The 54,454-nt window shown below is 62.6% G+C and carries 59 protein-coding genes (2 of these 59 running past the window's edge); 19 read left to right on the top strand and 40 right to left on the bottom strand.

What is annotated here, in order from left to right; translation table 11 throughout:
• Positions 1 to 40: the end of a thioredoxin family protein gene (locus tag KI610_RS19915; RefSeq protein WP_226496671.1), read on the top strand. Its footprint begins 275 nt before the window's first position; only the last 40 of its 315 coding nucleotides appear in the window; its start codon lies off the left edge, out of view; its stop codon occupies positions 38 to 40.
• A 5-nt stretch (positions 41 to 45) separates the two neighbouring features.
• On the opposite strand, the gene KI610_RS19910 is transcribed toward KI610_RS19915, so the two are convergent.
• The 6 genes from KI610_RS19910 to KI610_RS19885 all read right to left on the bottom strand — a co-directional run bounded on the left by KI610_RS19910 (position 46) and on the right by KI610_RS19885 (position 4,068).
• Positions 46 to 300, bottom strand: a complete 255-nt coding sequence (locus KI610_RS19910; RefSeq protein WP_226496670.1) for a hypothetical protein — start codon at positions 298 to 300, stop codon at positions 46 to 48.
• 54 nt (positions 301 to 354) lie between these two features.
• A complete protein-coding gene (locus KI610_RS19905) occupies positions 355 to 792 on the bottom strand; it encodes a hypothetical protein (protein WP_226496669.1) in 438 nt (145 codons plus the stop codon).
• Between the two features lie 93 nt (positions 793 to 885).
• A complete protein-coding gene (gene fabG / locus KI610_RS19900) occupies positions 886 to 1,605 on the bottom strand; it encodes a 3-oxoacyl-ACP reductase FabG (RefSeq protein ID WP_226496668.1) in 720 nt (239 codons plus the stop codon).
• A 44-nt stretch (positions 1,606 to 1,649) separates the two neighbouring features.
• Complete coding sequence (locus KI610_RS19895; protein ID WP_226496667.1) at positions 1,650 to 2,087, bottom strand: 3-hydroxylacyl-ACP dehydratase; 438 nt, start codon at positions 2,085 to 2,087, stop codon at positions 1,650 to 1,652.
• Positions 2,081 to 2,881, bottom strand: coding sequence for a beta-ketoacyl synthase chain length factor (locus KI610_RS19890; RefSeq protein ID WP_226496666.1), 801 nt, complete (start codon positions 2,879 to 2,881; stop codon positions 2,081 to 2,083). Before KI610_RS19890 ends, KI610_RS19895 begins: the two co-directional genes overlap by 7 nt.
• Positions 2,878 to 4,068, bottom strand: coding sequence for a beta-ketoacyl-[acyl-carrier-protein] synthase family protein (locus tag KI610_RS19885; protein ID WP_226496665.1), 1,191 nt, complete (start codon positions 4,066 to 4,068; stop codon positions 2,878 to 2,880). The genes KI610_RS19890 and KI610_RS19885 overlap by 4 nt, the downstream gene beginning before the upstream one ends.
• 172 nt (positions 4,069 to 4,240) lie before the next feature.
• Here KI610_RS19885 and KI610_RS19880 point away from each other — a divergent pair, with 172 nt between their 5' ends.
• Together KI610_RS19880 and KI610_RS19875 are read left to right on the top strand one after the other, a co-directional pair.
• Positions 4,241 to 5,032: an alpha/beta hydrolase gene (locus KI610_RS19880; protein ID WP_226496664.1), complete on the top strand. Its 792-nt coding sequence runs from the start codon at positions 4,241 to 4,243 to the stop codon at positions 5,030 to 5,032.
• 182 nt (positions 5,033 to 5,214) lie between these two features.
• Positions 5,215 to 6,540, top strand: coding sequence for an anaerobic C4-dicarboxylate transporter (locus tag KI610_RS19875; protein WP_226496663.1), 1,326 nt, complete (start codon positions 5,215 to 5,217; stop codon positions 6,538 to 6,540).
• Between the two features lie 42 nt (positions 6,541 to 6,582).
• On the opposite strand, the gene KI610_RS19870 is transcribed toward KI610_RS19875, so the two are convergent.
• The 13 genes from KI610_RS19870 to KI610_RS19810 all read right to left on the bottom strand — a co-directional run bounded on the left by KI610_RS19870 (position 6,583) and on the right by KI610_RS19810 (position 17,946).
• A complete protein-coding gene (locus KI610_RS19870; protein ID WP_226496662.1) occupies positions 6,583 to 7,764 on the bottom strand; it encodes a DUF1615 domain-containing protein in 1,182 nt (393 codons plus the stop codon).
• Between the two features lie 4 nt (positions 7,765 to 7,768).
• Positions 7,769 to 8,491, bottom strand: a complete 723-nt coding sequence (locus KI610_RS19865) for a class I SAM-dependent methyltransferase (RefSeq protein ID WP_226496661.1) — start codon at positions 8,489 to 8,491, stop codon at positions 7,769 to 7,771.
• Positions 8,488 to 9,288, bottom strand: a complete 801-nt coding sequence (locus KI610_RS19860) for a polysaccharide deacetylase family protein (RefSeq protein WP_226496660.1) — start codon at positions 9,286 to 9,288, stop codon at positions 8,488 to 8,490. Before KI610_RS19860 ends, KI610_RS19865 begins: the two co-directional genes overlap by 4 nt.
• Position 9,289: 1 nt before the next feature.
• Positions 9,290 to 9,934 (bottom strand): alpha/beta fold hydrolase, encoded by a 645-nt coding sequence (locus KI610_RS19855; RefSeq protein ID WP_226496659.1) that lies wholly within the window; start codon positions 9,932 to 9,934, stop codon positions 9,290 to 9,292.
• A gap of 69 nt (positions 9,935 to 10,003) precedes the next feature.
• On the bottom strand, positions 10,004 to 12,331 hold the full coding sequence (locus KI610_RS19850) for an MMPL family transporter (RefSeq protein WP_226496658.1): 2,328 nt from the start codon (positions 12,329 to 12,331) through the stop codon (positions 10,004 to 10,006).
• Positions 12,328 to 12,897, bottom strand: coding sequence for an outer membrane lipoprotein carrier protein LolA (locus KI610_RS19845; protein WP_226496657.1), 570 nt, complete (start codon positions 12,895 to 12,897; stop codon positions 12,328 to 12,330). Before KI610_RS19845 ends, KI610_RS19850 begins: the two co-directional genes overlap by 4 nt.
• Positions 12,894 to 13,805: an LpxL/LpxP family acyltransferase gene (locus KI610_RS19840; RefSeq protein ID WP_226496656.1), complete on the bottom strand. Its 912-nt coding sequence runs from the start codon at positions 13,803 to 13,805 to the stop codon at positions 12,894 to 12,896. Before KI610_RS19840 ends, KI610_RS19845 begins: the two co-directional genes overlap by 4 nt.
• Positions 13,802 to 14,107 (bottom strand): hypothetical protein, encoded by a 306-nt coding sequence (locus tag KI610_RS19835; protein WP_226496655.1) that lies wholly within the window; start codon positions 14,105 to 14,107, stop codon positions 13,802 to 13,804. The genes KI610_RS19840 and KI610_RS19835 overlap by 4 nt, the downstream gene beginning before the upstream one ends.
• Entirely contained in the window at positions 14,094 to 15,461 is a 1,368-nt protein-coding gene (locus tag KI610_RS19830) for an AMP-binding protein (protein ID WP_226496654.1), read from the bottom strand. The genes KI610_RS19835 and KI610_RS19830 overlap by 14 nt, the downstream gene beginning before the upstream one ends.
• Entirely contained in the window at positions 15,458 to 16,153 is a 696-nt protein-coding gene (locus KI610_RS19825; protein ID WP_226496653.1) for a COG4648 family protein, read from the bottom strand. Before KI610_RS19825 ends, KI610_RS19830 begins: the two co-directional genes overlap by 4 nt.
• Positions 16,150 to 16,434, bottom strand: a complete 285-nt coding sequence (locus KI610_RS19820; protein WP_226496652.1) for a phosphopantetheine-binding protein — start codon at positions 16,432 to 16,434, stop codon at positions 16,150 to 16,152. Before KI610_RS19820 ends, KI610_RS19825 begins: the two co-directional genes overlap by 4 nt.
• Before the next feature lie 18 nt (positions 16,435 to 16,452).
• Positions 16,453 to 17,703, bottom strand: a complete 1,251-nt coding sequence (locus tag KI610_RS19815; RefSeq protein ID WP_226496651.1) for a beta-ketoacyl-[acyl-carrier-protein] synthase family protein — start codon at positions 17,701 to 17,703, stop codon at positions 16,453 to 16,455.
• A gap of 3 nt (positions 17,704 to 17,706) precedes the next feature.
• Positions 17,707 to 17,946 carry an acyl carrier protein gene (locus KI610_RS19810; RefSeq protein WP_226496650.1) on the bottom strand — a complete coding sequence of 80 codons (240 nt, stop codon included), beginning with the start codon at positions 17,944 to 17,946 and terminating at the stop codon, positions 17,707 to 17,709.
• Positions 17,947 to 18,033: 87 nt separating this feature from the next.
• Between KI610_RS19810 and KI610_RS19805 the strand changes: the two genes are divergently transcribed.
• Positions 18,034 to 18,765 carry a phosphatase PAP2 family protein gene (locus tag KI610_RS19805; protein WP_226496649.1) on the top strand — a complete coding sequence of 244 codons (732 nt, stop codon included), beginning with the start codon at positions 18,034 to 18,036 and terminating at the stop codon, positions 18,763 to 18,765.
• On the opposite strand, the gene KI610_RS19800 is transcribed toward KI610_RS19805, so the two are convergent.
• From KI610_RS19800 to KI610_RS19790, 3 genes are read right to left on the bottom strand one after another with little or no spacing between them, the layout of a single operon-like run.
• Positions 18,762 to 20,522, bottom strand: coding sequence for a protein-disulfide reductase DsbD (locus KI610_RS19800; protein WP_226496648.1), 1,761 nt, complete (start codon positions 20,520 to 20,522; stop codon positions 18,762 to 18,764). The two genes, KI610_RS19805 and KI610_RS19800, sit on opposite strands and share 4 nt — an antisense overlap.
• The gene (gene cutA, locus KI610_RS19795) at positions 20,519 to 20,836 is read right to left on the bottom strand and encodes a divalent-cation tolerance protein CutA (protein ID WP_226496647.1); all 318 of its coding nucleotides are present in this window, start codon (positions 20,834 to 20,836) and stop codon (positions 20,519 to 20,521) included. The genes KI610_RS19800 and cutA overlap by 4 nt, the downstream gene beginning before the upstream one ends.
• 9 nt (positions 20,837 to 20,845) lie before the next feature.
• Entirely contained in the window at positions 20,846 to 21,616 is a 771-nt protein-coding gene (locus KI610_RS19790) for an ABC transporter permease (RefSeq protein ID WP_226496646.1), read from the bottom strand.
• A gap of 155 nt (positions 21,617 to 21,771) precedes the next feature.
• Between KI610_RS19790 and KI610_RS19785 the strand changes: the two genes are divergently transcribed.
• The 3 genes from KI610_RS19785 to KI610_RS19775 all read left to right on the top strand — a co-directional run bounded on the left by KI610_RS19785 (position 21,772) and on the right by KI610_RS19775 (position 25,228).
• Complete coding sequence (locus KI610_RS19785; protein WP_226496645.1) at positions 21,772 to 23,313, top strand: B12-binding domain-containing radical SAM protein; 1,542 nt, start codon at positions 21,772 to 21,774, stop codon at positions 23,311 to 23,313.
• 39 nt (positions 23,314 to 23,352) lie between these two features.
• Positions 23,353 to 24,330 (top strand): hypothetical protein, encoded by a 978-nt coding sequence (locus KI610_RS19780; RefSeq protein ID WP_226496644.1) that lies wholly within the window; start codon positions 23,353 to 23,355, stop codon positions 24,328 to 24,330.
• 130 nt (positions 24,331 to 24,460) lie between these two features.
• Positions 24,461 to 25,228 carry a TIGR01458 family HAD-type hydrolase gene (locus KI610_RS19775; RefSeq protein WP_226496643.1) on the top strand — a complete coding sequence of 256 codons (768 nt, stop codon included), beginning with the start codon at positions 24,461 to 24,463 and terminating at the stop codon, positions 25,226 to 25,228.
• A 9-nt stretch (positions 25,229 to 25,237) separates the two neighbouring features.
• Here KI610_RS19775 and KI610_RS19770 read toward each other — a convergent pair whose 3' ends face one another.
• The 4 genes from KI610_RS19770 to KI610_RS19755 form a co-directional block, all read right to left on the bottom strand.
• The gene (locus tag KI610_RS19770) at positions 25,238 to 25,852 is read right to left on the bottom strand and encodes a hypothetical protein (protein WP_226496642.1); all 615 of its coding nucleotides are present in this window, start codon (positions 25,850 to 25,852) and stop codon (positions 25,238 to 25,240) included.
• Positions 25,853 to 25,997: 145 nt separating this feature from the next.
• Entirely contained in the window at positions 25,998 to 26,915 is a 918-nt protein-coding gene (locus KI610_RS19765) for an ATP-binding cassette domain-containing protein (RefSeq protein WP_226496641.1), read from the bottom strand.
• Entirely contained in the window at positions 26,903 to 27,541 is a 639-nt protein-coding gene (locus tag KI610_RS19760) for an alpha/beta hydrolase (protein ID WP_226496640.1), read from the bottom strand. Before KI610_RS19760 ends, KI610_RS19765 begins: the two co-directional genes overlap by 13 nt.
• A 3-nt stretch (positions 27,542 to 27,544) precedes the next feature.
• Positions 27,545 to 27,853, bottom strand: coding sequence for a (2Fe-2S) ferredoxin domain-containing protein (locus KI610_RS19755; protein ID WP_226496639.1), 309 nt, complete (start codon positions 27,851 to 27,853; stop codon positions 27,545 to 27,547).
• Between the two features lie 179 nt (positions 27,854 to 28,032).
• Here KI610_RS19755 and KI610_RS19750 point away from each other — a divergent pair, with 179 nt between their 5' ends.
• The gene (locus KI610_RS19750; protein WP_226496638.1) at positions 28,033 to 28,395 is read left to right on the top strand and encodes a hypothetical protein; all 363 of its coding nucleotides are present in this window, start codon (positions 28,033 to 28,035) and stop codon (positions 28,393 to 28,395) included.
• Between the two features lie 18 nt (positions 28,396 to 28,413).
• Here the strand turns inward: KI610_RS19750 and KI610_RS19745 are convergent, their stop codons facing one another.
• The 5 genes from KI610_RS19745 to KI610_RS19725 form a co-directional block, all read right to left on the bottom strand.
• Positions 28,414 to 31,116, bottom strand: a complete 2,703-nt coding sequence (locus tag KI610_RS19745) for a cation-transporting P-type ATPase (protein ID WP_226496637.1) — start codon at positions 31,114 to 31,116, stop codon at positions 28,414 to 28,416.
• On the bottom strand, positions 31,065 to 32,123 hold the full coding sequence (locus tag KI610_RS19740; RefSeq protein WP_226496636.1) for a VanZ family protein: 1,059 nt from the start codon (positions 32,121 to 32,123) through the stop codon (positions 31,065 to 31,067). The genes KI610_RS19745 and KI610_RS19740 overlap by 52 nt, the downstream gene beginning before the upstream one ends.
• 136 nt (positions 32,124 to 32,259) lie before the next feature.
• Complete coding sequence (locus KI610_RS19735) at positions 32,260 to 33,801, bottom strand: sodium:solute symporter family protein (RefSeq protein ID WP_226496635.1); 1,542 nt, start codon at positions 33,799 to 33,801, stop codon at positions 32,260 to 32,262.
• Positions 33,802 to 33,871: 70 nt separating this feature from the next.
• Positions 33,872 to 34,528, bottom strand: a complete 657-nt coding sequence (locus KI610_RS19730) for a pseudouridine synthase (protein ID WP_226498587.1) — start codon at positions 34,526 to 34,528, stop codon at positions 33,872 to 33,874.
• Entirely contained in the window at positions 34,522 to 34,902 is a 381-nt protein-coding gene (locus KI610_RS19725; RefSeq protein WP_226496634.1) for a hypothetical protein, read from the bottom strand. The genes KI610_RS19730 and KI610_RS19725 overlap by 7 nt, the downstream gene beginning before the upstream one ends.
• A 58-nt stretch (positions 34,903 to 34,960) precedes the next feature.
• Between KI610_RS19725 and recA the strand changes: the two genes are divergently transcribed.
• Genes recA through KI610_RS19685 form a run of 8 tightly spaced genes read left to right on the top strand, consistent with a single transcriptional unit; the run spans position 34,961 to position 40,739 of the window.
• Positions 34,961 to 35,989 carry a recombinase RecA gene (recA, locus tag KI610_RS19720; RefSeq protein ID WP_226496633.1) on the top strand — a complete coding sequence of 343 codons (1,029 nt, stop codon included), beginning with the start codon at positions 34,961 to 34,963 and terminating at the stop codon, positions 35,987 to 35,989.
• Entirely contained in the window at positions 35,982 to 36,413 is a 432-nt protein-coding gene (gene recX / locus KI610_RS19715; protein ID WP_226496632.1) for a recombination regulator RecX, read from the top strand. The genes recA and recX overlap by 8 nt, the downstream gene beginning before the upstream one ends.
• Positions 36,410 to 37,144 carry an LPS export ABC transporter ATP-binding protein gene (gene lptB / locus KI610_RS19710; RefSeq protein WP_404827441.1) on the top strand — a complete coding sequence of 245 codons (735 nt, stop codon included), beginning with the start codon at positions 36,410 to 36,412 and terminating at the stop codon, positions 37,142 to 37,144. Before recX ends, lptB begins: the two co-directional genes overlap by 4 nt.
• 27 nt (positions 37,145 to 37,171) lie before the next feature.
• A complete protein-coding gene (locus KI610_RS19705) occupies positions 37,172 to 38,644 on the top strand; it encodes an RNA polymerase factor sigma-54 (RefSeq protein ID WP_226496631.1) in 1,473 nt (490 codons plus the stop codon).
• A 15-nt stretch (positions 38,645 to 38,659) separates the two neighbouring features.
• The gene (gene hpf / locus KI610_RS19700) at positions 38,660 to 38,986 is read left to right on the top strand and encodes a ribosome hibernation-promoting factor, HPF/YfiA family (RefSeq protein ID WP_226403128.1); all 327 of its coding nucleotides are present in this window, start codon (positions 38,660 to 38,662) and stop codon (positions 38,984 to 38,986) included.
• Positions 38,987 to 39,042: 56 nt separating this feature from the next.
• Positions 39,043 to 39,489 (top strand): PTS IIA-like nitrogen regulatory protein PtsN, encoded by a 447-nt coding sequence (ptsN, locus tag KI610_RS19695; protein WP_226496630.1) that lies wholly within the window; start codon positions 39,043 to 39,045, stop codon positions 39,487 to 39,489.
• A 9-nt stretch (positions 39,490 to 39,498) separates the two neighbouring features.
• Positions 39,499 to 40,434 carry an HPr(Ser) kinase/phosphatase gene (hprK, locus tag KI610_RS19690; protein WP_226496629.1) on the top strand — a complete coding sequence of 312 codons (936 nt, stop codon included), beginning with the start codon at positions 39,499 to 39,501 and terminating at the stop codon, positions 40,432 to 40,434.
• Positions 40,435 to 40,481: 47 nt separating this feature from the next.
• Positions 40,482 to 40,739, top strand: coding sequence for a hypothetical protein (locus tag KI610_RS19685; protein WP_226496628.1), 258 nt, complete (start codon positions 40,482 to 40,484; stop codon positions 40,737 to 40,739).
• A gap of 49 nt (positions 40,740 to 40,788) precedes the next feature.
• Here the strand turns inward: KI610_RS19685 and KI610_RS19680 are convergent, their stop codons facing one another.
• The 4 genes from KI610_RS19680 to KI610_RS19665 all read right to left on the bottom strand — a co-directional run bounded on the left by KI610_RS19680 (position 40,789) and on the right by KI610_RS19665 (position 46,659).
• On the bottom strand, positions 40,789 to 41,661 hold the full coding sequence (locus KI610_RS19680; RefSeq protein WP_226498585.1) for an FHA domain-containing protein: 873 nt from the start codon (positions 41,659 to 41,661) through the stop codon (positions 40,789 to 40,791).
• A 92-nt stretch (positions 41,662 to 41,753) separates the two neighbouring features.
• Positions 41,754 to 42,617, bottom strand: a complete 864-nt coding sequence (gene ttcA, locus KI610_RS19675) for a tRNA 2-thiocytidine(32) synthetase TtcA (protein ID WP_226496627.1) — start codon at positions 42,615 to 42,617, stop codon at positions 41,754 to 41,756.
• A gap of 132 nt (positions 42,618 to 42,749) precedes the next feature.
• Positions 42,750 to 45,506 (bottom strand): response regulator, encoded by a 2,757-nt coding sequence (locus KI610_RS19670; RefSeq protein WP_226496626.1) that lies wholly within the window; start codon positions 45,504 to 45,506, stop codon positions 42,750 to 42,752.
• A 10-nt stretch (positions 45,507 to 45,516) separates the two neighbouring features.
• Positions 45,517 to 46,659, bottom strand: a complete 1,143-nt coding sequence (locus KI610_RS19665; RefSeq protein WP_226496625.1) for an FIST signal transduction protein — start codon at positions 46,657 to 46,659, stop codon at positions 45,517 to 45,519.
• 95 nt (positions 46,660 to 46,754) lie between these two features.
• Between KI610_RS19665 and KI610_RS19660 the strand changes: the two genes are divergently transcribed.
• Positions 46,755 to 47,915, top strand: a complete 1,161-nt coding sequence (locus KI610_RS19660) for a class I SAM-dependent methyltransferase (protein ID WP_226496624.1) — start codon at positions 46,755 to 46,757, stop codon at positions 47,913 to 47,915.
• A 4-nt stretch (positions 47,916 to 47,919) separates the two neighbouring features.
• Here the strand turns inward: KI610_RS19660 and KI610_RS19655 are convergent, their stop codons facing one another.
• Positions 47,920 to 48,894, bottom strand: a complete 975-nt coding sequence (locus KI610_RS19655; RefSeq protein ID WP_226496623.1) for a hypothetical protein — start codon at positions 48,892 to 48,894, stop codon at positions 47,920 to 47,922.
• A 63-nt stretch (positions 48,895 to 48,957) separates the two neighbouring features.
• Here KI610_RS19655 and KI610_RS19650 point away from each other — a divergent pair, with 63 nt between their 5' ends.
• Positions 48,958 to 49,149, top strand: coding sequence for a YjfB family protein (locus KI610_RS19650; RefSeq protein ID WP_226496622.1), 192 nt, complete (start codon positions 48,958 to 48,960; stop codon positions 49,147 to 49,149).
• Here the strand turns inward: KI610_RS19650 and KI610_RS19645 are convergent.
• Positions 49,139 to 49,945 carry an alpha/beta hydrolase gene (locus KI610_RS19645; protein ID WP_226496621.1) on the bottom strand — a complete coding sequence of 269 codons (807 nt, stop codon included), beginning with the start codon at positions 49,943 to 49,945 and terminating at the stop codon, positions 49,139 to 49,141. The genes KI610_RS19650 and KI610_RS19645 overlap by 11 nt on opposite strands.
• A 60-nt stretch (positions 49,946 to 50,005) precedes the next feature.
• Between KI610_RS19645 and KI610_RS19640 the strand changes: the two genes are divergently transcribed.
• Entirely contained in the window at positions 50,006 to 50,203 is a 198-nt protein-coding gene (locus KI610_RS19640) for a DUF2905 domain-containing protein (protein WP_226496620.1), read from the top strand.
• On the opposite strand, the gene KI610_RS19635 is transcribed toward KI610_RS19640, so the two are convergent.
• The 3 genes from KI610_RS19635 to KI610_RS19625 all read right to left on the bottom strand — a co-directional run.
• Positions 50,171 to 51,406, bottom strand: coding sequence for a multifunctional CCA addition/repair protein (locus KI610_RS19635; protein WP_226496619.1), 1,236 nt, complete (start codon positions 51,404 to 51,406; stop codon positions 50,171 to 50,173). The two genes, KI610_RS19640 and KI610_RS19635, sit on opposite strands and share 33 nt — an antisense overlap.
• 16 nt (positions 51,407 to 51,422) lie before the next feature.
• Positions 51,423 to 52,385 (bottom strand): complex I NDUFA9 subunit family protein, encoded by a 963-nt coding sequence (locus KI610_RS19630; RefSeq protein ID WP_226496618.1) that lies wholly within the window; start codon positions 52,383 to 52,385, stop codon positions 51,423 to 51,425.
• An 85-nt stretch (positions 52,386 to 52,470) separates the two neighbouring features.
• Positions 52,471 to 54,454, bottom strand: the 3' portion of a protein-coding gene (locus tag KI610_RS19625; protein WP_226496617.1) for a DUF1631 family protein. The gene runs 80 nt beyond the window's last position; 1,984 of the gene's 2,064 nt are visible here — the last part of the coding sequence; its start codon lies off the right edge, out of view; the stop codon is at positions 52,471 to 52,473.

The following is a 54,454-nucleotide window of genomic DNA, read 5'->3' as shown; positions in this document are numbered from 1 at the left end:
AACCAGTACCGGGGAAATCAGCGAACTGCTCGCCGGCTGAATCGTTCAGGCCGGCTGGCGGCGGCGCTGCCAGGCATCCAGTTCGGCGCGCTCGATGAAGGTTTCCAGCCGGTTGATATTGCCCGGCAACTGCCGTCCTTCCCACTGCTCGGTTGCCCAGCGCTTCACATTGGCATGCAGCTCGCCGTGCTCGATGGCGTGGGCCAGGGCGACTTCAACATCGTGCTGGGCATCCGGCCCGGCGGCAAGCGCCTGCGCCGCGTCGTGCAAGCTCAGGCAGCTGTCTTTTGGGGGATTCATGGGACTCCTCCTTCACGGTTTCGGCAGCCTCATTCTAGTCCCGGGCAAACGCCATCAGGCGCGTTTTGTGACCTTTTTCGCCGTCCGGTGGCCGGCCTTGATCTGCGCGATGGCCTCGAGCTGGAAGCGCAACTTGGTGATGGCATCGCGCTCGGCGGGCGCCAGTTCGTCCAGCTTGACGTGCTTGATGAGGACGCCCAGCGCGTCGCCGATGCAGCCGAGCTGCTTGCCGTAGCTGCCGACTTCATCGAGCACTTCCTGCTCAATCTCCGGGTTGCCGCTGCGCCCGAGGTTGATGTTGACCAGCCCGAGCTGGCTGGTCGCTGAGCCAAAGGTCCATGACCACGGATTGATCGCCTGCGTGACGTCGCCGGATAGCGGCATCTGGAATGATTGCCAGGCAGAGAGCGGGTTCTGGAAAAAGTCGAGCGGCGCCGTTGTTTTTGGCTCCGGCGATGTTTTCGCGGTAACGCGGGGATAGAAATCAGGCATGGCGGATTCTCCTAGGCGACGGGTTGAATCCGATCATCCGGCATCGGGCCGGCGCATGCAAGGTGAATTATTTGTCGGGCCCGAAGGCTGACCTCAGATCATCGCACCGTTGATCGAGATGACCTGCCCGGAAATATAGGCGGCTTTTTCCGAAGCAAGGAAAGCGACGAGGTCGGCCACTTCTTCCGGTTTGCCGGCCCGCTTCATCGGCACGAGATTCTTGATCGCCTCGGCGTCGAACGTGCCCTCGATCATGTCGGTGGCGATGATGCCCGGCGCCACGGCATTGACCGTGATGCCGCGGCTGGCCAGTTCCAGCGCCAGCGACTTGCTGGCTGCGTGCAAGGCGCCCTTGGCGGCCGAGTAATTGACCTGGCCGCGGTTGCCGGTGATGCCGGCAATCGACGAAATATTGACGATGCGGCCCCAGCGCGTGCGGATCATCGGCATGGTCAGCGGCTGGGTGACATTGAAAAAGCCGTTCAGCGAGACATCGACGACCGAATGCCACTGCTCGGCGCTCATGCCGGGGAAAACGGCGTCGGCGTGGATGCCGGCGTTGTTGACGAGAATCTGGATCGGTCCCGGCTCGAGCAGCTTTTCCAGCGCGGCGGCTGTTGCGGCGCGCTCGGTGACATCGAAGGCGACGGCTTCGGCACTGCCGCCGGCGGCAACGATCTCGGCGACGACGGCTTCGGCCTTCTCGCGGCTACGGTTGGCGTGGACGATGACGTGATGGCCGTGAGCCGCAAGACGCTTGCAGATCGCAGCCCCGATGCCGCCGCTGCCGCCAGTGACGAGAGCACGTTTCATGAGATTTCCTTTTTGGCCATTATTTCCGGTTGACCGTGGGATTCTCAGCCCAGCGCCGCAGCGTCGAGCACCACGGCGGCGCGGCCTTCGAGCAGGCAGCGGCCGGCGTGGCTGAGCGAGAACTGGTAGAGGATGTTGTTGCTGTCGCCCGACAGGCGTTCGGCATGCACGTCGAGTTCGCCCGGCAGGTCGTCGAGCCAGGCGACATGCAGGCTGACGCTGCGCACGCTGGTCAGGTAGCCCTGGCGCGGTGCGGCATCGTCACCGGCGATCAGCGCGCCGTGGATGGCCATGGCCTGCGCGGCGTATTCGATGCCGTTGGCGGCGCCCAGCCGCCCTTCGGCGCGCAGCGGATTGGCCGGGTCGGTGTGGCTGCTGGCGCGGCAGGTGATCGCCGAGTCGGACCACTCCTTTACCGCATCGAGCAGGCACATGCTGCCTTGATGCGGGATGTGGGCGGCGATCCAGCTTTTGTCTAGCACAGCCTGATGTCGACCTTCAGTTGCATCGGCGGCAGGTAGTCGAGGCAGATCTCGCCGGCTTCGCCGCGCGCCAGTTTTTGCAGCAGCGGCAAGGCGCGCAGGGCCGGGATGGAGACGCGCAGGGCTTCCAGCGCGGCGTCGGCCAGCGGCTCGGCAAGCTTCGTGTCCGGTGTGACGGAAATCGATGCGAGCGAGCGCTCACTGCGTTCCGGTGTCAGCAACAGCGAGACGCCGGCGACATCCGGCACTGGCCGCTTGGCAAACAGCGGCTCGGGATATTCGCTGTCGTAGGCGATCAAAAGTGTGGGCTGGCGGTCGAGAACGACCTGCCCCAGGGCGTCGATCAGGCCGGCGCCGAAGCTCGCGTCGTAGGCGCAGATGACCTGGCACGGCGCCATCGCGCCGGTGGCGATGCCCCAGTAACCGGCGGCGGCGTTATGCACCGAATTGTGGAAACGGGTCGGCGAAATCTGGCGGTCGTCGGTGGCCAGTTGCTCGCACAGGGCGTGGCAGTTGTGGCCGTCGGCGCCCGAGGCGGAGAAGACGGTGGCCAGCGTCGCGACATCGGCGCCGGCGTGGGCGGCGGCTTCGAGACCGACGGCCAGCGTCAGCTTGACGACGCGGCTGGCCCGACGGCGTTCGGCCGGCGGCAGGATGCTCGGTGCCGGCAAAACGGAAGGTGCTGCGGTCAACGGCGTTTCGCCGCGCAAAACGGCGCGGGCACTCGGCCAGTCGGGCAGGCCGGGGGCGAGGAAACCGATGCCTTCGATCCAGGCGGTCAGCGGGCGGCTCATTTGGCGACTCCAAGGATCAGGCTGCAATTGCTGCCGCCGAAGCCGAAGGAATTGCTCAGGGCTCGGCTGACTTTGCCGTTGCGACTTTGCAGCAGGTAATCGACAGGAATGGCCGGATCGACGTTTTCGGTGCCCGGGCTGCCGGGCAGGAAGCCGTCGGTCAGGGTCAGGGCGCAGATGATTGCCTCGACAGCCCCGGCGGCGCCCAGCGTGTGGCCGGTGGCACCCTTGGTCGAACTGCACGGGACGCCGTTACCGAACAGCGCGCTGACGGCCTTGCCCTCGGCGGCATCATTGGCTGGCGTCGAGGTACCGTGCAGGTTGATGTAGTCAATGTCGCCGGCCGTCAATCCGGCCGAGCGCAGCGCGGCCTCCATGGCCATCCGCGCGCCCAGACCTTCCGGGTGCGGCGAAGACATGTGATAGGCGTCGCTCGATTCGCCGGTGCCGAGCAGCAGCACCGAACCCGGCGCCGGTTGCTCGCAGCGTTCAAGCAACGCAAACGCCGCGCCCTCGCCGACCGAAATGCCGTTGCGCGCCGCGTCGTAAGGGCGGCACGGCTGGGCGGAGGTCAATTGCAGCGAGGCGAAGCCATAGAGCGTTGTCAGGCACAGCGTATCGACGCCGCCGACGATGGCTGCGTCGATGCTGCCGAGCGCGAGCTGGCGGGCCGCGGCGGCGAACACCTTGGCGCTCGACGAACAGGCGGTCGAAATGGCCATGGCCATGCCTTCCAGCCCGAAATAATCGCGGGTGAATTCAGCCAGCGAGAAGGAATTATGTGTCGTGCGGTAGTGGAAATCGTCAGGCAACGCACCGGTTTCCGGGTCGCGCCGGCGATAGGCCAGCTCAGTCTGCAAAATGCCGGCCGTGCTGGTGCCGAGGAAGACGCCGACGCGTGTCTTGCCATAACGGGCGATTGCCTCGCGCACGCGGTCGGCAAAACCGTCTGTTTCCAGGCCCATCTGGGTCAGCCGGTTGTTGCGGCAATCGTAGGCGGCCAGCGCTTCCGGCAGCTTTTCGGCGTCGACCGCAGCCACCTCGCCCATCCAGGTATCGAGCTGCACCGTCTCGAAAGCGCATGGCACCAACCCGCTCCGCCCATTGCGCAAAGCCTCGCGCGTGGCATCAAGCCCGCGCCCGAGGCAGGTTGTGGCGGTGTAGGCGGAAAGCAGCAGCGGGGTCACGGTGGCGCTCGAAATGGGGTGACGTGGATTTTAGCAGAGGGGGCGCTTGTAAATGGATGGCATGATTGCCTATCTGTCGATCAGCCCGCTCGTATGTCAGGGATGAATCCCGACTGGCTTGTCGACGCATGAACTTCTTATGATTTTGAGCGCGGGAAGAAGGGAAATGAAGATGCGAGATCTACTCAAAAACTGGTGTGGCCTGGCCTTATTGTTTTTCGTGTCTCTGGCCTATGGCCAAACCGAATCCAAGGTCGTTGATATCCCGACCCGCGCCGGCGTCACGCAGCGCCTGCTGGTGCTCGCCCCGCCCTCACCCAAGGCGGCGGTCATTCTCTTCGCCGGCGGACATGGCGGTTTGCAGATTGTGCCGGATGGCTCTTTTGGCTGGGGCAAGGGGAATTTCCTGATTCGCAGCCGACAGCTGTTTGTCGATCAGGGCTTGCTGACGGTAGTGATCGATGCGCCGTCGGATCGCCAGTCGCCGCCCTTTCTGGCCGGCAATCGCCAGGGGCCGGAGCATGTGGCGGATGTCCAGGCGGTGATCGCCTGGGTGCGCCAGCAAGCGGGCTTGCCGGTGTGGCTGGTCGGGACCAGCCGGGGAACGCAGTCGATTGCCGCGGTGGCGACGCGCCTGAGTCGGGCCGACGGGCCGGATGGTCTGGTCCTGACCTCGACCATCCTGACCGACCCGAAGGCGCCGGCGGTGCCAAGCATGGCGCTGGAAAAGCTGAGCATTCCGGTGCTCGTCGCGCATCATGAGCTGGATGGTTGTAGCCATTGCGCCTACGGCGAAATACCTAGTCTGATGCAGAAGCTCAGTGCCTTGCCGCGCCAGCAGTTGCTGTCCTTCCGCGCTGGTGTCAGCCGGGGTGATCCGTGCGAGGCGATGGCCTATCACGGCTTCAATGGCATTGAGGGCGAAGTGGTTGGCCAGATCGCCGGCTGGATGCTGGGTCGCTGATTCCGGATTTCATTTTTGGCCCATTTTTCGGGTTGACCGTGGCAAGTCTTGCTTTGGCTGATGCAGGTCAACTTCCGCGTAGATTTACCCGGCAGACCGCCTTCTGTCGCCCATTCCCCTGTGGCATAGTGAGCTGAAATTGCTGCGTTGCAGCATATAAGAGTTTGCTTAAGGGGAACATCATGTTTGATTTCTGGATTCAGTTTGCCCTGGTTTTGACCGCTATCCTGATCGGTATCCGGCGCGGCGGGGTGGCGCTTGGCCTGATTGGCGGGCTGGGCGTCGCGGTGCTCAGTTTCGGTTTCCGCGTTGCACCATCCGAGCCGCCGATTACCGTCATGCTCATTATTCTCGCCGTGGTCACTGCGTCGGCGACCTTGCAGGTGGCCGGCGGTCTCGACTGGCTGGTCCAGCAGGCCGAGCGCCTGATGCGCAGGCATCCGCAACAGATCACGATTCTGGCACCGCTCTCCACCTTTCTGCTGACCGTCTGCGTCGGTACCGGCCATGCCGTCTATTCGCTGCTGCCGGTGATTGCCGACGTGGCGCTGAAGACCAAAATCCGCCCGGAACGGCCGATGGCGATTTCCAGCGTCGCCTCGCAAATGGGCATCACGGCCAGCCCGGTGGCGGCGGCCGTGACCACCTTTCTGGCGATGACGGCGAAGACCGATGCGCCGGTGACGCTGGCCCAGATCCTGATGGTCACCCTGCCGGCCGGCCTGATCGGCGTGCTGGCGGCGGCCTTCTGGAGCGTGAAGCGCGGCCTCGATCTCGACAAGGATCCTGAGTTCCTGGAGCGCATGCAGGACCCGGATTTCCGCGCCACGGTCGACATGTCGGTAACGACGCTCGACAAGACGCTACCCAAGTCGGCCCGGCTGTCGGTCGTGCTCTTCTTCACCGGCATCCTGACCATCGTTGCCCTCGCCCTCTATCCCAGCGTGCTGCCATTGGCCAAGGGCAAGCCGATTCCGATGACCACCGTCGTGCAGCTCGTCATGCTCGCCTTCGGCGCCTTCATCCTCTTCGCGGCCGACGTCAAGGCGGCGGCCATCGCCAAGTCGGAAGTGTTCACGGCCGGCATGATCGCCGTCGTCTCGATCTTCGGGATTGCCTGGATGAGCGACACCTTCGTCAAGGCCAACGAGGCTTTCCTCGTTGAAAACATCAAGGCCATGGTTGAGTACGCGCCCTGGACCTTCGCCTTGGCCATGTTCGCCGTCTCCGCCTTCGTCAAGAGCCAGGCGGCGACGCTGACCATCATGCTGCCCTTCGGCCTCGCCCTCGGCCTCAGCCCGCAACTGCTGCTCGGTCTCATGCCCTCCTGCTACGCCTACTTCTTCTTCGCCTTCTACCCGAGCGATCTGGCGGCGATCAACATGGACCGCAGCGGTACGACGCGCATCGGCAAATACCTGCTCAACCACAGCTTCATGATTCCCGGCTGGATCGGCGTCATCGTGTCGACCATCGTCGCCTACTCGCTGGCGCAGATGTATTTCTGATTTCGATTTTGGGTAATTTTTCCGGTTGACCGTGGCAGTCGGCTACTTGCCGCTGCTCCGGCCCAGACAGGTCCGGTAGCGCCCTTCCACCCGCTTGGCGAACCATTCGGTGGTCAGCTTGCGGCTGATTTTCGGACTTTTGAGGTCGATTTGCGGCATGGCTTGCCGGGCGATGGGGCGGCCATTGCGTTCGGCCAGTTCGAAGACCCGGTTGAACAAGGGGCTGCGGCCGAAAGCCGGAGATTTTTCGAGGAGCAGGTCGCGGCGGATTTGCGGGCGGCTCATGTCGAGCTTGGCGGCAATGCCGATGGCGGCTTCCTCAACGCTGCTCGGGACCGAGGCTGGTTTGCCGTCCTCGTAGCGCAGCAGGTCGCCATCCGGCGCCAGCGGCTTGCCGGCGAGCTTGCCGAGCGCCAGCTGGAAGGCGGCATTGCGGCTGCTGTAGCGGCCGGCGTTGAAATCGGCGAAGCGGTAGACGATGCTGTCGTAGGGCACTTCGTAATCGAGCAGGATGGCGCTGCCGAAATAAACGCCGCCGCGCCGCGTGAACACCTCGTCACGAATTTTCTTCGGGATCGAGTACGGGTAGTCGCGTTCCCTGACCTGCTGCGTGGCGAATTCGATGCTGACCTGCATCGGCCCGCCGGTGCGTATCGGGTTGTAGTCGGCGAACAATTGGCGGCCGAAGGGCAACTCGCCGGTCATGTCCTCGAACAGGGCATTGACCTGCTTTTCGGTTTTCAGTGCGTCGATGCGCTCGTTGTAGCTCTTGCCGTCGGGCGATTTCTTGCTCAGCGCGGCGTTGACGAGCAGCAATGGCACGCCGTAACGCCCAGCCCGGCTTTCGAGTTCGCGGCGCACGATGTTGGGCAGGCCGGGCACGCTGGGGTCGGCCTGGAAGCTCGATTCTTGCTCGATGATGGCGATGGCGGCGCAATAGGTTTGCGTCGCGTGCGGCACTTCCAGCGTCCTGAAAGCGGTGTGCAGGTCGTCGGCCCAGCCCTGGCGGTCTTTGGCGTAAGCAGGGATCAGGCGGACGATGCGTTTTTTGACGTCGGCTTCGGCCAGCGAGGTCGGCCAGGCCGTGGCCGTCTTGCCATCGGCCCGGCGCGCCATGTCGGACGGCAATGCGCTGCCCTCTTCCTCGCCTTCCTCGAACAGCGAGCAGCCGGCCAGCGTGGCCAGCAGGAAAGCGGTGAGGATGGCCGGACGGCTGAAACGCATGGCGTTAGGCCGGAACGCGGCAGACCAGCATGACGTTGGCGAAGGGCTTGATGTCGTTCATCGGGTCGGTTTCGACCGTGAAACCAAGGCTTTCAAGCAAGGCGATCCACTCGGCGAGCGGCCGGCAATAGAGGCGTGGCAGGCGGTGGCCGCGCGCGAAAGTGACGGCGTGATCGACCCAATTGCACAGGTGGTAAGGCAGCCCGGCCGAGGCATCGCCGACGCGGGTCAGGAACAGGCCGCCCGGTGGCAGCGCGGCGCGTATGCGCTTGATCACGTCCTTCTGGTGGGCGTGGTCGAAATAATGCAGGGCGTCGAGGATGGTGATGACGTCGGCCTGGCCGAAATCGGCCTTGGTCATGTCGCCCTGCTCTATGCGCAGGATCGGGTGGTCGGCGCCGAAAGCCTTGGCAGCACGGTCAACGTCCTTCTGCATGAGTTCGATGCCGCGCAGGCTCAGCGCCTTGGGCGCGGCCGGCCAGCCCTTCGGCCAGTTACCGGCGTCGTACAGTTTGCGGGCGGCGAGCAGCCACGAAAACAGACTGCCCTGACCGCAGCCGAGGTCGAGGTAACGGCCTTCGGCCGGGAACAGGCCGCGCTTGAGGATCTCGCGGAAGATGCTGTCGGAGGACAGCTTGCCGCGCGAATAGTGGTAGGCGAAATGGCCGCCGCCGATGAAGGGGCGGCTGGCTTCGTCGAGCAGGGTGCGCAGGAAACGCTTGGTCATGAGGTGGCGTCGGGCAAGGTGACGGGGTTGAGTGAATGTTGGCGCAGCGCGGTGATCAGGCGAGGCAGCACGGCGAGGATGACCGGCTGACCATCCGGTGTGCGGGCGGCGTGGCCGTCGTGCAGGAGCAGGATGTCGCCCGGGCCGAGGTCGCGGCTCAGGCGCCGGAAAACAGTTTCCGCGTCGCCGCAGCGCGTGTCGTAGGAGCGGCGCGTCCAGCTCGCCAGCTTGAGGTCGAGCTTGTGCAGCACGGCGTCGAGGAAAGGGTTGCGCAGGCCGGCCGTGGCGCGGAAATAGCGCGGCGTCTGGCCGGTGATGTCGGCGAAGGTGGCTTGCGCTGCGGCGATGTCGGCTTTCATGCGGCCCGGGCCGAAGAAGGCGAAGACCTTGGAATGCGAGTCGCCATGGTTCTCGATGCGATGGCCGCGGGCGACGATTTCGCGGCACAACGCTGGGTTGTCGCGGGCGCGCCAGCCGATGCAGAAGAACGTGGCCTTGGCGTTGGCGGCGTCGAGCAGGTCGAGGACGCGCGGCGTGACTTCCGGGTCAGGGCCATCATCGATGGTGATGGCGACTTCGCGGCGGGCGACGGCATCATCCGGCAGGCTGGTCAGGTTGGGGCCGAGCAGGGTCGTGCGCGGCAGCAGGCCGGCGGTGGTGATGATGGCGTGGTTGATGACCAGCATGCCGAGGGCCCACGGCCACAGCGACGGTGCCAACACGCAGCCGACAGCCGCCGCGGCATGCACGGCGAAGGTGGCTTTGATGGCGAAGGTCGGTTTCCAGCGCGTCGACATGTCAGGTGGCGAAGTGGCCAAGGTTGAGAAAATGTTCCCACAAATCGCGCCAGACTGGCCAGTCGTGGTCGCCCGGCAGGCCACAGCGGGCGGCGGGCGGGAAGCGGTCGGCGATGTCTCGCATGCCTTCGGCGAAGCGGTCCTCCGTTCCGTAGCCGACGAAGACGGGGAAAGCGGCCGGCGGCGCTTTGAGCCAGTTGTAGGCGCGGAACTCGGGGTCGGTCAGGTCGACTTCGGTTGGCTCCCAGATGTCGAGGCCGCCGGCCCGCTTGATGGCGTTGGTGGTCAGCCGGCTGCCGGGGTACGGCGCGATCAGGCAAAGACCATCGACGAGGCCGGGATGATCGGCGTTAAGGCACAACGCGAGCAGGCCGCCGAGCGAGATGCCGCCGAGCCAGACTTGCCGATACTGAGCGCGGGCCGGGATCAGAATCTGTTCGATGACGGCGGGCAGCGCGTCGCCGCTCGACACGGCATCGAGGCCGAGGTCGACGGCGACGATGTCGAGCTTGAGGTGGCGCACGGCGGCGTCGGCGAAAAAGCCGTTGTCGGCGAAGTGCTCGGGCGTCATGTAGGCGCCGGGGAGCAGGACGAGAAGGTTGTCGCCGCCGCCGTCATGGCGCAGGGTGCGGAGCGCGGCGCTCATGCGGCGGTTTCACGTGAAACGTGAGATTTCATTTTTGGCCGTTTTTTCGGGTTGACCGTGGGAAGCGGGCTATTCACCTTCGCGCTCCGAAAAACAGGCCGCCAGTAACAAGGCCAGCACGGCGCCCGGGCCAACCGTAATGCCGACAGCGTGCAGGACCGGCACGCTGGACAGGGCGAGCGTGCCGAAGCCGATGGCGGTGGTCAGGTTGGCGATGGCCATCGAGGCCAGCGTCGGCGCATCGAGCCGGTGTTCCTTGCCGGCCCGGTCGAAGAACAGCGCGTAATTTGAGCCGACGGCGACGATCAGCAGCATGCCGATCAGGTGCATGAGGTGCAGCTGTTCGCCGGCCAGATGCACCCCGGCGATGACCAGGATGACGGCGAGGAGCAGCGGCAGCAGGACGGCGCCGAGCCGGCGGGGGGAGCGCAGCGTGACGGCGAGCAGCGCGACGATGGCGGCGAAGCCGGCCAGCGAGAGCAGCGTTGCCTCGTCGAGATAATCGTTGTAGAGGCGGTCGAATTCGAACTTCATGTCGATGAACAGCGCGCCGCTGCCGGCCAGTTTGGCGCGCACCGGCTCGATGTCCACGCCCTTGACGCCGGCTGGCGGGCGCAGCGGCAGCAGCACGCTCCAGCCGTTTGGCCGTTGCATGAGCAGCGAGTCGACGGCGAGCGCCAGACTCGTGCCGTTGAGCGTTTCGCGGGTGATGGCACCCTGCTCTTTCGCCTTGGCGACTTCGTCGAGGAAGGGGGCGAGCTTGTTGGCAGCGAGCGGGGAATCGGCCTGCGCCAATTGCAGACGCGCCGCCAGTTCGTCGCTGGCTGGCAGACTGGCCCGGCGGGCGGCCTGCGTGGCCTGGCTGGGCAGGAAGCGGGCCGGGCTGTCGTAGCCGCCGATGATGCCCTTTGCCACCAGCGCGTCGAGCTGCTGCCCGGCCCGTTCGGCTGCCTGCAGCGCGGCTTCGCGGTCCGGTGCGGTGATAACGGCCATGTAGCGTGAATCCGGGGCGCCGATGTCGGCGCGCAGCGCCATGTCGGTGGCCGAGTCTTCGGCGCTGACCGTGCTCAGGGCTGACAGGTTCGGGTGCCAGAGCTGGTGGCGGTCGATGACGAGGACGGTTAGCGCCGCGGCGGTGAGCAGAATGACTGGCCAGCGCAGGCCTTGCAACACCCGGATGCCCTGCTTGAGCGGCGGGGCGAGGTGGCTCAGGTCGCGGACCGGATGATCGTTGCCGGCCAGCGCCGGCAGGATGAAACGGGTGACCAGCGCGGCGGTCAGCACGCCGCTCAGCGAATAGAGGCCGAGCTGGGCGAGGCCGGGGAAGCCGGAAAAGAGCAGTGCGGCGAAGCCGCAAACTGAGGTCAGCACGCCCAAACGGATGGTCGGCCAGAAGCGCGCCCGCCATTCGGCCGCGCCGAGCCGGCCGGACTGGACGAAATAATAAATCGAGTAATCGACCGCCTCGCCGATCAGCGCCGAGCCGAAGCCGACGGTGATGCCGAAAACCGTGCCGTAGGCCAGGCTGACGGCGACGATGCCGGCCAGCGCCCCGCTGACCACGGGCAGCAGGCCGAGGCTGAGCAGCCGGGCCGAGCGATAGACGAAGAACAGTACGGCAATGATGGCCAGCGTGCTGATCGATGACAGCTTGCTGACTTCGCTCTTGATCGTTTCGCGCGATGTGACGGCGAAGACGCCTGGGCCGGAAATCACGATCCGCGCGTCGCTGAAGCCGGCGTATTGGGCGCTTTCGGCAAACTGGCTGCGGATGGTGGCGATCGCCTGTTCCTGGGCGTCGGTATCGGAGCCGAGGGCGGCGCTCTGGATCAGCAGCATGGCCCGTTGGCCGTCGCGCGAGGCCCAGACGCCTTCCTGCGTATTGGGCTGGGCGCCGGCGTTGAGGCCGGAGAGCAGTTCGATCATTTCGCCGGTCGGGTCGCGCGGCAACAAGGGCTTGATCATCATGCCGGCCGGCGAGGCGAGCAGATCGACACTATTGGCGATGCTGGCCCGGAGGCCGTCGACGGTGAAGCGTTCGGGCTTGACGGCCGGGCTGAGCAGGTAGCGGTGGCGGAACAGGAAGTCGCGGTCGGCATCGAGGCTGCCGGCCTGGCCGTTCTGGATGGCGACAAATTCGGGCAATTTTTCCAGTCGACCGCGCAACTGGCGCGATGCCGCCGCCCGCTGTGCCGCATCGCCGCCTGCGATGGCGACCATGAGCAGGCGGGTGACGACACCTTCCTTCAACTGGTCGACCAGCACCTGCTGCGCCGCGCTCGGCCGGCCCGGCAGGAAGAAGGACATGTCGGCCGAAAAATGGCTGTTCCAGACGACGATGGCGCCGGCCAGCATGGCCAGCAGCCAGATCAGGAAAGCACGGGCCGCCGCGCTCATTTGGTTTCGATCGGCTCCATATTGAGCACCGAGCGGTCACCGTCGGCCTGCAGGTACTCGATGCTGCGGACCAGACCCCGGCTGCCGCTGACCGTTATGCGCAGGACCAGCGCCGAGATTTTCTGGTCGCTGGGTAGCAGTGTGAGCACCCACTTGTCGGCATTGCCCGATAAATGCAGAGCATAGTTTTTCTCGAGCGCCGCCCGGTTGCCGGAAAGCGTGCCGCGGATGCTGTCGACAAAGGCCAGCGCTTCCGGCTGGTTGGCCAGATTGATGCTGAGTTTCTGCTTCTCGCGCTCGATCGACAGGATGTCCTTGTCGAGCAGCAGCGTTTCCACCTTGGGCACCAGCGTCCGTTTTTCAAGGCGGTCGGGCGCCGTATAACTCATTTCCCCCGACGATACGACGGGCTTGTCGAGCAGCGAGATGTATTTCTTCTCGGTGAATTTGGCCTTGCCACCCTTGTTCCTGGCGAGGTCGGTCATGAGCTGGCCGACATCGAAGGCGGCCGAGGCCGGCAGGGCCAGAATCAACAGAAAAAGACAGCCGAGGAGACGTTTGATCATTTTTTCTGCCAGAAATCGAAGAAGTTGAACCAGTTGTATGGCGCCAGATGGCAATAATGGGTCAGGCGGTCGGCGTAGTGTTGCATGGCGGCGTGGATCGCCATGTCGCGTTCTTCACGCGTCGTCTGCGAAAAATCGGCCAGCGGTTCGAAATGCAACTGGTAGCGGTTGCCGCCCAGATAGAGGCCGGTCATGAAGAAAACCGGGCGGCGCAGCATGGCGGCCATGCGGAAGGGGCCGAGCGGGAACGGCGCCGGTTTGCCGAGAAAATCGCAGTCGACCGTGGCATCGTCGCCCAGCCCGCGGTCGGCCAGCATGCCGACGAGGTAACCCTCGTCGAGTCGGTCGCGGGCCTGCAGCATCGAATCCATGCGGCCGAGCGCGATGATGTCCTGACTGGCCGCCGGGTTGATCGCTTCGAGCGTCGAATTGATTTTGCGGGCGTTTTCCTCGTACATCATCATCGCCACCTTGAGGCCCTGCTGCCCTCGCCCGACGGCGCGCAGGACTTCGAAGCTGCCGAGATGGGCGCCGATCAGCAAGGCGCCGGGGTGCTCGGCGGCCACTTTCTGCACGGCTTCGTTGCCGATAATTTCAATGTCGAACAGGTCGAAACGGTCGTTGAGCAGATAGATCCGATCGTGGATCGTGCTCGCGAAGCTGAAAACATGGCGGAAACCGTCCGACCACTCGGCCCAGCGGTTGAGCGCCAGATGCAGGTAGTCGCGGCTGCAGCGGCGGGCACGCGGCGAGAAGAGGACGAAATAGGCGGCGATGCCGTAGAGGACGAGGCGGCCGACGGCGCGGCCGAAGGTCAGCGAGATCCACACCATGAGCCTGAGGATGGCGAGATTGCTGCGTTCCTGCTGGCGCATCCAGTCGGCGTCGGTCGGCTCTTTCCGGCTCATGGCGCGGTGGCGGTCAGGCTGCCGGAGGCGACGTCGCGCTCGGCGGCACGCACGATGAAAGAAATGGCCCCTCTTGGCTTGGTGGTTAGCGAGAAAGTAAGCGCTTCCTCAGGGCCGACCGGGCTGAAAAATTTGGCGTTGCCGACCTGCCAGTTGAGGCCCGGCTTACCGAGCATTTCTTCGGCGAACAGGATGGCACGGTCGAGCAACACAACGCCAGGCACGATGGGCCGTCCGGGAAAATGGCCGGCGAAGGCCGGATGGTCGGCTGGGACCAGCCAGCGATATTCAGCGTCCGCCATGGCTGACTTTCTCGGCGTAGAGCGCCTGCAGATCGCCGCGCGGCAATTTGCCGGTACTGTTGCGCGGCAGTTTGTCGACGAGGACGAGCGGCCGGGGCAGGAAGATGGCGTCAATGCGCTGGCGCAGTTCGACGCTGACTTGGCGGGAAGTTAGGCCGGGGGCGACGACGAAGGCGGTGAGGCGCGTGATGCCGTCCGGGCCTTCCTCGTCGGGCAGGAAGAAGGCGCCATCGACGACGCCGGGAACGGCGCCGAGCTGGTGGTTGAGGTAGGCCAGCGAGGTGCGCTTGCCGGCGATGTTGACCAGATCGGCGTGGCGGCCATGGAGCAGGAAGCGGTGATCGGGCAGCAGTTCGATGAGGTCGGAGAGCGTGACGCGGCCTTCAACGTGACCGTCGCAGGCGATGGTGTCGTCGCCGTCCTGCTCGAGCCGGACGCCGGGCAGCAGGGTCCACTCCGCGCCGGCTGTGGTGCGCCGGCTGGCCAGCTGGCCGGATTCGGTCGAGCCGTAGATTTCGTGCATCGGCGCGCCGGTGTGAGCTTCAGCTTGAGCGGCCAGCGTCGTCGATAGCGGCGCGGTGGCCGAGAGCAGCAGGTCGACGGGCGGCAGCTCGATTTCGGCCGAGAGCAGCGCCGAGAGGTGGAAAGGCGTGGTGACGAGCAGGCGCGGCTGCGGCACGGCGGCCAGTGCGCCGGCGATGTCCTGCGGATAGAACGGCTTGCCGGCCCAGAAGGCGCAGCCGCCGTGCAGGGCGAGCAGGAAGGTCGATTCGAAGCCGTAGCTGTGCTGGACCGGCACGGTGCCGACGATGGCGTGCGGCCGGCGGTCGAGGCCGAGGGCGACGGCTTCGGCCCGGCCGTTGGCGACGAGTTTGCCCCAGGTCTTGCGCTGGGCCTGCGGCAGGCCGGTGGAACCGGAGGTGAACAGAATGGCGGCAAGATGATCGGCGGGAAACTCGGGGATGGCCGATTTCGTTTTTGGCCCTTTTTTCCGGTTGACCGTGGGAATGCACGAAGAATCGGCCGGGAAATCAAGGCGTGGCAGGTCAAGCGTATCGGCGGCACCGTCGCACAGGCAAACCAGCCCGGCGTACTCGGTCTGCAGGCGGCGGAAGGTTTCCGCTGATTGCGACGAGGGTTGCAGGCTGGTCATGCCGCGCAGCAAGCCGGCCGCGAAGCCGACGGCAAAGCGGTAACGGTCGTGGCAGAGGTTGAGCAGATAGCCGGTGGCCGGCAGTTGTTCGGCCAGCCAGTGGGCATCGGCCAGGTAGTCGCCAACGCTGATCGGGCCGTCGGCCGACCAGGCAAAAACGGCGTCGAGGTCGCCGTGGGCGAGCAGTGGAACCATGTTCATGACGGATTGGCGGGTGGCTGCGGTGTTTCGAGATCGGCGGCGGACGCTTTCTGCTGGCTGCGCATGCGGTAGGCGCTGACGACCTGGGCGATGCTCGGCCGCTCGTCGGGTGGCAGGGCCTTGAGCCGCCAGATGTGTTCGCCGATGAACATGGCGCCGAGCAGTGGCGCCGACAGCAGGTTGGCGTAGATCGACCAGACGGTGTGTGGCGCGAGTAGCCAGAGGACGGCCGAAATGAGCGCATTGCCGAGGAAAAACAGGGTCCACGCCAGCGTCGCCTGGCGCGTGTAGCGGCGCTTGAGTTCGGACAGATTGGCTTCATGCACCGCCCGGGCAAGCTGAGTGATCAGTGCTTCGCCGTCGCCGAGCAGGCTGCGCCCGAACAGCGCGCCGAGCGCCAGGTTGGTGCCGAGGTGCTGGATGAAAAAAAGCAGCGCGATGTTTTCGCGCAGGGTCGGCCAATACCAGGCCAGCCCGCCGAGCATGGCGAGAATGCCGGCGCCGGTCAGCAGCACGTGGCTGCTGCGCCAGAGCAGCAGGCCGAGGGCAGCGCCTATGGGGGCGACGCCAAGGAGTACCGAGAGATCGCCGGAACCTTCGCCGGCGCTGCCGGTGTGGGCCAGGAAGGCCCAGATTGCGAGAAAGACGACGACGGCCAGGCCGCGCAGCAGCTGGCCCGGGGACAGGCTCATTTGGTCCGCTGGGAGGCGATGTGGGCGGACAGGGCGCGCAGCGACGAGAAGATGCGCAGGTTGTCCTCGTTGTCCGACTTGAGCTGGAAGCCGTATTTTTTTGAAATGACCAGGGCGATTTCGAGCACGTCGATCGAGTCGAGACCGAGGCCGTCGCCGAACAGCGGCGCATCCGCTTCGATGTCGGCCGGCGGCACGTCGAGGTTGAGTGCCGTGACGATCAGCTCGGCAACCTCCGGCAACAGAGCTTCGATGATTTCCGGCGAAATGGCTTCAGACATGGCGGTGCTTCCGTGGGGTTACAGGTCGACGGCGCGGAACGCGAGGACCGCGTTGCTGCCGCCAAAAGCGAAGGAATTGGACAGCGCGGCGCGCAGCGGTTGGCCGTGGCGGGCCGTCGCCACGTGGTCGACGCCGGTGCAGTCCGGGTCGAGGGTGCCAAGATGGGCGGTCGGCGGAATCGACCCGTCGCGCAGGGCGAGGACGGTGACGATGGCTTCGATGGCCGCCGAGCCGCCGAGCATGTGGCCGTGCATCGACTTGGTGGCGCTGACCGGCAGGCTTGCCGCGCGCTCGGCGAAAACGGCTTTCAGGGCGGCAACTTCAACCGGGTCGCCTTCGGCCGTCGCCGTGCCGTGGGCGTTGACGTAATCGATGTCGGCGGCGCTCAGGCCGGCGTCGGCGAGCGTGAGCTGGATGGCGCGGATCTGGCCAGCGGCTTCCGGGCGGACGAGATGGCTATGGTCGCAGGTCGTGCCGTAGCCGACGATCTCGCCGTGAATGCGGGCGCCGCGGGCGACGGCATGGTCCCAGTCTTCAAGGACCAGGGCCGCCCCGCCCTCGCCCAGCACCAGGCCGCGGCGCTCGGCCGAAAATGGCTTGCAGGCAGTGGCCGAAGTCTCGGCATCGCCCGGCGCCATGACGCGCAGGGCTTCCCAAGCGCGGGCAACGCCGTAGGCCTGTGGCACATCGGAGCCGCCGGTCAGCATGACCGTTGCTTCACCGCTGCGCACGCGGCGGAAAGCTTCGCCGATGGCAATGGCCGACGAGGCGCAGGCGACTGTGTGGCTCATGCTGACGCCGCCCAGCCCGAGCTGGATCGAAATGTGGGCGTTGGCCGAACTGTTCATGCCGAGCAGGACGGTCAGCGGCGACAGCCGTTCGCGGCCCTTCTGCCAAAGCTCGCGGTAGCCCTTTTCGTAGGCCATCGTGCCGCCGAGGGCGGTGCCCCAGGCAACGCCCCAGTCGTCGCGGTTTTCAGCTTCGTTCTTGCGCGGCAGGCCGGCATCGTCCCAGGCGCTGAAGGCGGCAGCCATGGCGAACTGGGCGAAGCGGTCCATCATGCTGGCCAGCGGCTTGCCGAGCGCGACATCGGGATCGAAAGCGGGACAACTGACGAAAGGCATCGACAGCGGTCGCGGAACGTCGTCGGTCAGCAGGTAGCCGACGGCCGATTGACCGGCGCACAGGCGACTGAAGAAATCCGTGAGGTCGCCGCCATAAGGGCTGACCAGCCCAAGGCCAGTAATCGCCACCCGCCGCTGGCTCATGGCTCAGCTCTTCGACTGGGCGATCAGCCCGTCCATCAGCGCAACCATCTCGCCAACGGTCCGGGGAGTTTTGATGTCGCGAGACAGCTTGATGCCGAAGCGATCCTCGAACTCGAACATCAGTTCGAGCATCATCAGCGAGTCCACGCCAAGCTCAGCCAGCACGGCGCCGGGAACGACATTTTCCGGCTCGACGCCGAGGCGGTCCTTGAGAAAATCGCGAATCAGGCCAATGGATTCCATAGACCCGCGATTTTAGCTGAAAGCCCATGTTTTCCAAAGGTTTCCCCCCATACTCTTGCGCTGGAGTATCGTTCCCGGGCGCCAGAAATGCGATTTGCTACCATGGCGGCGCGCTACTCCCAATTGCCTTCTTTCGAGCCATCAATGCACCTGTTCCACGAACCGCACTGGATCCGGCAGATTGCATCCCGGATGATCTTTCTGTGGCCGCTCAAGGCAGTCGGCACGATGCTCTTCATGCTGGCCTTTTTCTGGGCTTATTTCGGGATATTGCGCAACCCGCTGTTCCCGGCCACGCTGATGCCGCTGACCGTCGTCGACCAGTGGATTCCCGTCACGGCGCTGGCTTTTCCGGTCTATGCCTCGCTGTGGGTTTACGCCTCGCTGCCGGCCGCACTGTTCAGGGAATTCCGGATACTGGCGCTGTTCGGCCTGTGGATGGCGGCGATGTGCCTGTTCTGCCTGGCCATTTTCTGGGCCTTCCCCACCGCCGTTCCGCCGGCCGGCATCGACTGGAGGCTCTATCCGGAAATGGCGATCATCAAGGACGTCGATGCCAGTGGCAACGCCTGCCCGTCGTTGCATGTCGCCTCGGCGGTGTTTGCGGCGATTTGGCTTGACCGCCTGGTGACAACGATCTCCGCCCCGCAGGCCCTGCGCTGGCTGATCTGGCTGCATTGTCTGGCGATTTTGTGGTCGACCGTGGCGACGCGCCAGCATGTGGTCATCGATGTCGTGGCCGGCGCCGTGGTGGGCGCGGTGTTCGGTATTCTTGGCCTGCGCCACGCGCAGGGCCGGGCCAAACTGCAAAAAATCTAGCCGGCTGTCGCGGTCTGCTGCAGGGATTTCATGAACTGCGCCGCATCCTGAAAGCCGACAATGCGCACGGCCTTGTTTTCCTGGCCTTTGGCATCGTAGAAAATGATGCCCGGCGGGCCAAACAGCTTGAATTTGGCCAATAAAGCCTTGTCGTCGTCCGAATTGGCCGTGACATCGGCCTGCAACAGCGTGAAACCAGCCAGTTTGGCCCGAATAGCGGGGTCGGAGAAGGTGAAACGCTCCATTTCCTTGCACGAGACGCACCAGTCGGCGTAGAAATCGAGCATGACCGGCTTGCCGGCGGCTTTGATTCGGGCTTCCAGATCGGCCACCGATGCAACGCGTTCGAACGGCAGCCTTTTCTCTTCGGCGGCGACCGCCTGTCCGCGTAGCCCGGCCAGCGGTTGCAGCGGGTCGCGGCCACCGGCTAGCGCACCGATGAGCAGCGCGGCGCCGGTTAGCAACATGACGATGCCGATACCCTTCCAGAAACGGTGCCAGCCCTTGGCGTGCGGCGGCAGTGGGTCGAGGGCGTGGAGGTAGATGGCCGGGATGATGAGCAGCGTCGCCCAGGCGAGCATGGATGCCACGGCTGGAATGACCGGCGAAACGAGCCAGACGGCGGTGGCCAGCAGCAGCACGCCGAAAGCCTTCTTGACGCCTTCCATCCACGGTCCGGTCTTGGGCAGCAGGGAACCGCCGGCAATGCCGACAGCGATGAGCGGCGCCCCCATGCCAAGCGCCATGACGAACAGCGCGGCGCCACCGAACACAGCGTCGCCGGTCTGCCCGATATAAAGCAGCGCACCGGCCAGCGGCGCCGCGACGCAGGGTCCGACGATGAGCGCCGACAGCGCGCCCATCAGGAAAACGCCGATGCCGCGCCCGCCCTGCAGGTGGCCGGATTCTTCCGACAACTTGCTTTGCAGTGCGGTTGGCAATTGCAGCTCGTAGAAGCCGAACATCGAGAACGAGAGCACGACGAAAACCAGTGCGAAGCTGCCGAGCACCCAGGGGTTTTGCAGCGCGGCGGAAATCAGCGTGCCGCTCAGGCCGGCCGCGACGCCGGCCGCGGCGTAGGTGACGGCCATGCCGAGGACGTAGGCCAAGGACAGCGCGAAGCCGCGGGCGTGGGAGTTCTTGTGGCCCTGCCCGGCGATGATGCCGGACAGGATGGGGATCATCGGGAAGACGCAGGGGGTCAGCGACAGGCCGAGGCCGGCGATGAAGAAGAAGGCGAGGCTGGTCCAGAAGCCGGCGTTTTTGAGCGTGGCGGCGATCTGGCCGCTTTCGTCGCCTTCTGCCGGCGCCGTCGAGGCTGGCGGTGCGCTGGCCGGGTCGGGCAGTTCGACGCTGAGCGGCTGGGTTTGCGGCGGATAGCAGACGCCGGCATCGGCGCAACCTTGCGAGGTGACGTTGAGTTTCAGCGGCAACGGGCCGGAGGACATGCGCTCGACCGGGACGCGGATGGCGACGGTCTTGTAATAGACCTCGACCTTGCCAAAATTCTCGTCGTCGTGCTCCTTGCCCTTGGGGAAGGTCGGCGTGCCGAGGGGGGCCGTTTCGCCGTCGACGGTGAAACGGAATTTGTCGCGGTAGAGGTAGTAGCCCTTGGCGATTTCGTAGCTGATTTCGAGCGTCTGGCCGTCGAGCGCCTTGACCGAGGGCTTGAAGGCAACGGCCGGGTCGAGGAATTCCTCGGCGTGGGCGAGCGAGAGGAAAAAGGCGAAAACGAGGAACAGGAGGCGCATGGTCATTGGATCGTTTCTGCTGCCACCCAGTTCAGGTAGGCCGGGAAGCCGTGGCTGAGCGGCAGGGCGATGATTTCGGGCAGCTCGTAGGGATGGAGTTCGCGGATTCTGGCTTCGAGCGCCGGGTAGCTTGCTACGGTCGACTTGAAAAAAAGCGGAATTTCGGAGGCCGATTCGACCTTGCCCTGCCAGCGATAGACCGACTGGACCCGCGGCAGGATGTTCACGCAGGCGGCCAGTTTTTCTTCAACCGCGGCGAGCGCGATGGCGTTGGCGGTTTCTTCGTCCGGGCAGTTGGTGATGACGAGCAGGGTTTCCATTAGTGGATTCTACTTGAGCAGGCGGCGGCGGGTCAGGTGGAGGGCGATGGTGAAGGCTATGCCGGCGGTGGCGAGCAGCGCCATGATGTGGATCAGGGCGTCGGCCGGGATCTGGCCGGCGAGCAGCGGGCGAACCAGCGCGACGCCCTGGGCCAGCGGCAGCCAGCCGCCGATCAGCGCCAGCCAGCCGGGCAGCTGGTCGGTCGGGAAGAAAACGCCGGAAATGAGCGTCATCGGCGTGATGAACAGCGTGAAGTAGTACATGAAGAAATCGTAGGACGGGGCCAGCGCGTTCCAGATCAGGCCGAGGGCGGCGAAGGCCAGCCCGGTGAGGACGATGGCCGGCAGTGCCCAGAGCATGAGCGGGCCGTTGGTCAGGCCCATGCCGGTGATGACGACGAGAATGGCAGCGCCCGAGAACAGCGATTTGGTCGCCGCCCAGAACAGTTCACCGGCGACGACATCGCCCAGCCCGAGCGGCGTGTTGAGGATGGCTTCCCAGGTTTTCTGGACGTGCATGCGCGAAAAGGCCGAGTACAGGGCCTCGAAGGTGGCGGCATTCATGGTCGAGGCGCAGACCGTGCCGGCGGCCAGGAAGGCGACGTAGGGCTGGCCTTCGATGCTGGGCAGCATGGCACCCAGCCCGTAGCCGAGGCCGAGCATGTAGATCAGCGGGTCGGCCAGGTTGCCGAGGATGGACGGCAGGGCAAGCTTGCGCCAGACCAGGAAATTGCGTTGCCAGACGGGAAGCCAGCCGAGCAGGGAGGGTTGAGGCAGCATGGGGCGGAGCGAATGAAACGGAAGACGCATTTTAGCCTCTGTCCAAGACGCTAGCGTTTAAGTTCTGTGCCCTGTCGATTTCGATTTTTGCCATTTTTTCCGGTTGACCGTGGGATCACTTCGGATGGCCTCGGCGAAGCTGTCAAAATGGCGAAATGCCGCCCGCCATCATCCTGAGCACGCTCAACGCCAAATACATCCACGCCTCGCTCGGCCTGCGCTACTTGCTGGCTAACATGGAGCGGCATGGCGGCGCCGGGCTGCGCGAACGGGCTGTCCTGCGCGAATTCACTATCGCCCGGCCGGTGGCGGAAATCGTCGCTGCGCTGCTCGCCGAGGAACCGCAGATCATCGGTTTCGGCGTTTATATCTGGAACGTCGTGCAAACGACCGAGGTCGTCCGCCAGCTAAAGCAGGCGCGGCCAGCGCTGAAAATCGTCCTCGGCGGGCCGGAAGTCAGTTACGAATGGGCAGATCAGGAAATCGTCCGGCTGGCCGATCACCTGATCACCGGCTGGGGCGACGTGAGTTTTCCGAAACTGTGCCGCGCCCTGCTCGACGGGCCGCCGCCGCTCATGAAAGTGATCCCCGGCGAGCAGCCGGCGCTGGCCGACATCGCCCTGCCCTACGCCGAGTTCAGCGCCGACGATCTCGCGCATCGGCTGCTCTACGTCGAAGCCTCGCGCGGCTGCCCGTTCAAGTGCGAGTTCTGTCTCAGTTCGCTCGACAAGACGGCCTGGGCTTTCGAGCAAGAGCGCTTCCTCGCCGCGCTGGAAACGCTCTACGAGCGCGGGGCGCGCAATTTCAAGTTCGTCGACCGGACCTTCAATCTCAAGATCGACAGCTCGCTGACCATCCTGCAATTCTTCTTCGACCGCCTGACGCCGGATCTCTTCCTGCATTTCGAGGTGATTCCCGATCACCTGCCGGAACGCCTGAAAGACATGATCGCCCGCTTCCCGCCCGGCGTGCTGCAGTTCGAAGTCGGCATCCAGACCTTCAACCCGGAGGTTCAGCAGGCCATTTCACGTCGGCAGGACAACGCCAAGACCTGCGAAAACCTCGACTGGCTGGTCAATCACAGCCACGCCCACCTGCACACCGATCTCATTTTCGGCCTGCCCGGTGAAACGCTGGCCAGCTTCGCCGAAGGTTTCGACCGCCTCTACGCCATCCGCCCGCACGAAATCCAGCTCGGCGTCCTCAAACGCCTGCGCGGCACGCCGATCGCCCGGCACAGTGTGGCTCACGGCATGGTCTACGACGCAGAACCGCCCTACACCGTCCGCCAAACTGCCGTGGTCGACGCGCCGACCGTCGAGCGCTTCACCCGCCTTGCCCGCTACTGGGATCTGCTCGCCAACTCCGGCCGCTTCCCGCAAACCCTGCCCATCCTGCTCGCTGGCCCTTCACCCTTCAATGCCTTCCTCGCCTTCGCCGACTGGCTATGGCAGGGCACCGGCCAGACCAGCCGTCTGACGCCGGAAATGCTGGTCGATAGCCTGTTCGATTTCCTGACCGGCGTGACCGGAATGGAAAAGGAAAGTGCTCGCCAGACGCTGCTTGCTGACTATCAGGCTAGCGGCGCCCGCGCCAATCCTTCGTGTCTGCACGGCTTGTTGAAGGATCGCGAAAACCCGGCGCCCCGCGCCGTCCGGGCGCTGGTGCAGCGGCAGGACCGGCACGGCGGGGCATGATGTGTGGCTTCGAATCGAACATGATGTCCTATTCTTCACTTGAGCCTTATTGATGCTATGGTTAAACCTCCTCCCCTGACTGATTTACAAAAGGCTCGTCTCGGAATTCTTGAGCCAGGCTTGAGGGCTGCCGTTTATTCGGCAGATTACAAGCGAGCAAAAGCAGTTGCCGCTGATATCCAGAGTGTGTTGCGATCAACAGGTCACGAAACTCGGTTGATGCGTTCAAAGACATGGCTGTTTGAGGCCGCACTGAACGCGGGCGAACTACTAACTGCTGAAGCTGGTTTTCGTGGAATACGCGCAAAAACTGCCATGAGCACTAAAGTTCACCTTGAGGCAACCGCATTGCTTGTTGTTTGCCTTCTTCGACAGAAGAAAATTTCCGAAGCAGAGCCATTAATCGAGAAGGTGCTGAAGGGAAAAACAATTAAAGATGCTGCACGTCGGCGGCAATTCATTGAGAACGTCACAGCCAGGTATCAACTTGAAAGCTATATTTCTGCTGTAAAAGACTGTGCGTACGAAACACTGATACCAGATGCTGTTGATGCTGACGCTATCGAAGCGGTTAAAACTAAAACGGACGAAGAGTTGTATGCGCAGATTGCTTCGGCGCTTCCTCGAGAGGTTTTGGAGTTCGTTTATCGTGTGGACCGCGCAGCAAGGAAGCAACTAACAATGGTGGAGATTTTGTATCTTCCATCGCCTGTTCATACGCAACAGAAGATAGAGCAAGGGCGCAGTTTTTTTGCATCCCTGAAATTGGTGATCTGGAAGTCACTATGCGATCCGCAGAGCGAAATCTATAAGGCTTGGTATACAAACGGTATGGCGCAGGTACTTAGCAAGAAGTACTACGCAATCGTAGTCTCCGCAGCTCTCGTTGATCTAGGATTTGCTGTGAAAGCTGTGGCCGTTCCGGCGACAGCATTGCTAATGAAGCTCGGTATTGAGGTTTATTGCGAACGATACAAGCCGGGAGAAATACTTGATGTGCGTGATGGCAAGGCATAGCCATTCCCCGGCGTCCCATTAGAGTGTTCGTGAGTGGTGGCGGTGTCAGAGGGGGGCAGATTGACATCGCCCTAAACTTTAGCCAAAAACGATAATCGAACACTGTCAAAACTTTTCAGAGGTGGCGGAGATGGCACCGACAATTTCACCGAAAGCGGTATTGATCGATCTGGCCGGCGTCCTCCACACCGGGGATGAGGCATTGCCGGGGGCGGTGCGGGCGCTCGACCGGCTGCGGATGTCGGGGCTGCCGCTACGTTTTTTGACCAACACGACACGGACGCCCAGTACCATCCTCTTCGCCAAGTTGCAGCGCATGGGTTTCACCTTGGCCGCCAGCGAGATTCAGACGGCGGCGCTGGCGGCGCGAACGCTGGTCCGTAGCCGGGGGCTGCGCCCGCTGTGGCTGATACACCCCGATATCGCCGCCGAAATGGGGGAAAACGATCCCGAGCCCAATGTCGTCGTGCTTGGCGACATGGGCACGCATTTCACCTATCCGATCCTCAACCATGCTTTCCGCCTGCTCATGGAAGGCCTGCCGCTCGTGGCGATGGCGCGCAATCGCTATTTCATGGAGCCCGACGGGCTGTCGCTGGATATGGGCGCTTTCGTCGCCGGGCTGGAGTATTCGGCCGGGATCACGGCTGAAATTACCGGCAAGCCGGCACCGGCTTTCTTCAATGCGGCGCTGGCCGAACTGGGTATCGCGCCGGCTCAGGCGGTGCTGATCGGCGACGATCTGAGCGATGACATCGGTGGTGCGCAGGCGGCGGGTATTCCGGGGATTCTGGTGCGGACGGGGAAATTCCGGGCCGGCGACGACGCGCATCCGGACATTCGTCCGGCGGCGATTTACGATGATTTTTCTGCTGTGGTCGACGCCCTGCTCGGCTGAGCTGGAAAATCAGCCGAATTTGCGCTGATGCGCCTCGACGGCTTTCAGGCGTGCTTCCTTGAGGCGGAGCAGGACTGAATCGGGCAGCCCTTCGTCGGTATCCGGCACCTGGCTCAGGGCGTGGGCTTCGACTGCCTTGAGTCGCGCCACCATCAGGCGGAGCCGGATGTGGCCGGGCACTTCATCGCGCTCGGCTTCTTCGCTGGCCGTTTCATCGACGACTTTGGGGCGATTGAACGAACGGTGCAGGTCGAGTTCGTCGAGGCCGCCCTGATAGTTGTCGTTCGGATCGTAGGTGAAAATCTGTGGCTCGCCGGCGTGCGTGCTGGCGCTCAGCAACGCGACCTGGCGGCGCTCGGTGCGGCTCAGCATGAGGACGGTCGCTGCCTTTTTCTTGGCGAGGCGCGCCTCGATGCGTGCCTTTTTGGCGGCGCGCAAGCGGTCCGATTCTTCGAGCGTCAGCTCCTTGATGGCTCGTGGCGGCATCGGAATGGCCGAGATGGTGACGCCCTGGGCGGCTACGGACATGTCGACGACGGACGTTGCCTCGTCGGAAACCTGTTCCGAGGCACTTACTTCCACTGCCGAGAATGCGAACACTGCCGCGACCATCAACCAACGCATTGCGATTTCCAAACCAAGCCAATGTTCCATTCTAGCATATTTTGGAAAATATCCAGGAGAAACATGAGCTTGGCGTTTCCGTGGGCGACTGCCAAGGCAGCGGATCGGTCTCGTTTCCTGGCTGACGGGGCGTTTTGCGTCGGGTTCAGTCGCGCAGTTCGCGGCCGGTCAGCTTGATGAAAACGTCTTCGAGGTTGGAGGCGCGATGCACGTAGCGCAGGCCATCGGCGTCGGCCAGTCGGGCCAGTAGTTCGTGCGGCTCGCGGCAGTAGAAGAAAGCGGTTTCGCCGCTGGTTTCAACGCGCTCGGCGAGGTGCTTTTGATTTTTGACGAAATTTTCCAGTTGACCGTGGGATTCGTCGAAAACCTCGACGACCTGCGGTTCGATCTGCTCGGCGATGAGCTGGCGCGGGCTGCCTTCGGCGATCTTGCGGCCGTGGTCGATGACGATCAGCGTGTCGCACAGGCGTTCGGCCTCGTCCATGAAATGGGTGGTCAGAATCAGCGTCTTGCCGGCCGATTTGAGTTGCTTGAGGCGTTCCCAGATCAGGTGGCGGGCCTGCGGGTCGAGGCCGGTGGTCGGCTCGTCGAGGAAGATGATGTCGGGGTCGTTGACCATCGCCCGGGCCAGCGTCAGCCGGCGTTTCATGCCGCCGGACAGCGTCGACAAACGGGCGCCGGCCTTGCTCGACAGGCCGGCGAATTCAAGCAGCTGCGGGATTTTGGCCCGGATGTCGGCGTCCTTGAGCCCGAAGTAGCGGCCGAAGACGAGCAGGTTTTCGGCGCAGGTGAAATCGGGGTCGAGGTTGTCGAATTGCGGCACGACGCCGATGCGCGCCCGCGCTGCCTGGGCGTCGTCGGGAATGACGTGGCCGTTGAGCGTGATTTGGCCGCTGTCCGGCCCGGTCAGTCCGAGGCAGAGGCGCAGCGTCGTCGTCTTGCCGGCGCCGTTCGGGCCGAGCAGGCCGAAGCAGGTGCCCGGTTCGACGGCGAACGATAGCCCGGCGACGACTTCGCTGTCGCCGTAGGTCTTGCGAAGTTGGCTGGCTTTCAGTGCCGCCATGCGCGGGTCACGATGTCGCGGATCAGATGCAGGCGACGGTGGAAGAAGTGATCGGCGCCGGGTACGACGACGACCGGCAGGTCGAGCGGCAAGGCCCAGGCGTAGACGTTGGCCGGCGGCACCAGCGTGTCGTCGGCGCCGTGGATGACGATGGTGTCGTGCGGCACGGCTTCGGTGTCGTACTGGCGGCTGCCTTCGACGTGGCCGGCGGCGGTGCCGACCAGCACGAGGCGCTGAGCCGGGTGGCCGGCGTCGACGAGGCGCTTGGCAACGCGGGTCTGGCAGAAGGCGCCAAACGAGAAGCCGGCCAGGGCGACGGGCAGGTTGCCGCAACGGCACTTGGCGTCTTCGAGTACGGCGAGCAGGTCGTCGACTTCACCGTGGCCTTCGTCATGCACGCCTTCGCTGCCGCCGACGCCACGGAAATTTGGGCGGAAGGCGGCGTAGCCGAGGCTGACGAAGGTACGGGCCAGCGTGTAGGCGACCTTGTTGGTGTTGGCGCCGCCGCCCATCGGGTGCGGGTGGGCGATCAGCGCGATGCCCTTGGGGGCATCCGGGCGCTCCATGATGACCTCGATCTTGCCGACCGGGCCGTCAATCAGGAGTTTCTCTTCGGGGGCGCGCATGGCTCAGATCTTCAGGCGTTCGACAACTTTGCCGCCGACCAGGTGTTCCTGAATGATTTCCTCGACGTCTTCCTTGTCGATGAAGGAATACCAGGTTTCTTCGGGGTACACGACCATGACCGGGCCGTTGTCGCAGCGGCCGAGGCAGCCGGCCTTGTTGATGCGCACGGCGCCAGCGCCGTTCAGCTTGAGCGCACCGATGCGGTCCTTGGCGTAGGCGAACATGTCGGAACCGCCGACGCTGTTGCAGCACTGCTCGCCAGCCTCGCGCTGGTTGGTGCAGACGAAAACGTGATGTTTGAAGTAGCTCATGCGGGGTCTCCTGTGCAGACCCGCATTATAGGCGAGGCAGTTTCACGTGGAACGTGGCCGGGAATTTCGATTTTGGTCGATTTTTCCGGTTGACCGTGCGCCTGCCTTCCGCTGCGGCGAATTTGCTATGCTCCGGCGCGCTGCCTGCGCGACAGGCTTTTGATGCGGGGAAAATCTAGGTGACGAAATTTTGCGGTTTGATCGGCCTGCTTGTGGCGGCCAGTTGGAGTCTGGCGGTGGGTGCCGAGGAGACTCATCATCCCCACCATCGTCTGGCCAAGGACGTCGACGCCTTTCACGCCGTTCTGGCGCCCGTCTGGCATGCGCGGCCGGGGCCGGAGCGCTCCCGCAATGCTTGCGCCAAGGCGCCGGAGATGGTCGTGCTGGCCGGGAAAATCAGCTCAACCGACGCGTCCGCATTGAGCCCCTCAGTCGGCGCTCTGAGCAAGGTCTGCCAGGACGGTAAGGGCGAAATCGATGCGAGCTTGTTCGACGTCCATGAAGCTTTCCATCGCCTGATCGACAGCAAGCCGGCCAAGTAAGGGGCGCTTCGCCGCTACTCAGCCCCGGCGCGACACGCGTTTTTCCAGCCCGACGATCAGTGCACTGGCCAGCCCGACGGCGAGGATCGTTGCCCATTCGGCGAGGCCGATGGGTGCCGTACCGAAAGCGGCGTTCATGGCCGGCAGATAGGTCAGCGCGCCTTGCAGGGCGGCCATGCTGGCGATGCCGGCCCAGATCCACGGGTTCGAAAAAAGGCCCTGCTGCCAGAAGCCGCCGCTCAGCGAGCGGCAATTGAAAAGGTAGGCCGCCTCGACGGCGACGAAGACATTGACGGCGACGGTGCGCGCTTCGGCCAGGCTGTGGCCCTGTTCGAGTTCGCGCAGGAAGAGGCCGAAGGCGCCGGCCAGTAGCAGGAAAGAGACGAGCACGATGCGGCGGATCAGCGCGGTGTCGAGCACCGGCTGGGCCTGCCGGCGTGGCGGGCGGCGCATGATGCCGCGCTCGATCGGTTCGAAGGCGAGCGGCAGGCCGAGGAGCACGGCGGTGGTCATGTTGATCCAGAGGATCTGCAGCGGGGTGATGGGCAGCGTGCTGCCGAAAAGAATGGCGGCGACGATGACGAGGCCTTCGCCGAAGTTGGTCGGCAGCGTCCACGTGATGAACTTGACGAGGTTGTCCCAGACGCCGCGGCCCTCCTCGACGGCCGCCTCGATGCTGGCGAAGTTGTCGTCGGTGAGGACCATGGCCGCCGCCTCCTTGGCGACTTCGGTGCCGGCCAGGCCCATGGCGATGCCGATGTCGGCCTGTTTCAACGCCGGCGCGTCATTGACGCCGTCGCCAGTCATCGCGACGACTTCTCCGCGGGCCTGCAGGGCGCGGACGAGGCGTAGCTTTTGTTCCGGTTCGACGCGGGCGAAGACGTCGACGCTGTGGGCGGCTTCGCCCAGCGCGCTGTCGTCGAGGAGGGCCAGTTGGCGGCCGGTCAGCGCCCGCTCGGCGTTGAGGCCGATCTGGCGGGCGATGGCGAGCGCCGTGACGGCGTGGTCGCCGGTAATCATCTTGACCCGCACGCCGGCCGAATGACAGTTGCGGATGGCGCCGATGGCCGCCTTGCGGGGCGGGTCGATCATGCCGACAAGGCCGATCAGGGTCAGCTTTTCGATGCCTTCCACGGTCAACCGGAAATTTTGGCCAAAATTGAAATTTCGCCGGGCCAGCAGGAGGACGCGCATGCCCTGTTCGGCGTAGGCATGGGCGATTTTCTCGATGGCAGCGTGGTCGAAAGGGAGCGGCTGGCCGTTGGCCGACAGCTGATCGACGCACAGCGGCAGCAGGCGTTCGAGCGCACCCTTGACGTAGACAACGCCCGGCCCGTCGCCCTCGTGGGCGGTGGCCATGAATTGCCGGGTGGCGTCGAAAGGCAGGACGTCGCGCCGCGGAAAAAGCGCGCCCAGCGTGTGCTCGTCCAGCTTGCCCTTGCGCGCGGCGACGATCAGCGCGGCCTCGGTCGGGTCACCGGTGATCTTCCATTGGCCGTGCTCGTGGCGCAGCGAGGCGTCGTTGCACAGCGCGCCGGCGATCAGGGCTTCGCGCAGCGCGCCGTCGATGTCGGCCGGCATTTCGTCGTGGCTGATGGCCCCTTCCGGGTTGTAGCCGTGGCCCCCGATGGCATAGCCCTCGCCGGCGCACCACAGGACGCGGACAGTCATGGCATTTTCGGTCAGCGTGCCTGTCTTGTCGGAGCAGATGACGGTCGTGCTGCCCAGCGTTTCAACGGCCGGCAGGTGGCGGATGATGGCCCTCCGTTTGGCCATGCGGGCAACGCCGATAGCCAGCGTGACGGTGACGGCGGCCGGCAGACCTTCCGGAATGGCGCCGACGGCGAGTGCCACGGCGGCGATGAACATGTCGAAAGCCGAGCCGCCGCGGGCCAGCCCGACGCCAACGGTGAGCAGGGCCAGCCCACCGATGGCCCACAGCAGCCAGTTGGAAAAGCGTGCCATCTTGCGCGTCAGCGGCGTGACCAGGTCGGGCGCGGCGGCGATCAGGCCGGCGATGCGCCCGGTTTCGGTGGCGTCGCCGGTGGCGATGACCAGCCCGCTGCCCTGCCCGGCCACCACCGTGGTGCCGGCGTAGGCCATGTTGAGGCGGTCGGCGAGCATGGTGTCGGCGTGCAGCGTGGCGACATTTTTGGTGACGGGCTGCGATTCGCCGGTCAGCATCGAGTCGTCGGTATGCAGCTCGTGTTGCTGGATCAGTCGGAGGTCGGCCGGAATGCGGTCGCCGGCGGCGAGCAGGACGATGTCGCCGGGGACCAGTTGCGTTGCGTCGAGCTGCAGGCGATGCCCGCCGCGGCGGACGGTGACCGGCGTCGCCACACTTTGCGCCAGGGCGGCCAGGGCCCCTTCGGCCTTGGCCTCCTGCCAGTAGCCGATGAGGGCATTGACCACGACGACGCCGAAAATCACGCTGGCGTCCACGACTTCGCCGAGGGCGGCGGTGATCGCGCCGGCCGCGATGAGCACGAGCACGAGCGGTTGCATGACCTGCTCGGCGAAGCGGCGCCAGGCCGGCTTGCCGGGGCGTTCGGTCAGGCGGTTGGGGCCGTGACGGGTGAGTCGAGCGGCTGCTTCGCCATCATCCAGGCCGGCCGCGTGATCGACCCCCAGCCGCCGGGCGGCCGCTTCGACGGTGTCGGCATGCCAGGCTAGGTCCGGCGCGTCGTCAGGAAGAGGAAAGGCAGGGTCAGGAAGGGCCATAGGGTAGCGAGCAGGCGCGTCAGGCCATTGAAATTGAGAAAGTGTCCCTGCCGCCAGACGGCCAGTGCCGCTTCCGAATAGGGGTTGGGCGGTGCCATGTTGACCAGCACAGTACCGGCCATCAGGGCCAGCGCGGCGATCATCAGGCGCGGCGTTGCCGGCAGGGCGAGCACGACGGCGAGGATGCCGGTACCAACAGCCAGCCCGAGCTTAGCGCCCGGCGTCAGCCAGGCCAGCGAATCGGCCGGGCTGACCAGAACGGCGGCAGAGACCGTGCTGATGACCAGACAGAGAAGCAGGAAGAGCGGCACGATGAGGTAGGCGAAGAGTAGCCGCGCACACAGCATGCGGACGATCAGGCCGACGGCGACGACGTTGAAGGCGGTGATGCTGGCCTCGATCATGACGAAACTCTCGGCGGCGAAGGGAACGGCCCCGGTCAACCCGAAAATCTGCCGGACATCGCCGGCCCCGAAGAGCAGCGTTTCCGGCGACAGCGGCACGAGCAGCCACAGGCCGAGCAAGGTCAGGCCCAGTTCGGCGTGCGGGATGGGGGCGATCAGCCGGTGTTCCAGCGCGGCGATGCGGGCGAAGACGCGCGGTCCGACGTGTTGCGCCCACAGCGCACCGAGCAATCCGCCCAGCGTGTTGCAGGCGAGGTCGAGGTTGGACGGCACGCGCGAGGGGAGCCAGGTCTGCACTGTTTCGAGACCGAAACTGACGCTGCCGGTGAGTAGCACGGCGAGGATCAGGGCAGTGAAACGCCAGGGCAGGCTGCTCAACGCCAGCGTCAAAAAGAAGCCGAGTGGCAGGTAGACCGCGACGTTTGCTGCGAGATCGAAGACCGTCCAGTAACGTGGCCAGCCGCCTTCGAGAAAGGCAATCGGCGACACGCCGGTATCGCGCCAGCCGGTAAACGGATGCAGGCTGCCATAGACGACCAGCCCGCACCAGGCGAGCGCCAGGTAGCGGGAAAGCAGGATGGGGCCACGACCATGATGAGGCATGGCCTGATTTTAGGGGCGATTGGCCGGCCCGTCAGCCCTTATGTGTCGTGACAATGATGGCGGCGTACGGGGTTTTCGGCTGACGTTTGGTCACACTGTCAGGAAAATCCTGAGGGTCCGCCTGTTTCGTGCTGGCTTAATGGCGGTGCGGATGTTCCGTCGCGTGGTGGGTTTCCGCCGCTGCCCGGTGGTGCAGGGCTTCATGGATGTCTTCATGCGGCAGCCGATGGCCGACCCATTGTGGCAACAGCGACCCGGCGATCATGCCGATGATGCTGACGGACAACCCGATGAGTTGCGGCGGCACCAACTGGCCTGCGCCAGCCAGCGCGTAGGCGTACTGGCCGTTGCCCTGGCCGGCCGTGCTGACCAGCACTTCGATCAGGATCCACGACGACAGCCCGCCGAAAATGGCAGCCAGCGCACCCTGCGTCGTCGCCCGTTTCCAGAAGGCGCCGAAGAAGAGCGGCACGAAGGCGCCGGCCAGCGTGATCTTGTAGGCGTTTTCGACCATCTTGAAAATGCTGGCGTTGGAATACAGCGCGAAGCCGAGGACGATGCCGGCGAAGACGATGATGGAGCCGCGCATGACACGCAGGAACTGGTGGTCGCCCATGTGCGGGTAGAAGCCGCGCACGATGTTTTCCGAGAAGGCGACCGAGGGGGCCAGCAGCGTGGCTGACGAGCAGCTCATAATGGCCGACAGCACGGCGCCGAAGAAGATGGCCTGGGCGAAGACCGGCGTGTGGTTGAGGACCAGCGTCGGCAGGACGAGTTGCGAGTCGGTCTGCATCAGGCCGTTGAACAGTTCGGGGTCGATCAGCGTCGCCGAGTAGGCGATGAACATTGGCACGAAGGTGAAACAGAAATAGATAGTGGCACCGAGAATCGAGCCCCACAGCGCGATGCGCTGGCTCTTGGCCGAGGTGATGCGCTGGAAGACGTCCTGCTGCGGGATCGAGCCGAGCATCATGGTGATCCAGGCGCCGAGGAAGGTCAGCCACAGCCAGGGGTCGGGCGGAGGGAAAAAGTCGAGCTTGCCGGCCGCCGAGGCGTGGTTGATGACCAGTTCGACGCCGCCGGTCAGGCCGGAGACGACGTAGCCGATGTACAGCATGCCGCCCATGATGACGCCCATCTGCACGAAATCGAGGATGGCCACCGAGAGCATGCCGCCGAAGGTGGTGTAGGTGAGCACGATGGCGGCGCCGAGGATCATGCCCGCTGTCTGGCTGACATAGCCAGCGGTGACGACGTTGAAGACCAGCCCGAGCGCCTTGATCTGGGCCGATACCCAGCCGAGATAGGAAGCGACGATGCACAGCGTGGTCAGCACTTCGACCGTGCGGTTGTAGCGCAGGCGGAAATAGTCGCCCAGGGTCAGGATGTTGAGCTTGTAGAGCTTCCGCGAGAAGAAAACGCCGGCGATGATCAAACACATCGACGAGCCGAAGGGGTCGGCGACAACGCCGGTCAGGCCGTCCTTGACGAAGGTGGCGGAAACGCCGAACACTGCTTCGGCGCCAAACCAGGTGGCGAAGACGGTGGCGGTGACGACCGGCAGCGGCAGATGGCGGCCGGCCACGGCGAAATCCTTGGCGCTATGGACGCGGGTCGCGGCAAAGAGGCCGATGCCGATGGAAACCATCAGGTAGAGGACGACGAACCAGATCAGCATGATCGTACGGTCAACCGGAAAAAAGGTTCAAAACGCGAAAATTATACGGTCGTTGCGCGGTTTCGCAGCGTCAAAACGGGGCGTCGGAATGAAATTGGATGGCTGCTGCGGTCAACGGGTGAAACAGGCCCAAATCCATGGCGTGCAGGAGCAGTCGATCCGCCAGCGCGGTCGCCTCGCCACCATAGAGATCGTCGCCGAGAATCGGGTGGCCGAGCGAGGCCATATGGACGCGTAGCTGGTGCGAGCGGCCGGTGATCGGTTCCAGTTCGACCCGTGTCGTGTTGGCGTCCGGATCGCGGCTGACGACGCGAAAACGGGTCAGCGACGGCTTGCCGATCTCGAAATCGACCTTTTGCCGCGGCCGGTTCGGCCAGTCACAAATCAACGGCAGCTCAACCTCGCCGGCATCGTCAGCCATCAGCCCTTGAACGACGGCGACGTAACGTTTGTCGATCTGGCGCTCGCGGAAAAAACGCGATAGCTGCCGGTGCATTTCGGCGCCGCGGGCCAGAACGAGCAGGCCGGAGGTCGACATGTCGAGGCGATGGGCAATCAGCGCATCCGGAAACCTGGCCTGCACACGCGATGCCAGGCAATCGTCCATGCCCTCCCCGCGCCCCGGCACGGAGAGCAGCCCGGCCGGTTTGTCGACAACGATGATTTCATTATCGACATGAATGATGGCCAAACCGTTGTCGGGCGGCGGCAAATAGGCCGTCAAAATGCCTTCACCCGAATACTGCAGCCGCTGTCCTGGAACGCCGTGCTCTCGCGAAACCAGCCGGGACCGGGCGAAGTCTGCGCGCAGACCCGGTGGTCGGTCGTCTTGCTCGCCCACCAGTACCACGGCGCTGGTTTGGCGAAACTCTGCGGCGCATTGACGGCCAGCCAAATACAGAGCAGCAGCTTGCCAAGCCTTGATTTGAATGCAGAATTTTCTTGCCAAGCGGTCATGGTAAATGTACTGTGTTTATACACAGTATTTAAGTAATGGCGGAGCGGGCTGGGAATATACCTCGTCTGCTCCGTGTAATCAGTGAAATTGACAGCTGCCGATGGCATATCCGGAACAATCAGCCTGTCGATCAAACGCAGCAATTTCTATTCCATCTTTGGCCCCTGTGCCATAATCCGCTCAAATTTCCGAGGTAACACCATGGACGACAACAAGGCAAAGGCGCTCGCCGCAGCGCTGCAACAGATCGAAAAGCAGTTTGGCAAAGGCTCCATCATGAAGATGGGCGACGCCGAAATCGACGAAGGCATTCAAGTCGTGTCTACCGGCTCGCTCGGTCTGGACATTGCGCTGGGCGTCGGCGGCCTGCCACGCGGCCGCGTCGTTGAAATCTACGGTCCGGAATCTTCCGGCAAGACCACGCTCTGTCTGCAGGTCGTTGCCGAAATGCAAAAGCTCGGCGGCGTTGCCGCCTTCATCGACGCCGAACATGCGCTCGATCCGCAATACGCCCAGAAGCTCGGCGTCAGCGTCGGCGACCTGCTGATCTCGCAGCCCGATACCGGCGAACAGGCCCTTGAAATCGCCGACATGCTGGTTCGTTCCGGCTCGGTCGACATCATCGTCATCGACTCGGTCGCCGCCCTCACGCCGCGCGCTGAAATCGAAGGCGAAATGGGCGACCAGATGGTCGGCCTGCATGCCCGTCTGATGAGCCAGGCCCTGCGCAAGCTCACCGCCAACATCAAGAAGACCAATACGCTGGTCATCTTCATCAACCAGATCCGAATGAAAATCGGCGTCATGTTCGGTTCGCCGGAAACGACGACCGGCGGCAACGCGCTCAAGTTCTACGCTTCGGTTCGCCTCGACATCCGCCGCATTGGTGCGATCAAGAAGGGCGACGAAGTCATCGGCAGCGAAACCAAGGTCAAGGTCGTCAAGAACAAGGTCGCCCCGCCCTTCCGCGAAGCCATCTTCGACATTCTCTACGGCGAAGGCATTTCCCGTCAGGGCGAAGTGGTCGAAATGGGCGTTGCCCACAAGCTGGTCGAAAAATCCGGCGCCTGGTATTCCTACAAGGGCGAGAAGATCGGCCAGGGCAAGGACAATTCCCGCGAATTTCTGAAGTCGCACCCGGAAATCGCCCAGGAAATCGAAGCGAAGATCCGCGAAGTGGCCAGCACCACCGTCATCAAGCCGACCAAGGCGGCTGCGGCGGATGCCTGACCTGCGCGTCCGCGCCCTGCAATTGCTGACCCGGCGTGATTATAGCCGGGCCGGCTTGCAGGCCAAGCTCGCCCCGCATGCCGAATCGGCGGAAGAGCTGTCGGCTGTGCTCGATACCCTGCAAGCCGAGCGACTGCTCTCGGATTGCCGCTACGCTACCCAACGGGTTGCTGTGCGGGGACGACGTTACGGCGATGCGCGCCTGCGCCAGGAATTGCGCCAGCAAGGCGTCAGCGACGCCGACATCGCCACGGCCCTGCCCGAAGCCGGTGATGAAACCGAGCGCTGCCGGGTAATTTGGGCCAAAAAGTTCGGTCGACCGCCGGAAACCGCCGAAGAGCGTGGCAAACAGATGCGTTTCCTGCAATATCGTGGTTTTTCCAACGATGCCATTCGGCGGGCCATGCAGGGAGTGGATGAATGAACATGTCGGCGGCCAAACTCTCGGCCCACAACCTCAAGAAGCGCTACAAGGCGCGCACTGTCGTCGAGGATGTCTCTTTCGAGGTCAAGTCCGGTGAAGTCGTCGGTCTGCTCGGCCCGAATGGTGCTGGCAAGACCACCTGTTTCTACATGATCGTCGGGCTGGTCGCTGCGGATGGCGGCGAGGTTTACATCGACGACAATCGCCTGACCCATCTGCCCATGCATAGCCGGGCGAGGCTTGGCCTGTCCTATCTGCCGCAGGAAGCCTCGGTTTTCCGCAAGCTCAACGTCGAGGAAAACATCCGGGCCATACTCGAGCTGCTCAATTTGCCCGAAGCCGAGCTGAACGATCGCCTCGAGGGACTGCTGGCCGAGTTGCACGTCAGCCATGTCCGCCACGTCAATGCCTCGGCCCTGTCGGGCGGCGAGCGGCGGCGCGTCGAAATCGCCCGCGCGCTGGCGACCAATCCGCGTTTCATCCTGCTCGACGAGCCATTTGCCGGCGTCGATCCGATCGCCGTACTCGAAATCCAGAAAATTATCCGCTTCCTCAAGGAGCGCGGAATCGGCGTCCTGATTACTGACCACAACGTCCGCGAGACGCTGGGCATTTGCGACCACGCGTACATTATCAACGCCGGAAACGTGCTGGCGGCTGGACGGCCGGACGAAATCGTTGATAATGAAAGCGTACGCAAGGTTTATCTCGGCGAGCACTTCAAGCTCTGACCGGAAAATAGAAACCGACCCCAACCGATGAAGCCGGCACTCCAGCTAAAACTCTCCCAACATTTGGCGCTGACGCCTCAGCTGCAGCAGTCAATCAAACTGCTACAGCTGTCGACAATCGAAATGCAGCAGGAAATCGAGCGTTATCTGCTCGAGAATCCAATGCTGGAGCGCGAGGACGAGCAGGGCGGCGAGGCATTTTCCAGTGCTCAGCAATTCGACTCACCGCAAACCAGTGAGGGCGAGCGCGAACAAAAGGCTGAGCGCGAAGAGCGCGATGCACGCGACGACCGCGAGCAGGACGTTCCGTCAGCTCCCTCCGATGTCGATGACGACCGTTGGGCCGCCGATGCCGGCACCTTCACCGGGGCCGGGCGCGACGAAGACGACGACAGCGATTCGCAGGACATTCACGGCACGACGATCAGCCTGCGCGATCATCTCGGCTGGCAACTGGGGATGACCCAGGTTTCGGAACGCGACCGAAGCCTGGTCCGTTTCCTGATTGAGGCCCTCGATGACGATGGCTACCTGTCGGCTACCTTGGAAGAACTCTGGGAAACGCTGCCACCGGAATACGAAATTGAAATCGAAGAACTGGAAATTGCGCTGCATCACATCCAGAATTTCGACCCGGTCGGCATTGGTGCCCGCAACCTCCAGGAATGCCTGGCCCTGCAACTCAAAGCCCTGCCGGGCAGTTGTGAGGTCCGCGATCTCGCGCTGACCATCGTCCAGAAGCACCTGGAACTGCTGGCTGCCCGCGATTTCGCCAAGATCCGCCGCCTGACCGGCTGCGATGATGAGTCGCTGAAGGCCGCGCAATCGGTGATTACCGGCCTGAATCCGCGACCGGCCTCACGCTTTTCCCAGATCGAAGCCCGCTACATCACGCCGGACGTGATCGTAAAGAAGCTCAAGGGGAAGTGGACTGCGTACATCAATCCCGATGCTTATCCGCGCCTGCGCATCAACCGTCTTTACGCCGAAATTCTTTCGAAGCAGCGGCGTGGCAATGGCCACCTGTCCACTCAGTTGCAGGAAGCTCGCTGGCTGATTAAAAATGTTCAGCAGCGTTTTGAGACAATTCATCGTGTGACGCAGGCCATCGTTGATCGTCAGCGTCAGTTCTTTGAACACGGAGAAGTTGCGATGCGCCCGCTGGTTTTGCGCGAAATCGCTGACATTCTCGGTTTGCACGAGTCGACCGTATCGCGCGTCACCAGCCAGAAATACATGGCGACGCCGCGCGGTATCTTCGAACTCAAATACTTCTTCGGCAGTCATGTCTCCACCGATACCGGTGGTGCCTGTTCTGCTACGGCCATCCGGGCGCTGATCAAGCAGTTGATCTCGGCCGAGGATGGCAAGAAGCCCTTGTCGGATAGTCAATTATCCGAAATACTAGGCCAGCAGGGAATCGTAGTTGCCCGACGGACGGTTGCAAAATACCGCGAGTCGCTCAACATCCCACCGGTCAATTTACGCAAGACCCTGTAGAGAGAGGAGATAAAAGTGAATCTGCAGATTAGTGGTCACCATATTGAAGTTACCCCGGCCCTTCGTGAATACGTTGAAAACAAGCTGGATCCGGTGATCCGCCATTTTGACAAGGTAACCGGCGTCAGCGTCGTTTTGTCGGTTGAAAAGCTCAAGCAAAAAGGCGAAGTCACCCTTCACGTACCGGGTAAGGACATCCACGTCGAAGAGTCCGGTGACGATCTCTATGCCGCTATCGATGCCTTGTTCGACAAACTGGACCGTCAGGTTCAGAAGTACAAGCAAAAGGTCCAGGACCACCATCGCGGTGACAAGCCCGGGCTGCATACCGTCGCTGAATAAGCGCTGAACGGGCCGCACCGTAACCGGTTGCGGCCTTTGTTTTTCTCACCTTCCCTATGAACCCCTTAACCAATCTTCTATCAACCGATCAGGTTCTGCTCGATCTTGAAGCCAGCAGCAAGAAGCGGGTCTTCGAGCAGGCAGGCATGCTCTTCGAAAATCGACTGGGTCTTGCCCGATCGATCATTTTCGATAGCCTGTTCGCCCGCGAAAAGCTCGGTTCCACCGGTTTGGGCCAGGGTGTGGCGATTCCCCATGGTCGAATCAAGGGGCTGAAACAAGCTGTTGGCGCATTCCTGCGTCTGGCAACCCCGGTACCGTTCGATTCACCCGATGGTCGCCCCGTTGATCTGCTCTTCGTTCTATTGGTTCCCGAGCAGGCGACTGAGCAGCATTTGCAGATACTTTCGGAGTTGGCCCAGAATTTTTCTGATCGCGCATTCCGCGAAAAATTGCACGTCGCTCCCGACGCTGCGGCTGTTGTTGCTCTGTTTCAGGGCTGAGTTTAGTTCGTGCGCCACGTAAGCCTGGTTCAGCTTTACGAGGACAATCGCGAAAAGCTGCTGCTGAACTGGAACGTTGTTCCGCAGGCCGACCGTCGTATCGAGATCAAGGGCTCCAACAACTATGGCGCCGATCTGGTTGGTCACATCAATATCATTCACCCGGAACGTCTGCAGGTTCTTGGCCTTGCCGAATACGAATGGGCCATGCGCATTGGCGAGCGTCGTTTCGCACAAATGCTTGGCGATCTGCTCGGTGCACAACCGCCCGCGGTGATCGTCGCTGACGGGCTGACGCCACCGCCATTGGTGGTCGAAACCTGTACCCAATTGACGACCCCGCTGATTTTCTCGCCCAAGCCGTGTTCGGCCATCATCGACCTGTTGCGCATCTATCTGTCGGCTCGTCTGGCCGATACGGTAAGCCTCCACGGTGTTTTCATGGATGTCCTGGGCATGGGCATCCTGATTACCGGAGATTCCGGTGTAGGCAAGTCGGAACTGGCGCTGGAGTTAATCTCCCGGGGGCACGGGCTGGTTGCTGATGATGTCGTCGAAATGGCCCGTATTGCGCCAACCACCATCGAAGGCCGCTGCCCCGGAATGCTGCGTGACTTTCTCGAGGTGCGCGGGCTCGGTTTGCTCAATATCCGGACGATTTTTGGCGAAACTGCGTCACGCCGGAAAATGAAGCTCAAGCTGATTGTGCATCTACAGAAAACATCGACCGCGGCCGATGCGCCACGTCTGCCGCTGGATGCCCAAACGCATGAAGTCTTGGGTGTTCCGATCCGCAAGGTGGTGATTCCCGTGGCCGCCGGACGCAACCTCGCAGTGCTGCTCGAAGCGGCCGTACGCAACACGATTCTTCAATTTCGCGGAATCGACAGCATGCAGGATTTCATGGATCGTCAGCAGCGCACGATGCTTGACGATGACGCATGAATGGCCGATAGTGCTTCGGCTTTTCAACCTTATTGAGGGGACATCCAATGAAGAAATTGATCGGTCTGTTGATTGTTGCTTTTGCTGCTTCGACCGCCTACGCCACTGATGATTGTGCCGCGAAGGCCGCCGAGAAAAAGCTGGCGGGTGCCGCCAAGAACAGCTTCATGAAGAAGTGCACCAAGGATGCCGGCGCCGCTCCTGAAAACGAAGCTTGTGCTGCCACAGCCAAGGAAAAGAAACTGGCTGGCGCTGCCAAGAACAGCTTCATGAAGAAGTGCACTGCTGACGCTGCCGCCAAGTAACCAACTTGCTCAGGGAGCAATCGGCCATCTGCGGATGGCCGATTTTCGTTTACAGGTGCTCGAACTCGGCGATATCGGCCAAAGGATCGTTGCCTGAATTGCCAAAACTGATCTGGCCACGACTTTCGAGTTGAATTTCATGGCGCCGGACCATGACTTCCTGGCGTCCTGAGAGCGTGACAAAGCAGCCATTTGTGCTGGTGTCGACCAGATAGAAGCCATCACCCCGCCTTTCAACCCGTGCGTGTTGCCGGGAGGCTTTGCGATCATCGATGATCAGTTTGCAGCCAAGATCACGGCCGATGGTCAGGACCGGGGTCTTGTCGTCAAGCAAAAAAGCCTTGCCGCGATGGCGAACACAAAGTCGGTCGACGGGGACGGCGCTGCTTGGGCCGAAAGCCGAGTGCGCTGAATTCGCGGTGGCACCCTGATAGTTCGGCCAGTTGATCTGGAAAAGTGCCAGAGCTTCGCCGTCTTCTGGAACGCTACCTAGTTCGGGGACGGGATTGGCAGAAATGAAGCTTGGTTCGGCCAGGGCCTCGACGAGAAGTGAACTGCACAAAATCTGGTCGCGTCGGGCAATCCCCGCAATACGGGCGGCCGTTGAAACAGCCGATCCGGTGAGTTTTTTGCCATCGTCCAACACTTCGCCGCAGTGCAAGCCAATGCGGATAGTCAATTTCAGGCCAGAAACGGGCGGCAGGTCGGCAATCCGCTGCTGCATGTCAATGGCCGCCTGGCAGGCATCTTCCGCAGTTTCAAACGCACCAAGCAACTCGTCACCGACCACCTGGATAGTCTTGCCCTTGTAGCCATCGATGGAGCGCTTCATGCGCTTGAGGCAACGTTCAACTGCATGCATTGCCTCTTTGTCTCCAAGACGCTCGAAAAGCGCGGTACTGCCGGAGACATCGGCGAACATCACAATCAGTTTTCGTTGCGTGGCACTCATTGTCTACCTGGAGTCCATGAATAAACGACTGCTCATTATATGTTGATCGCGCTGCTTCTGCATTATGCCGAAAGGCTTATCGGGATGGTCCCGCTGATCGGCATTTCCGGGAGGTCAAATGCAATATCGCCCTCCGCGACCGGGGTGTCCAGCGTCAGTCCGCGAAAATCAAATAGGTCGCCATCAGCCAGGTGGGAGGGAACGACATTTTGCATGGCGGTAAATACGGATTCGGTACGACCTGGATAGCGCTTGTCCCAATCCTGCATCATTTCCCGGATCTTCTGGCGCTGCAGGTTGTCCTGCGAGCCGCACAGGTTACAGGGGATGATCGGAAATTCCATGCCGCGGGCGAATTTGGCGATATCGGACTCGGCGCAATAGGCCAGGGGCCGGATGACGACATGCGCCTTGTCGTCGGTGACGAGTTTCGGCGGCATGGCCTTGAGCTTGCCGCCGAAGAGCATGTTGAGAAAGAGCGTATGGACCATGTCATCGCGATGATGGCCGAGGGCAATCTTGTTGGCGCCCAGTTCCTTGGCGGTTCGGTAGATGACGCCACGGCGGAGTCGCGAACAGAGCGAGCAGGTGGTTTTTCCTTCGGGAATCTTTTCCTTGACGACTGAATAGGTGTCGGCTTCAACAATCCGATGCTCGATACCGATCGATTCGAAATAGCGGGGCAGGATGTCAGCGGGAAAGCCGGGCTGCTTCTGATCGAGATTCATGGCGACCAGGCGGAATTTGACCGGCGCGCGCTTTTGCAGCGCCATCAGCATGGCGAGCAGCGTGTAGGAATCCTTGCCCCCGGAAACACAGACGAGCACCGTATCGCCATCCTCGATCATGTTGTAGTCGATGATCGCTTTGCCGGTACGGCCTTCCAGATATTTGCGCAGCTTTTGCAGGTTGTTCGATTGGGTCATGGGGCAAGGAAAAAGGGCGGTGGACTGACCATGTAGCGTGATTCCTACGGTCAACCGGATTTATTGCGTAAAACGCAAAAGATCGCCAGTTTACCTTGTGTCACCAGTCGGACGAAAAAATTCTGCGTTGAATCAGTGGTTTCCACCAAAAGTCTGCAATTTTTCCTGCAACTCCTTGACCCTGATCGGCTTGGAAAGATAGTCGTCCATGCCGGCCGCCAGGCAGGCGTCACGGTCCTCCTGCATGGCGGCGGCAGTCATGGCGATGATCGGTGTGCGCGGCAGGTGACGATCAGCCTCGCGGGCCCGGATTCGTTGCGTTGCTTCGATGCCACCCATGACCGGCATCTGCATGTCCATCAGGATCACATCGAAGGACATGGTCGCCAGAATATCGAGCGCTTCCTGACCGTTTAGCGCCAGCGTGGCTTCGTGCCCCCATTTGCCGAGCAGGCCGAGGGCAAGTTTCTGATTGGTCGGATGATCTTCGACCAGCAGGATATTCAGGGCGCGCCGCGCTTCCCGCAACGAATGGCGGGTGACCAGCGGTTTTCCGGTCGAGTGCATGGCGGGGGCTGCGTTGTCGAACAGGCGCCCAAGTGCCGCATGCAATTCGTCGAGTGAAATGGGTTTGGAGAAAAATCCGGCGATTCCGGCTTCCTGGCAGCGTTGGGCATCGCCGCGCAGGGCTCCGGATGAGAGCATCAACATCGGCGGCAGATTTTTGTGGGTTGCGCGCAGGCGGCTGGCCAGTTCATAACCGTCCATCCGGGGCATTTGTGCATCGAGCAGGATGCAATCGAAATCCGTGTTGCCCTCTTGCATCAAGGTGAGTGCAGCCTGCGCAGAATCGACGTCGCTGGGGATGGCTTTCAGCAAGCTGAGCATGCCGCTCAGAATGCGTCGGTTGGTTGCGTTGTCGTCCACAATAAGGATGCGTCGGCCGAGCAAGTCGACCTCGCTGCCAATGGCCGGGCTTGCCTGCTCCGAGACTTTAAGTTGTACCGAAAAGTGGAACGTACTGCCTTTGCCTGCCTCGCTGAGCAGCCACATCCGGCCACCCATGAGTTCGACCAGATGACGACAAATCGATAGGCCAAGCCCGGTACCGCCATACTTTCGTGTCGTTGAAGTATCTTCTTGTGAGAAGGCGTCAAAAATCAGTTCCTGCTTGTCGGGAGCGATGCCGATGCCCGTGTCGCGCACGGCAAAATGGACGACTGCGTGACCTTCCTGCAATTGCGTCAGCTCGGTGCGCAGGACGATTTCCCCATGGTTCGTGAACTTGATGGCATTGCCGATCAGATTGACCAGCACCTGCCGGATACGACTGGGGTCGCCCAGGACGTAGCGGGGCACATCGTGAAGTATTTCGCTGAGCAGCTCGATTCCCTTTTCGTGGGCGCGTAAGGCCAGGGGCTTGAGGACTTCGGCGATGAGGCGATACAGATCGAAGGAAATCTCCTCGACGAGCAGTTTGCCGGCTTCGATTTTCGAAAAATCGAGAATGTCGTTGATGATGGTGAGCAGCGACTCAGCTGAAGACTTCGCAATGTTCAGATATTCGCGTTGCTCCGAGGTTAAGGCTGTTTCCAGCACCAAATCGGTCATCCCGATGACGCCGTTCATCGGTGTACGAATTTCGTGACTCATGTTGGCGAGAAAATCGCTTTTCGCCCGGCTTGCTGCTTCTGCTGCTTCCTTGGCACGCAGGACCTCAATCTCGGCCCGTTTTCGCTCGGTGATGTCGACGATGACACCGAGCAATCCGGAAACGCTGCCATCGCGGTGGGTCAGTGCTGCTTTGCGATAGACCGTATCGTGAATGATCCCATCCCGGCTGTGCACCGAGGCCTCATAAGATTGCATTCCTTTGCTGGCAAACAGCTCGGCATCTTTTTCCGTATGCAGGCGGGCATCTTCCGGTGGCAGGAGGTCGTTCAGCGTGTGGCCGATGATGGCATCGCGCTTGATATGGAAGAACAATTCGAAAGCGCGGTTCAGGCGAACATAGCGTCCGGCATCATCTTTCAGGTAAACCGGCAGCGGGATGGCCTCGATCAACTCCTCGACCAGATGCAACTGCTCTGACAGTTGTGCCTCGATGCGTTTGCGATCGGTGATGTCAGTCCGGATGGCAATATGGCGCTCGGGCTCTCCCGCGGCATTCAGCAGCGGGACAATGGTGGCGTTCACCCAGTACAGATTGCCGCCACGCGCCCGGTTGCAGACCTCGCCCCGCCAGACTTGGCCAAGCGAGATGGTTTGCCACATGTCGCGGAACATTTCTGGCGGATGCGTGCCGGAATTGATGATGCGGTGGTTGCGCCCAAGAAGTTCTTCGCGGGCGTAACCGCTGATGTCGCAAAAACGATCGTTGGCATACAAAATCGTGCCGGCGGTGTCAGTGATGCTGACGATCGCATGCTGGTCGAGGGCGAATTTCTGGGTCGCCAGCTCACGTCGGCCGTGCTCGCTTTCCGCGACCATTGAGGCGATTCGCTTGGAGAGTTCGGCGATATCTTCATCGGCAAACGTATCGGTGTGATCGCTTCGATCATCGTCCGGCAACAAATGCCGGACCGTTTTTCGCAAGGAACGCAGCGCATTTTCGCGGTCAGCCAGCGACAGACGCAGTTTCTCGTTGCTGTCCGAGAGTTCGGACGAGGATATTTCCAGGCTGCGGGTACGCAAATCAAGATCGCGCTCGTATTGCTCGTAGCTGCCGTCGACGCGCGCAAGGAAGTCGCCAAAGCCTTCCAGGGCGGCCCGCAAGGCTGGATCCGCCGTCGTCGCTGCGTTGCTCATCGAATGCAGCAACGCAGCCAGTTCAGCCTCGTTTCCGATCCCAAGGCTGCGTTTGAGTTGCCGGAGAAGCGCTTTTTGCATGCGGTTTGGGTCAGGCCTCACTCAGGCAGGTGATGGTCATTGTCTGATTGTGCAATTTGCACGATGCGCCGGGTGCGAACGGGCTGATTTCTCCGTAGGAGTAGAAGCCCGTCAGTGTGCCAGCCTGGCCGAATACCTCGCCGACAGCCTCGACTTCTTCGTCAACACGGTTGCCCATGACCAGTTTTCGCCCGACGCAGCTGACCAGAATGGCCAGACTTTCGCCGCTGTTTTGCAGCATGGCGGCAGCCGCTTCCGCTGCCGATTCTGCACCGCTAACCAGTTTGTCGGTGCTGGCGTGCATCAGGCGCAAATAGCCATCCGGGTCGATCTCGCCAGCCAGGATCAGGCTGCCGCTGGCTTCGTCGATGCCGAGAATGGTGCGGATCAAACCGACCGCGCTATGGTCTTCGCCGAGCATGGCGAAGGGGAAAAGCAGCCCCGATGCCGGCAGTCCCTTGGCGTGCTCGCCCAAGTAGCGTCGGTAAATTTCGAGTGCCGGCTCGCCGTCCAGTTCATGCAGGATATTGCCGTCGCAGCGCGTCACCTTGCGGGCTGGCCCGAAAGGCTCCCAGCCACCGAAGGAGCCGTGGCCGAAGCGCAGTCCATCGCCACCCAGACCAAGTGCGACGATGTGGTCGTTGGCCACGCCGTCCGGGCCAATGGTGAATGTTTCCTTGAACGCCCCGCCGTCACCGGCCAGACCACCGGTAATCGGAATGGCGTTGCCAATTATGCTGGTAATGCCATTGACCAGGGCGCTACCGTTGATTTGTACGCCAGGCCCGAAAACGAGGACGGCTTTGAGATCGGCCGCCACAATCTGTTTGCCCAGTCTCTCGCCGGCCGCGAAGGAGTCCTCCATGCCGGCCAGCCGTGTGCTGCCCTGATTGAGGCGGGTTTGGTCGAATTTGATGGCAGTGATGGTGCAGGATCCGTCATCAACACCAGCCGACGTGATTTCGCCAGCCGTTGAACAACCGAGCAGCAAGGCTTCGGGAAATGCACGGTGGATTGACTCGTGGAATCCCGGAAAACTGAAGTGTTCGATGCTGCCGAAGATTAGCAGCAGGTCCGCCGCGGGATCTTTCAAGGTGTCCAGCGCAACAGCCAGATCGGTTGGCTTCCGATTGATTATTTGTTTGACGCGCAAGGTCAGTCTCCTCCTTTGATGCAGAATGCAAAAATAGCATAGGCTGCCGTGAAATTCGCGTAGTGGCCTTAAAATTGACACTTTTTGAACTTGCCATGAACAACCTGCCGATTCCCGCACCGGAGGCGCTTGCTCACAGTCAGCGCCTGCAGCAAACCCTTGTCGAGGAAATATCTGCTGCGGGCGGTTGGCTTTCCTTTGCCCGTTTCATGGAACAACTGCTCTACGCGCCAGGGCTAGGCTATTACGCGGCCGGAGCGCGCAAGTTCGGGGCGGCTGGCGATTTCATCACCGCCCCTGAGATGACTGCGTTATTCGGGCTGGCGCTTGCCCGGCAGGTCGCCCAAGTCATGGCTGCATCGGTTCCGGCGGTGCTTGAGGTGGGTGCCGGCTCAGGCCGTTTGGCCGCTGATTTACTGCTTGCTCTGGAGAAAGCGGAAGCATTGCCGGAGCGCTATTTCATTCTTGATTTGTCGGCCGACCTGCGCCAGCGGCAGCAGGAAACGATCGCAGCGGCCGTGCCGCATCTGCTGTCGCGGGTTGAATGGCTGGATCGCCTGCCGGAGCAGTTTTCGGGGGTTGTTGTCGCCAACGAACTGCTCGACGCCATGCCGGCGCACATCGTTGCCTGGCGAGACCAAGGGGTTTTCGAGCGCGGTGTTGTCGTCGATGAAGGCGGCAGTTTCAGGTGGAATGAGCGCCCGGCAAGCGGTGCTCTGCTCGCTGCCGCCGAGGAAATTGGCGAGCAATGCAGCCTGCCGCCGGGTTTCGAGAGCGAAATCAGCCTTGCCGCACGGGCCTGGGCGGCGGAATGGGGGCATCGCCTGAGCAAGGGGGCGCTGTTGCTGATCGACTATGGCTTCCCGCGTCGCGAGTTCTATCATCAGCAACGGGGGCGTGGAACCCTTATGTGCCATTACCGCCACCACGCGCATCCCGACCCGTTCTATTTGCCGGGTTTGCAGGACGTCACGGTCCACGTCGATTTCACGGCAATTATTGCAGCGGCCCACGCCAGCGGACTGGAATTATTGGGGTATGCCAGTCAGGGACAGTTCTTGCTCAATTGCGGGATTCTCGATTGTCTGGCCGGCATTCCGCACGCAACGCCAGAATACATCCGGGCGGCAGGCGCCGTCGGCAAGTTGCTGATGCCGCACGAAATGGGCGAGCTATTCAAGGTGATCGCCATCGGCCGCGGCCTGGACGAAGCGCTTCTCGGCTTTGCCAACGGCGACCAGAGCCGGCGTTTGTAGCTGATTAGCGCTTGGCCAGTTCGCGGAAGCGGTTGGGCTGACCGAGGATCAGGCGGCCGAAATCGTCGAGCAATGCCTGGTCGACGACTTGTGGCCGAAGGCTGTAGACGGCGCTACCCAGTCGTTCGAGATTACGCGTTTCAAGGACGATGACGCCCTTCGAAAAATCGGCCCGCCAGCGGGCGCTGACGCTGACATCGCTGCGGATTTCAAACTCGGCGCGTTCGACATAACTGCGCTCGTTTTTGAATTCCTTGTAGGTGAACGGCAGGCCGAAGTCGAAAAGCATGGCCCGGAAGCGTTCCACCGAGGGACCATCGCGTTCGATATGCAGTGTGTTGCTAGCGTTCAGGTGGTAGGAAAAGGTAACCAGTTCGACCAGCGCTCCGGCGCTTTGTGACTGGGTCCGGTAATCGGCAAAGCCTTCCTGCCAGACAAGCTGTTTCAGTTCGAACTGTTCGATCAACGGGTAATCACGCGGGATATCCGGTTTGATGATGTTGAGTTGCTGGACCAGCTCGTGCAGATAGAAAAAGAGATGCTTGAGCGCCTGATCAATGGCCTCGTTGATCGAAGTGCGTTCGGCCAGGGCGCTATGGATTTCCCGTTGCCGTACTTCGGCCCGTTGCCGTAACTGATCAAGGAAGCTGCTGCCGAGTTCGGGGGCGCTTTCTTTTTTCGCCTCTGGCTCGGGTGCCTTTGCTTGGATTGGTGGGGCTTGGACGGGTTTCGCTGCTGGTCTGGTCGGGGCAATCTCGGGAAATACCAGTGTCGGATCGGTCATGCCGGCGCCCGAGTTGGCCAGGTATTCCCTGCGGGCACGCCGTTCGGCGGCATCCAGGTCGAAGGCTTCGATGTCCGCGATCAGCGAGGCTTCCAGATCGGCAATATCCTGGCCAGTGCCCGTCTTGCGCTCACGCTTGGCGCGGATGGCTTCGAGGATGACTGACAGCGGTCCGGGTTTTTCGGAATTGCTCATTGAATTGGCAAATAGTTGGACTACAGTGGACTAATAATGTGTCCGAATTGGAGTGAGCGCAAGATGGATGTTTCTTCTGTAAGTGGTTTGACCTCTGCCATGTCGCCAGTGGAGATCAGGGATGCGGCCAATACGGCCGTTCTCAAGAAGGCGATCGACATTCAGGCACAAAATGCGGCCCAGTTGCTGGAAGCCTTGCCGCAAGTCTCGAACAACCCGCCAAACCTGGGCAACTCGGTCGACGTCAAGGTTTGATTTCGTCCAGCCAGTCACGCAAGCTGGCCGCGACGAGCGGCCATTCTTTTTCGTGGGTTACGGCATGGCCCATGTTGCGGAAAATATGGACGTGTTCGCCGTAGGTTTGTCCGGTGGTCTGGACCAGGAAGGCGGGTACCAGGACGTCGTCTTCGGCGCCGAGGATCAGCATCGGTGGGCGATGCATGGCGTAGAGGTTGGGCAGGCTGAACATCGACATGTCCCATAGCGCACGGTGCGACTCCGGCTGCATCCGGCTCAGCCAGGCGGCCAGCATGGTTTCATCGACCTCACCGGCAAACAGCGCCTCGCGCAGCGTGCCGGTATCGGTGTATTTACCATCCATGATCTGATTGATTTCCTGGAACAACTGCGGCTTATTGAACATCAGATGGAACTGGGAGGCGATCAGGCCTTGCGGCGGTACCGAGCAGATCAGGGCAACGGCCGGTGCTTCGCGATGTTCAAGATATTTCTGGACAATGAAGCCACCCATTGAATGACCGATCAGGACAGGTGTTGTGCCCAGCCAATCGACTATGGTCTTGACGTCATCGACGTAATCGCCAACCGAATGCGAGTTGATGTACTCGTGCCCCTCACTGCCGGCGTGGCCGCGCAGTGACAGGGCGTAGCAGGGGTAGCCGGCCTTGGCGAGAAAGGGCATGAAGGTTTCGGTCCACATCCAGCCGCCGGCAAAGGCGCCGTGCACGAAGAGCAGCGCCGGTTTGGTGGTCTTGCGGGAAGGCAGGCAGGAGAAGACTTCGAGGCCTTCGACGATTTGAGTTTTTAGCATGGGGCTCTGTTCAGGGTGAGGCGTGATTTAATGCGGCTTTCACCCTGCGGTGCAAGGCAAATGCTGAAGTGGATTTTGACGCTGGTGGTAGCGATTTTTTTGCTGGGCATCATCGGCCCGCATCTGGTGCGCTTCGTTCGGTTCGGCAAATTGCCGGGGGATTTCGCATTCCGCTTTCGTGGTCGAAGTTACACGTTTCCGGTGGCGACCACGATTATTTTTTCGTTATTGCTCTGGCTGCTCTCCCGAGTCATTTAACAGCAGCTTGAGCGCATTGACCCGTGCCGCGTAAATGCGCTCCGGAATTTTGGCCTTGTCGGTACAGGCCAGCGCGATTTTTCCGGCTTCGACGGCGTTGACCGCAGCCAATGCCGAGAGCAGGTAGCGTGGGCTGTCGTAGGGGCGGTTTTCCCAGCCCAGTCGGCCGGTGTAGTCGCACAGGCAGGCGTCGAGCAACTGCTGGAAACGTTCCGGCCGGCGAAAGGCATCGGTTTTTTCGAACAGCGTGACGATGGTGCTGGCCTTGAGGTCGGCGGCGCGATGAACGTTGCCGTGATAGCGGGCCATGATCAGCGCGAGATCGCGACAGTCGCTGGGCACGCGCAGGCGGGCACACAGCTTTTCGCTGAGGTTCACGCTGCGTTCCTCATGCCCGATATGGCGTGGCAGGATGTCGGCTGGCGTCGTGCCCTTGCCGAGGTCGTGGGTCAGCGCGGCAAAGCGCACCGGCAAGGCAAAGCCGCGTTTTGCCGACTGATCGACGACCATCATGGTGTGGATGCCGGTGTCGATTTCGGGGTGGTAATCGGCCCGTTGCGGCACACCGAACAGGACATCGAGTTCGGGCAGTAGTCGGGCCAGGGCGCCACAGTCGCGCAGCACTTCGAACATCCGCGACGGCCTGTCTTCCATCAAGCCCTTGGCCAGCTCCTGCCAGACGCGTTCGGCGACCAGGTGATCGACTTCGCCGCTGGCCACCATGTCGCGCATCAGCGCCAGCGTTTCCGGGGCTACCGAAAAGTCGCTGAAGCGGGCGGCAAAGCGGGCGATGCGCAGAATGCGCACGGGATCTTCGGCAAAAGCCGGGCCAACATGCCTTAGGATTTTGGCCGATAAATCCCGTTGACCGTGGAAAGGGTCGATCAGGGTGCCGTCGGCCGCTTTGGCCATGGCATTGATGGTCAGATCGCGGCGGGCGAGATCCTCTTCGAGCGTAACGTCGGGCGCGGCGTGGAACGTGAAGCCGTGGTAGCCGCGCCCGCTCTTGCGTTCGGTGCGGGCCAGCGCGTACTCCTCCTGGGTTTGCGGATGGAGGAATACCGGGAAATCCTTGCCGACCGGCCGGAAACCCTGCGTGAGCAGGAGTTCCGGGGTGGCGCCGACGATGACGTAGTCGCGGTCGGCATTCGGCCGGCCAAGCAGTTCATCGCGGACGGCGCCGCCAACGATGAAAATCTGCACAGTCGACAGCGCGGGTTCAGCGACCGGCGCGATAGCGGAAGCTGTTGAGCTTGCCCTTCGGCGTGTTGAGCGCAACGTAGGTCGGCGCGATGGCTTCGAGCGCCGTCGGGTGCCAGTTGGCCGGCTGCTTGCTGCCGGCTTCGGCCACGCTATCCTTTTCCATCGAGCGTAGGTTGTCCGGCGACAGCATCGGGCTCGGTGCCAGCCACATCAGGCCGGCCTGCAGGTAAGCCCAGCCTTCGGACAAGGGAATGATGGTGGCCGTGCTGCCGGCCAGTTCCTTGGCGTAGTCGACCAGTTCGCGCAGCGTGTAGGTCTTCGGGCCAACCAGTTCGTAGACTTGGCCGTAGGTGGCGACATCGTTCAGGCTATCGACGAAGGCATCGGCGACATCGGCAGCCCACACCGGCTGAAAGCGGGCCTGGCCGAAACCGAGCGGGAAGAACGGGACTTTTTTCAGGATGCTGGCGAACATCGACAGGAAGGAATCGCCGAGGCCGAAAATGACCGATGGACGGAAGACGGTGATGTCCAGCTCACCCTGGGCGGCGCGCACGATGGCTTCGCCGTCGCCCTTGGAGCGCAGGTATTCGGACGGGCCCTTGGGGTCGGCATTGAGGGCGCTCATGTGCACCAGACGGCGGACACCGCTGGCCTTGCAGGCGGCAACGATCTTTTTCGGCAGTTCGACGTGGGCGTTGGCGAAATCGCGGCTGTAGGGCAGGACGACATCGCGGCTGTGCAGGACGCCGACCAGGTTGATCACCGCGTCGTGGCCGCGCATCAGTTCGCTCAGGGTCTTTTCGCAGTGAATATCAGCTTCCGGCATGCTGACGCCCGGCTGCATGATGAGCGCCTTGGTGCGCTCGCGGCGACGCGTCGGGACGGTGACTTCGATACCGCGCTGCGACAGACGGTTGACGATATAGGTACCGACAAAACCGCTACCCCCCAGCAGCAAGACCTTTTTGATGTCCATTTGGAACCCCGGAAACTGAATACGTAAAACCCGGATTTTAAGGCAATTTGGCGCTTTCCGGGCAGCCCTCTGGCCGATGGCCGCTTTAGCGCCCGGCCGATTGTCGCAGGGCGACGCCGGCCGCCGTTTCGAAAAGGGTGCTGAGCGGGCTGAGGCGGGCCTCGCCATCGCGCAACTGGCGCTCGAGGATGGCTGGATGAACCGCCAGCGCCAGCCCGGATTCGGGGTTGAGCAACAACACCCGGCGGCTGGTCGGGCTGATGTGGCAGAGTCGGGCAATGGCCTGGGTGCCGTCGGCCAGCGGGATTTCCAGCCAGTCGCCCTCCCCGACCGGCAGCGCGCGGGAAGGCGCCGGACGATAGTCGGCAAAATCCAGCGTGGCCAGAACCCGCTGGTCCACCTCCAGCTTGCTGCTGACCGGCGTGCCCGCCGGGGCCGAAACGCCGCTCGGGAAAAGTTCGGCTGCGGGGGCCTCGGGAGCGGCTGCGGTTGGCATGGCACGGAGTGCCCTGGTCTGCAGTTCGAAACATTCGTCGAGGAAGGCGGACTCTGCTTCGGTCGACAACCCGATGCGCGCCATTCCGGCGCGCAGGCGTTTGAGGATCTCGGGCAGGCGGCGGGCCAGGGTCTTGCGCTCATCGGGATCGGCCTTGGGCTGGACGGTCCACAGCAGGTCATCGATGACGGCCAGTCCTTCCTGCCAGGCGGCGCCCTGTTCGCCCTCTTCCAGCCAGATTGTCTGGAGCAGGCGGCTCCATGAATGCTCGAGAAAAGTGCGGATGGCGGCCGGCGGGTTGGTCGCGATGAATTTTTCGAGGGCCAGGCGGACGGCCTGGGTTGCCTCGTCCTTGCGGTCAAGCTGCTCGATCAGGGGAAGATAGGGCGTTGTCGCCGCAGCAAAGCTGGCATTGCGTTCGGCCAGCAGTGCGTCAAGTTCGCTCAGCGCAGTCGTGAAGGCATTCTGGTCCGCTTCACTGCGCAATCGGGTGGCGATGTCGAATAGGCGCGCGCAGACCGGGTGGCGGGCCGGCACATCGGTCGGCAGGCCGAGCACGGCCAGCCCCATGCGGTCGATGACCAGTCGTGCCGGGTGCTGGGCATCGGCAAACAGCGAACTGTCCTTCATCGCGACCTTGAGGAGCGTGATCTGCAGGCTCGAGATGACGGCCTTGAGGGCATCCGGCAGGGCCGGATTGGCGAAGATGGCCTCGAAGATCATGGCCAGCGTGTCGATGGCCAGGCCCTCATTGGCCGTGGTCGGAATGCCGAGCTGGGCAGATTTGAGAACCTTTGGCTGGCTGGAGAAGTCGCCATCGGGTGTAAACAGGGCCGGGATCATGCCGCCCCCCGTCTGGGTGGGCGCGAACTTTTGCTCGAAGGCGCCCCGGCGATCGAGTTCGTTGAGTCGCTCGATCAGGCGTTCGAGGGTGGCCTGGTTGAGCAGCGAGGCGGCGGCGCCGCCGCCTGCCGGTGCCGGCGGCAATTCGGCCGCGCCGGGCAGGCTGGCGAGCAGTCTTTGTTGCAGGGCAAGCAGGGCATTGGCCGGAGCGGCCGGCGATTCGGCGCTCACCGGTCCTTCCGGGCTGCCGATGATGCCCGGCTGGGCGGCCTCGACACCGCCACGATCCATGAAGTCGTTGATTTCGGCGTAGAGCGCCGGCAGTCCCTCGAGCAGACAGGCTTCGATGCGGTCGAGCAATTCCAGCTTCTTGTCGATGGCGAAGGCGCCGGCCGCATCGAACATGGTGGTGAGGCCCTGGGCGATGCCTTTCGGCCCGATCGGGTTGGCGCTTTTCGGCAGGTCGGGGCGCCTGAGCAGGGTGACGAAGCGCAGATGGGTTTTCCACAGGCTGCCGCCGGTGGATTGGAACAGGCGGGCGCTCATGTTGTCGAGGCGGATGCCCAGTTCGAGATCCTCTTCGCCGACCAGGGTGATGCGCGACGAGGTCAGTCCATCAACTTCTTCGGCGAAGGTGCCGCGCCGGTTGGTCGAGGCCATTTCGTCGAAATAGGTGCCGGCACCGGCCTGGATGGCCTGGATGGCGGGGGCGGAGAGCAGGCTGCTGTCC

Origin of the sequence: Ferribacterium limneticum (assembly GCF_020510565.1) — a bacterium.
In the GTDB taxonomy this organism is placed as follows: Bacteria; Pseudomonadota; Gammaproteobacteria; order Burkholderiales; family Rhodocyclaceae; genus Azonexus; species Azonexus limneticus_B.
The sequence above is the reverse complement of the archived record's forward strand: the minus strand, read 5'-3'. Positions and strand labels throughout refer to the sequence as shown.

Bases quoted from the DNA above. Each gene is read 5' to 3' on its own strand.
- KI610_RS19910 (WP_226496670.1), bottom strand. From the start codon at position 300: ATGAATCCCCCAAAAGACAGCTGCCTGAGCTTGCACGACGCGGCGCAG.
- KI610_RS19905 (WP_226496669.1), bottom strand. From the start codon at position 792: ATGCCTGATTTCTATCCCCGCGTTACCGCGAAAACATCGCCGGAGCCA.
- fabG (WP_226496668.1), bottom strand. From the start codon at position 1,605: ATGAAACGTGCTCTCGTCACTGGCGGCAGCGGCGGCATCGGGGCTGCG.
- KI610_RS19890 (WP_226496666.1), bottom strand. From the start codon at position 2,881: ATGAGCCGCCCGCTGACCGCCTGGATCGAAGGCATCGGTTTCCTCGCC.
- KI610_RS19880 (WP_226496664.1), top strand. From the start codon at position 4,241: ATGCGAGATCTACTCAAAAACTGGTGTGGCCTGGCCTTATTGTTTTTC.
- KI610_RS19875 (WP_226496663.1), top strand. From the start codon at position 5,215: ATGTTTGATTTCTGGATTCAGTTTGCCCTGGTTTTGACCGCTATCCTG.
- KI610_RS19870 (WP_226496662.1), bottom strand. From the start codon at position 7,764: ATGCGTTTCAGCCGTCCGGCCATCCTCACCGCTTTCCTGCTGGCCACG.
- KI610_RS19865 (WP_226496661.1), bottom strand. From the start codon at position 8,491: ATGACCAAGCGTTTCCTGCGCACCCTGCTCGACGAAGCCAGCCGCCCC.
- KI610_RS19860 (WP_226496660.1), bottom strand. From the start codon at position 9,288: ATGTCGACGCGCTGGAAACCGACCTTCGCCATCAAAGCCACCTTCGCC.
- KI610_RS19855 (WP_226496659.1), bottom strand. From the start codon at position 9,934: ATGAGCGCCGCGCTCCGCACCCTGCGCCATGACGGCGGCGGCGACAAC.
- KI610_RS19850 (WP_226496658.1), bottom strand. From the start codon at position 12,331: ATGAGCGCGGCGGCCCGTGCTTTCCTGATCTGGCTGCTGGCCATGCTG.
- KI610_RS19845 (WP_226496657.1), bottom strand. From the start codon at position 12,897: ATGATCAAACGTCTCCTCGGCTGTCTTTTTCTGTTGATTCTGGCCCTG.
- KI610_RS19840 (WP_226496656.1), bottom strand. From the start codon at position 13,805: ATGAGCCGGAAAGAGCCGACCGACGCCGACTGGATGCGCCAGCAGGAA.
- KI610_RS19835 (WP_226496655.1), bottom strand. From the start codon at position 14,107: ATGGCGGACGCTGAATATCGCTGGCTGGTCCCAGCCGACCATCCGGCC.
- KI610_RS19830 (WP_226496654.1), bottom strand. From the start codon at position 15,461: ATGAACATGGTTCCACTGCTCGCCCACGGCGACCTCGACGCCGTTTTT.
- KI610_RS19825 (WP_226496653.1), bottom strand. From the start codon at position 16,153: ATGAGCCTGTCCCCGGGCCAGCTGCTGCGCGGCCTGGCCGTCGTCGTC.
- KI610_RS19820 (WP_226496652.1), bottom strand. From the start codon at position 16,434: ATGTCTGAAGCCATTTCGCCGGAAATCATCGAAGCTCTGTTGCCGGAG.
- KI610_RS19815 (WP_226496651.1), bottom strand. From the start codon at position 17,703: ATGAGCCAGCGGCGGGTGGCGATTACTGGCCTTGGGCTGGTCAGCCCT.
- KI610_RS19810 (WP_226496650.1), bottom strand. From the start codon at position 17,946: ATGGAATCCATTGGCCTGATTCGCGATTTTCTCAAGGACCGCCTCGGC.
- KI610_RS19805 (WP_226496649.1), top strand. From the start codon at position 18,034: ATGCGATTTGCTACCATGGCGGCGCGCTACTCCCAATTGCCTTCTTTC.
- KI610_RS19800 (WP_226496648.1), bottom strand. From the start codon at position 20,522: ATGACCATGCGCCTCCTGTTCCTCGTTTTCGCCTTTTTCCTCTCGCTC.
- cutA (WP_226496647.1), bottom strand. From the start codon at position 20,836: ATGGAAACCCTGCTCGTCATCACCAACTGCCCGGACGAAGAAACCGCC.
- KI610_RS19790 (WP_226496646.1), bottom strand. From the start codon at position 21,616: ATGCTGCCTCAACCCTCCCTGCTCGGCTGGCTTCCCGTCTGGCAACGC.
- KI610_RS19785 (WP_226496645.1), top strand. From the start codon at position 21,772: ATGCCGCCCGCCATCATCCTGAGCACGCTCAACGCCAAATACATCCAC.
- KI610_RS19775 (WP_226496643.1), top strand. From the start codon at position 24,461: ATGGCACCGACAATTTCACCGAAAGCGGTATTGATCGATCTGGCCGGC.
- KI610_RS19770 (WP_226496642.1), bottom strand. From the start codon at position 25,852: ATGCGTTGGTTGATGGTCGCGGCAGTGTTCGCATTCTCGGCAGTGGAA.
- KI610_RS19765 (WP_226496641.1), bottom strand. From the start codon at position 26,915: ATGGCGGCACTGAAAGCCAGCCAACTTCGCAAGACCTACGGCGACAGC.
- KI610_RS19760 (WP_226496640.1), bottom strand. From the start codon at position 27,541: ATGCGCGCCCCCGAAGAGAAACTCCTGATTGACGGCCCGGTCGGCAAG.
- KI610_RS19755 (WP_226496639.1), bottom strand. From the start codon at position 27,853: ATGAGCTACTTCAAACATCACGTTTTCGTCTGCACCAACCAGCGCGAG.
- KI610_RS19745 (WP_226496637.1), bottom strand. From the start codon at position 31,116: ATGGCCCTTCCTGACCCTGCCTTTCCTCTTCCTGACGACGCGCCGGAC.
- KI610_RS19740 (WP_226496636.1), bottom strand. From the start codon at position 32,123: ATGCCTCATCATGGTCGTGGCCCCATCCTGCTTTCCCGCTACCTGGCG.
- KI610_RS19735 (WP_226496635.1), bottom strand. From the start codon at position 33,801: ATGCTGATCTGGTTCGTCGTCCTCTACCTGATGGTTTCCATCGGCATC.
- recA (WP_226496633.1), top strand. From the start codon at position 34,961: ATGGACGACAACAAGGCAAAGGCGCTCGCCGCAGCGCTGCAACAGATC.
- recX (WP_226496632.1), top strand. From the start codon at position 35,982: ATGCCTGACCTGCGCGTCCGCGCCCTGCAATTGCTGACCCGGCGTGAT.
- lptB (WP_404827441.1), top strand. From the start codon at position 36,410: ATGAACATGTCGGCGGCCAAACTCTCGGCCCACAACCTCAAGAAGCGC.
- KI610_RS19705 (WP_226496631.1), top strand. From the start codon at position 37,172: ATGAAGCCGGCACTCCAGCTAAAACTCTCCCAACATTTGGCGCTGACG.
- ptsN (WP_226496630.1), top strand. From the start codon at position 39,043: ATGAACCCCTTAACCAATCTTCTATCAACCGATCAGGTTCTGCTCGAT.
- KI610_RS19685 (WP_226496628.1), top strand. From the start codon at position 40,482: ATGAAGAAATTGATCGGTCTGTTGATTGTTGCTTTTGCTGCTTCGACC.
- KI610_RS19680 (WP_226498585.1), bottom strand. From the start codon at position 41,661: ATGTTCGCCGATGTCTCCGGCAGTACCGCGCTTTTCGAGCGTCTTGGA.
- ttcA (WP_226496627.1), bottom strand. From the start codon at position 42,617: ATGACCCAATCGAACAACCTGCAAAAGCTGCGCAAATATCTGGAAGGC.
- KI610_RS19670 (WP_226496626.1), bottom strand. From the start codon at position 45,506: ATGCAAAAAGCGCTTCTCCGGCAACTCAAACGCAGCCTTGGGATCGGA.
- KI610_RS19660 (WP_226496624.1), top strand. From the start codon at position 46,755: ATGAACAACCTGCCGATTCCCGCACCGGAGGCGCTTGCTCACAGTCAG.
- KI610_RS19655 (WP_226496623.1), bottom strand. From the start codon at position 48,894: ATGAGCAATTCCGAAAAACCCGGACCGCTGTCAGTCATCCTCGAAGCC.
- KI610_RS19650 (WP_226496622.1), top strand. From the start codon at position 48,958: ATGGATGTTTCTTCTGTAAGTGGTTTGACCTCTGCCATGTCGCCAGTG.
- KI610_RS19645 (WP_226496621.1), bottom strand. From the start codon at position 49,945: ATGCTAAAAACTCAAATCGTCGAAGGCCTCGAAGTCTTCTCCTGCCTG.
- KI610_RS19640 (WP_226496620.1), top strand. From the start codon at position 50,006: ATGCTGAAGTGGATTTTGACGCTGGTGGTAGCGATTTTTTTGCTGGGC.
- KI610_RS19630 (WP_226496618.1), bottom strand. From the start codon at position 52,385: ATGGACATCAAAAAGGTCTTGCTGCTGGGGGGTAGCGGTTTTGTCGGT.